This is a genomic window from Armatimonadota bacterium, assembly GCA_017993055.1.
Taxonomy (GTDB): Bacteria; Armatimonadota; UBA5829; order DTJY01; family DTJY01; genus JAGONM01.
Genome location: JAGONM010000016.1, coordinates 1 through 57,671 on the forward strand (window position 1 = coordinate 1; position 57,671 = coordinate 57,671).

Below are 57,671 nucleotides of genomic sequence, written 5' to 3' on the forward strand. Positions count from 1 at the left end.
ACTACGCCACCTACCCGAGCGACTGGACGAGGTGGATGAACTTCATAAAGGACCGCCAGTTCAACCGGCAGGCGATCATCGGGCCCGGGATCTACCTGAACTCGCTTTCGAACGCGATCCTGGAGATCCAGCAGACCCGGAACGCTTCGCCGGCCGGCAAGTACGCCGCCGGGTTCTGCGGCTACTCATACCGGGTCCCGTACGCCAGCGGCACATGGGCAGGCTTCAGCCCGACGCTGGTCTCGCAGGTGACGCCGACGTGGGACGACGTACCCGACATGCCGTGGAAGAGCAGCCCGACCAAGGGGCACATCAGCGGTACGGTCACCTACGCGTCCAATGGGAAGTGGGTAGACGGGGCGACCGTCTCGATCACCGGACCGGAGAGCCGCACGATGCTGACCGACGGCACGGGGTTCTACGCTTTCATAGACCTGACCCCCGGGACTTATACGGTGACCGCGAGCAAGTCGGGATATCCGAGCAGCGTAAGATCCGTAGTCGTGGCGCTCGGATCGGTCACAGGCAACATGTACGTGACCGATCTCTCGCTGGGCGAGACCCCGGTGCCTGTAATATCGAACGTGCAGGCCACCGGGCTGACGAGTGCTGCCGCAACGATCACATGGACGACGAACCTGGCCTCGTCGAGCCGCGTTGAGTACGGAACGACCATCGCCTACGGGAGCATGACCCCGTTGGACGGCACGCCGGTGACCTCTCATTCCGTCGCCCTTTCCGGACTCGCCCCGAACACGCCGTACCACTACCGGGTGATTTCGGCGAACGTGAACGGCACGGCAACCTCCGGTGATTACACCTTCACAACACTCGGGCCGCCGACCATAACCAACGGACCCGTGGCAAGCACGACAGCGAGTTCCGCAACGATCACCTGGACTACAGACTGGCCTTCCAACGGAGTGGTCACCTACGGTCTGACATCCTCCTACGGCAGTCAGGCCTCAGACCTGAACACAAGTACGACCAGCCATTCCGTGACTATCACAGGGCTGACACCGACGACGCTCTACCACTACACGTGCAGTTCGACCAATGCCTACGGGACAGCGCAGACCGCGGACTTGACATTCAGCACGGCGGCCGTGTCCAGCGATATCATCGTTGACAACACCGATCCGGGTTGGACAAACACGTCCACCAACCCATCGAATACGTGGACCATCGCTTCGGTGGCCGGAGTTCCCAAGATCGGGACGAACTATCTCTATCGGAACGGTGACGGTTCGCTGTCGGAGATAGCTTCCACAAGGAAGTGCCGCTGGACCCCGAATATCCCAGCCGCCGGCACCTACGACGTATATGTGTTCTATCAGTTGGGCACCAACCGAAACGAGAGCGCGCCCTTCAAGGTATGCTACAGCGGTGGGGTCGTAACCAGCGTACAGAACCAGTATTCGACTCTCGCAAACCAAGGCGACTGGTTCCTTATCGGACAGGATCTGCCGTTCGCGGCCGGCACCGGCGGATACGTCGAGGTCACTACGATGTCCCTCGACACCAAGTTGGTGAGTGCAGACGCCGCCAAGTGGGTTCTGAAGTCAGCCGCGGACACAACTCCACCGATAATGACCTCGGTCGAGGACGAGAAGTACACGACTTCCACGACCAGCCTGAATGCTTCCTGGTCGGCGACCGAGCCCGACGGAACGATTGTCCGCTACGACTATGCGGTGGGATCGTTCCCGGGGCTTGCCGACCTCAAGGGCTGGACAAGCGCCGGCAACGCAACGTCCGCCACGATCGGCGGTCTGAACCTGGCCGTCGGGGGAACGTATTTTGTATCAGTACGAGCCGTCAACGACCAGCAACTCGTTTCGGACCCGGTCAACTCGGATGGAGTGACCGTAGCATATTCGGTCTCAAGCATCGCCGAAGCCAAGGGAATGCCCGATGGGACGCCGGTGGCGATACCCGTCACGAGTGTAAGCGAGAAGTTCGCAACGGCATTCTACATGCAGGGAGCCGACAGGGCGTCCGGCATCCGCGTCGAATCGAGCAACGCTCCCGGCAAGAACTACACAGTGCAGGTGTTCGGCCGACTTGCCCTGGTCAACAGATGCGAGAGAGCCCTTACAGACTGCAAGATAGTCGCCGGCAATATCGCCACGGCCGTCGAGCCGCTCTTCGTGCGGACTACGGCTGCGGGCGGACAGGCCTTCGGGTCCCACACTCCTGGGATGACCAGCGGGATCGGAGTGCACAACGTCGGTCTTCTGGTGTCCCTCGCCGGTAGAGTGACAGCATTGACGGCGGACGGGTTCTACCTGGATGACGGCGCAGGGCTCAAGGACGACTCGGGGAACAATGGTATCAAAGTCTGGACAGGCGCGCCGAACTCGGCGACTCTGAATCAGTACTACTTAGTGACCGGTGTCGTCTCGTGCCGAACCGGCACGGGCGATGCGATCTACGCTCAGATTCTGAGTGGTGATGTCCTTAGCCGCTAGAATATGAGCCTGACGCGACACTCCTGCTGAATGACAGAGGCAGGCGGTCATCGTACCGCCTGCCTTTTCCACGCCGGGTCGCAGTTTCCCATACCCGGTAATAATACCTGAATATCGCCAGCGTCCTTGACCGGATGGTGTATATCGCCTAGAATCTTTGTAGGACGTTGGCGGGAGACGGTTCATGCTGACCGTTGTCGTTCCATCCTGATAATCTCTCAAGGGGCAGAGGAAATGACCAGAACGAGTTCAGTGTTACAGATCATCGTAGTGTCCGCCGTATTAGCGCTCTGCTTGTCCGGAGCATCTACGGCTACGGCCGATGAGTACAGAGCATGGTGGGTTGACGCGTGGGGACCCGGCTTCCTCGACCAATCTCAGGTGGACAAGCTGCTGGGAGTCGTAGGCAGCGCCACGCAGAAGGGAGATATTCGAGAGGCCAACTGCAACATGGTGGTGGTGCAGGTGCGTCGGCGCTCCGATGTCTGCTATCCATCCGGAATGGGCGAGCCGTACTTCTCCGGCCTGAGCCCTGCCAACTTCAACGCGCTGCAGGCTATGATCAACGCCGCGCATGATACCACCGGCGGCAAGCAGCGCATCGAGGTCCACTGCTGGATCGTTCCGTTCCGAACGGCTGGAGGAGCGGTCTATGAGGCTCACAACGATCCGCCGACCGGCAGCCTGATAAATCTGGACAACTACTGGCCTACTCGTAACTCCTCGGGATCAGAGGTAGATGCCGGAGCCTTCGACCCAGGGCATCCGCTGTGCCTCGACTACCTCACCGACGTCTGCATGGACCTTGTGACCAACTTCGACATCGACGGCCTGCACTATGACTACATTCGTTTCCAAGGGAACACCGAAGGATACAACCCGACGAGTGTAGCCCGGTACAACGCACGCTACAATCTGACCGGTCAACCCGCATATACAAACGAGCAGTGGCAGCAATGGCGCCGAGATCAGGTGACGGCGCTAGTGCGGCGTGTCTATGCCAAGGTACAATCGGTCAAGCCCCAGGTCAAGATATCCGGATCCTTCGTCACCTGGAACCCCTCCCCCACGGCCTCGACCCGAGCCGCGTTTATGGCGACGCGTCCGTACTACGATGTCTATTCGGACTGGGACAGTTGGATGCAGGAAGGCATCGTGGACATGGGCATCCCCATGACCTACTACGATCTCGCTCTCCTTCCTGGCGACTATCTGCGGTGGATCAACTTCGAGAAGGATCGCAAGTTCAACCGGCATATGATTGTCGGAGTGGGCGTATACCATAACGTGGATGTCAACGATGCCATAGAGGAACTGCTGATGACACGTACGGCATCACCTGCCGGAAACTACGCTGACGGTTGGTGCGGCTATTCCTACCGCGCGCCCTGGACGGGCGGCACCTGGGATGCTTGGGAGCCTCTGCTCCTATCGGAGGTCACACCTGCGTGGGCCAGCATACCGAGCATGCCGTGGAAGACGAGCCCGGCTAAGGGACATGTCAGCGGCACAGTCACCTCTGCGGCGGACGGCAAGTGGGTAGACGGCGCGACCGTGACGATCGCAGGCCCCGATAGCAGATCTATGATATGCGACGGCACCGGCTTCTATGCCTTCATCGACCTGATGCCGGGAAGCTATACGGTTACCGCGAGCAAGTCCGGATATCCCAACGCCCAGTCTCTGGTGACGGTCGCTGTCGGTGAGGTGACGGGCAATATGTACGTCCGGAATCTGACTCTCGGCGACCAGCCCGTACCGCAGATTTCGAACGTGCAGGCTACAGGCGTCACCAACAATGCCGCCACAATCACCTGGACCACCAACCTCGTGTCCTCGAGCCAGGTCGAATACGGCACGACATCAGCATACGGTAGCTCGAGTTCCCTGGACATCACTCAGGTGACATCCCACTCCGTGGCGCTCACCGGGCTGAATCAGAGCACCCTCTATCACTACAGAGTGATCTCGGCCAATGCAAACGGATCCAGCACGTCAGCGGACTACACGTTTACCACCCTCGGTCCCCCGAGTATCATTGCCACGCCGATGGTCGCGACCACCGCAACGACCGCGACGATCGCGTGGACGACCAACGTGGCGAGCAGCGGACTGGTCAACTACGGCCTCACGTCCTCATACGGCAGCCAGGCGGCGGATTCAAACTCAAGCACAACCTCGCATGCCGTGACGGTAACCGGCCTCACGCCCTTGACGACATATCACTACCAATGTGTCAGCGCCAATACTTACGGAAGCGCGCAGACGATCGACGCCACCTTCATCACGGCCTCCACGACGGAGGACGTCATCATAGACAACCTCGATCCGGGATGGACCAACACTTCTCCCGGCGGCAACGCCTGGTCGGTCGGGTCGGTCGCCGAGGTGCCCAAGATCGGCACAAACTACCTCTATCGAGCGGGCGACGGCTCGTTGACTGAGTCGAGCGTCACCCGCAAGTGTCGGTGGACGCCAAATCTTGCCGTCGCTGGGTACTATGACGTATATGCCTTCTATCAGAAGGGCACCAACCGAAACAACGCCGCTCCATACACCACCTACTACCACAACGGCAGCGTGACGAGCTTTCAGGACCAATACTCCGTCACACCGAACCAAGGTGGTTGGTTTCTCATCGGCCAGCACCTGCCCTTCCAAGCGGGCACCAGCGGATACGTCGAACTCACTACTTTGTCCTTGGATACGAGGTATGTCAGCGCCGATGCTGTGAAGTGGGTGTTCAAGGGATCCGCCGACTCCACCGCGCCCGTAATGACGTCCGTGAGCGACGATCTGTACACCACATCCACCACAGTCCTGGAGGCATCGTGGGCGGCCGCCGAGCCCGAAAGCGGCATCGCGCGGTATGACTATGCCGTAGGCACGTCGCCCGGATCGGTCAACGTAAAGAGCTGGACTAGCTCAGGTACTGCGACCTCCGCGACTATCACGGGACTTGTACTCACCGTCGGGTCAACCTACTATATCTCGGTGCGTGCCGTGAACGACTTCGGCCTTGTCTCCAATCCGATGTCTTCCTCGGGCGTCACCGTCGCGTACGCGGTTTCGAGCATAGCGGAAGCCAAGGGTCTCCCGAATAACACTCCGGTATCGATTCCGACCGCGAGCGTGAGTTCCAAGTTTGCCGCGGCGTTCTACATGCAGGACTGTAGTCGAGCTTCCGGCATCCGGGTAGAGTCCGCGGTAGGCCCTGCGCCAAACTACACGGTCCAAGTGTCCGGCCGCATCCGACTGGTGAACGCTTGCGAGAGAGCGCTGGTCTTCTGCAAGATCGTGCCCGGGGTCATCGGAGATACCGTCGAGCCGCTGATGATGAACCACAGGTGGGTCGGCGGCAGTCCGTTCGGCAGCTATGCTCCCGGGATGGCCGGAGCCGCAGGGTTGAACAACGTCGGCCTACTGGTTTCCGTTGCCGGCAAGGTGACGGCGGTGCTGCCGGACGGCTTCTACCTCGACGATGGGAGCAGACTCCGGGACGATACTGCGAACAGCGGCGTCAAGATCTGGACAGGCGCAGGGGACTCCGCGGTCCTTGGCCGGTACAGCGTTGTCACCGGAGTAGTCTCGTGCAGAGTCGGAAGCGACTACGGCATCTACCCCCAGATCATGGCTAGAGACCTGCAATCTCACTAGGCGCTATCCGAATCACAGGGCTTCTTCGCCGGTCCTACGGCAGGCATCGGACTGCGATGCCTGCCTTTTGAATGTGTGTGCGCCGGATACCGTCTTCCCAGATAGTTCCAGGTTGACGCAGCACGGCATGAACCCTTAGAATAGCTCTGTTCCGGCAGCCTGTCGCAACAGCACTGCACTGCGGCCGGGCCGTTCTACCGAACCTATTCGCGGCCTCGTTCCGCCGATCAGAGGAGTTCACTATGGCTAAGACACGAAAGAGCACGTCCAGCGCGTTTGGCGATCTCGGGAAAGAGACTCTCGCTGATTTCCTGCGCCAGATGTATGAGATACGATTCTTCGAAGAGAAAGTCGCCGAGCTGTTGAAACTCGGCGTGATAAAGGGGGCCTCACACCTGTATGCGGGTGAGGAAGCGGTCGCGGTCGGCGCGATCTCGACGCTGGAGTTGGACGACGTGATCGCCAGCACACACCGAGGCCACGGTCATTGCGGCGCGATCGGAGTGAGGCACGCGAAGGACGAGGCCGAGCGCCAGGACCACTGGAACAAGATGATGGCCGAACTCATGGGCCGCGCGACCGGATACTGTAAGGGGCGCGGAGGCTCGATGCACATCGCGGACGTCGAAAAAGGCAACCTCGGCTCGACCGGGATCGTCGGCGGAAACATACCAATCGGGACAGGGGCTGCTCTGGCCGAGAAGCTCAAGGGCACGAACAACGTCGTCCTCTGCTTCTTCGGCGACGGCGCGAGCAACACGGGAAGCTTCCATGAGGCGCTCAACATGGGCGCAACAATGCTCGGCGGCCTCCCCATCGTCTACATATGCGAGAACAACCTCTATGGCATGTCAGTCCCGTTCAACGAGAAGTCGGTGGACGAGGCCGGGACGGCCTCCAGAATACAAGACGTGGCCGACCGCGCCTGCGCCTATGGGATTCCGGGCGAGATAGTGGACGGCATGGACGTCATCGCGGTCCGCGAGGCGGTGGGCAAGGCGGTCGAACGGGCCCGCAAGGGCGGTGGACCGACGCTCATCGAGGCAAAGACATACCGCTGGTTCGGGCACTCGATCAGCGACCAGCGCATCTATCGAACGAAGGACGAAGAGGCCGAGTGGAAGTGCAAGTGCCCCGTGGACTGTTTCCGCGCGAGGCTCCAAGCGGCCGGCGTTCTGACAGAGGCTGATCTCGACACCATCAAAGACAAGGCGTTCGATGCAATCGAGAAGGCAACCAAGTTTGCTTCGGACAGCCCCTACCCCGATCCCAGCGAGCTGTACGACGACGTTTACGTGCCGAAGAACGTTGAGGTCTGGGAAGCTCAGAAGGCGCAGGAGAGGCCGATTGCTGAGAAGATCAACGCCATGGAGACTGATATCCGGCGATTCCTGCGCGAGCAGTCGGACCAGGTTGCGAAGACCGCGCTCCCGAAGCTGAACAAGGATACCACGACCAAGTTCGAGGCCCAGTTCGGCATGCCGGTGATCACCTTCGGCCAGGCGATAGTTGACGCCCAGAGAGATGAGATGAAGCGCGACAAGACTGTGTTCATAATGGGCGAAGATGTCGGACTTTACGGCGGCGCATACGCGGCGACCCGAGGGCTCTACGCCGAGTTCGGTCCCGAGCGAGTGATTGACACCGCGATCTCCGAAGCGGCGGTAGCGGGGGCGGCGGCGGCGGCGGCGATGCGCGGCATGAGGCCGATCTCAGAGATCATGTACATTGACTTTCTAACCATCGCATCCGACCAGATCGTTCACAACATGGCATACAATCGATACATGTTCGGCGGCAAGACGAAGGTCCCGACGGTTCTGAGAACGGAAGGCGGCGTCGGACGAAGTATAGCGGCCCACCACTCAGAGAGTCTTGAAGCATGGCTCGTCCACATCCCCGGTCTGTTCGTCGTGATGCCCTCGACACCATACGACGCGAAGGGGCTCCTGAAGGCCGCGATCCGGGACGACAATCCTGTGATCTTCATCGAACACAAGGTCCTCTACAGCGGTGTGATGGGTCCGGTCCCGACCGACGACTACATCATTCCGCTTGGCGTGGCCGACATCAAGCGCAAGGGCACGGACGCGACGATCGTCGCCTACTCGAGGCAGCTTCACTTCGCAATGGATGCGGCGCTCGAACTGGAGAAGGAGGGCATCAGCGTCGAGGTCATCGACCCGCGTACGCTCAAACCGCTCGATGTCGAGACGATCGCGAACTCGGTGAAGAAGACAGGGCGCCTGATCACCGTCTCCGAGGGGTTCGTCCGGTGCGGCATCGGCTCGGAAATCGTCCGCGACGTGAGCGAGTACCGATTCGCAGACGGCACGCTCTGCTTCGATTACCTCGATGCCCCGCCGGTAGTCCTGGCGGGCAAGGACGTCCCGATCCCGATGAGCGAGCCGCTCGAGGACGCTGTCGTCCCCAAGCGGGATGATATCGTCGCGGCGGTCAAGTCGGTCCTGTAGGCGACGACCACACAGAAAGGCAGCCGAAGTCGGGGATGGAGTTGTACTCCATCCCCTCTATCTTGAACCAGGCATCCAGGAGGGAAGAGTGCAGGAGAAGTACGTTCTCATCGGCGCCGGAAGCGCTATGTTCACGCGAGGGATGGTTGCGGACCTGATCCAGCGCGGCCAGGAGTGCGATCTGGCGCTGGTCGACATCGACCCCGAGGCGCTTGAGGTCGCAGAGGGCCTGACCCGCAAGATGATCGAGGCGCGGAAGTCACCGATCACCCTGAGCGCATTCCTCGACCGTCGGGATGTCCTCCCCGGCGCGACGGCGGTGATCTGCACCATCGGCGTCGGCGGACGACGCGCGTGGGAGCAGGATGTCTTCATCCCGCGCAAGTACGGCATCTATCAGCCCGTCGGTGACAGTGTCATGCCCGGTGGGACGTCCCGGGCGCTTAGGATGATCCCCTCGATGGTCTCCATCGCCGAGGACGTGCTCGATCTCGCCCCGAACGCGCTCCTCTTCAACTACGGCAACCCGATGGGCCCGGTCTGCAGGGGCGTCCGCAAGGCGACCGGCGCGAACATGGTCGGCCTCTGCCACGGCGTCTTCCACGTCGCGCATCACCTCTCCCAAGTGCTGGGAGCCGATCCCACGCGGATCAACTACGCCGCCGTCGGGATGAACCACCTCACGTGGTTCACCGATGTCAGGATCGACGGTCAGGACGCAATGCCCAAGCTGCTTCAGATCGCCGATGAGCGGGTCGGGCAACTCGGCGAGCACGGACCGGACGCGATCGACGTGTTCACCTGGCAGATGATGAAGCTCTTCGGCGCGTTTCCTGCGGTGCTCGACCGGCACATCACCGAGTTTTTCCCGCAGTTCTTCCGCACCGGCGACTACTATGGCAAGAAGCTGGGGGGCGATGCATTCAGCTTCGAGGGCACGATCGCCGCTGGTGACCGGATCTTCGACGAGATGAAGGAGGTCGCCGCGTCGAAAGAACCGCTCGGGGAGGAGTTCTTCGAGCGGATCGGCGGCGAGCACGAGCAGGTCATGGAGATCATCGAGAGCATCCGGACCGACGCCGGGCGCACCTACTCGGCCAACCTGCCGAACACCGGACAGGTCCCGAACTTCCCGAAGGATGCCATTGTAGAGGGTCCATGTGTGGCCGATGGCTCGGGTATGCACCCCATCGCCCAGCCTCCGCTGCCCTCCGGCATCGTCGGCACGCTGGCGACGCGGCTCGCGTGGGTCGAGACGACGGTCGAGGCAGCGCTCGAAGGCAGCCGGGACAAGTTCATCCAGGCGCTCGTCCTTGATGGAGCGGTCGAGTCGATGGAGACCGCCGAGAAACTCGCGGACGAACTCCTCGCGACCCAAGCGGAGTACCTGCCCCAGTTCAGAGAGACTAGATGATAGCGAGAGTCCTGTCCGAAAGCCAAATCATCCGCGCACACGAGTCATCGCTCTCGATACTCGAGCGGACCGGCGTGCACATTCCGCATCAGGAAGTGCTGAGCCGATTCGCCGACGCAGGCGCGCAGGTGGACTGGGCAAAGCAGATCGTGCGCATCCCCGCCGATCTCGTCATGCATTCCCTGGACCAAGCCGGAAAGCAGTTCACCCTCTACGGCCGTGATCTCTCACGCAGAGCGGAGTTCGGGGTCGGCAAGCGGAACTACAACTCGATCGCGGGGGAAGCCTACTGGGTCGATGAGCTTCACGGACGGCGCCGGTTCGTCACCATGGACGATGTCGCCACCGCCGCCCGCTTCGCCGACGCGCTCGACCAGATTACCATGCCAGGCGCGATGGCCGATCCGCACGAGACGCCGGTCAGCTACCGGTGCGTCGAGGTCATGGCGACGATGATCCGCAATACGACCAAGCCGATCCATTTCTGGTTTCACGACCGGGCATCGGCGAAGTACCTCATCGAGATGATGATCGCGCTCCGTGGCAGCGAATATGAGGCTGCCAAGTTCCCGGTCTGCTACCCGTTCCTTGAGCCGATCAGCCCGCTGCGGTTCCCCTACAACGGGATCGATCTGCTCTTCGAGACCGCGCGCCTTAACCTCCCGGTGCCGATCGGACCGATGGCGCAGATGGGCCTCTCCGCGCCGGCTACTATAGCCGGAACGATCGCCCAGGAGAGCGCCGAGATTCTCGCGGGAGTCTGCATAACCCAGCTGATCCGCCCGGGCATGCCGGTCTGCTACAGCGGAATCTGCCATGCGTTCGACATGCGCACGACCCAGATGATATTCAGCGGCCCCGAGCAGGCAATCTTCGGGGTGGCGATGACTCAGATGGGCAAGCACTACGGCCTGCCGGTCTACATCAACGTCGGGCTGACCGACTCGAAGTGCGCCGATGCCCAAGCCGGCATGGAGGCTGGCATCACCCTGGCGCTCGGAGCGGCGACAGGAGCGGATGTCTTCGGCCACATGGGGATCAGCGGCGTCGATCAGGCGTCGTCGCTCGACATGCTGATGCTCCAGCACGAGGTGATCGCCTTCGTGGAGAGCACGATGCGTCCGATCGATCTGAGCGATGAGGCACTCGGCCTCGACGTGATCGATGAAGCAGGTCCGGGCGGGACATTCATCGACCGCGAGCACACCGCCGAGCACTTCCGCCGGGAGTTGTACTTCCCACGCCTGCTCGACCGCGACTACTACCAGGCGTGGCTCGATGCCGGCGCAACCTCGATGCAGGAGCGCTGCCGTGCCCGCAAGGAGGAGATCCTCCGCACGCACGTCCCGGAGCCGGTCTCGCCATATCTGGATCGAGCGATGAACGAGATCGTTGCCGCAGCGAAGCAGGAGTTGGATCGATGAGCTACGCCCCACTCACTCGACATGAAACCGCCTCGGTAATCGAGGGGTGCTCGGTCGCGCCGCGCGTGCCGATGATGGTGCACTTCTGGACCGACCCCGCGAGGTTCGGCGTGCAGGAGCGGCGAGCGAGAGACATCCTGGCGACCTACCCGATGGACGTCCAGACGATCGGAATCCGCATGCCCGGGATGTACGACGCCCCCGAGGACGATCCCGAGTACCGCTGGATGAACTACAGCGACCCCGACATCGACTGCGGCGGCGCGATCGACTCGAAGATGGCAATCCCCGACTGGTCGCTGCTCGATGCGATTCTGGAGAACTGGCCGAGTCCCGAATACCCCGGGCTGATCCCGGCGGGGATCGTGTCGGACGGGCGGTATATGCTCGGCAACTTCTGGTTCTGCTACTTCGAGCGCCACTGGTCAATGCGCGGCATGACGAACGCGCTGATGGACTACTACACCGATCCGGAGAGCGTCCACCGGCTCTTCCGCGCGCTGACTGACTTCTACCTGCGCATGATGGAGCGCGCGAGGCACGAGGCCGGCATCGACGGCATCTTCACAAGCGACGACCTCGGCACTCAGACCGGACCGTTCTTCTCGCCGGAGATCTTCCGCGAGTTCTTCCTGCCCTACTACGCCGAACTGTTTGCCAAGGCGCACGAGTTGGACATGCATTTCTGGCTGCACTGCTGCGGAAACGTCGAGAAGTTCATCCCGGACTGGATCGACGCGGGGCTCGATGTTCTGCACCCGATCCAGAAGCACACAATGGATGACCAGGTGATCGCCGAGCGGTTCGGCCAGAACATCTGCGTCTGGGCCGGGCTCGACGTGCAGCAGGTGATCCCCTGGGGCACACCAGAGGAAGTCCGTGTGGAGATCCGGTATCTCATCGACACCTACTGGCGCCCGAAGGAAGGCCGACTGATGATCACCGCAGGCAACGGCATAACCGCCGACTGCCCGATCGAGAGCCTCGAGGCCTTCTGCGACGAGACGTATCACTATGGCCTGAAGAGATGCGCAGCAGATGGTTGATTACCGATGGCCAGCCTGACTGAGCGAGTGAAGAGTCTGGCGCGGGAGGTCGGCTTCCACGCGGTCGGGATCACGAGCCCAGACCCTTTCTTGGAATCGGAGCAGGTGCTCCGCGAACGATACGAGCTCGGCCTGCTCGAAGGATCGGACTACGATCTCGACCTCATCCGTCTTCGTACGCATCCCCTGCAGAGCCTGCCCAACGCGAAATCGATCCTCGCAGTGGCACTATCGTATCTGTCCGACGAGTCAGACGAGTCCGACAGGTCCGGCGCACCAAAAGGGCGGATGGCCCGATTCTCCCGCGGTCTCGACTACCACAAGGTCCTGCAGGAGCGGCTGGGGGTCCTGGCAGCCAGGATTCAGGCGGAGGTCGGCGGACACCCAGAGGTACGCGCGTACGCCGACACCGGGCCGATCGCCGACCGATCAGCGGCGATCAGAGCGGGAATCGGGTCGCGCGGGAAGAACACATGTGTCTCTGTCGGCAACTACGGCTCATGGGTCGTTCTAGGAGAACTTGTCACCGATCTCGAGCTCGAGCCGGACGAGCCCGCACCCGTCGACATATGCGGCGATTGCGAAGAGTGTGTGAGGGCATGTCCGACCCGTGCTATCAGCGCACCGTACACCGTTGATACGCGGATCTGCCTATCGCAGGTCACGCAGTCGAAGGGCTCCATCCCTCATTGGCTGCGAGAGAAGATGGGGACACGAATCTACGGGTGCGATAACTGCCAGAGCGAATGTCCGCTTAACCGGCATGCAGAGCCCGGCAACCTCGAGGCATTCCGTCCCACCGCGGGTCTCGGAACCCATCCCGATCTGCTCTCACTGCTCAACATCGGACTGGCGGACTTTGCATGCCTCGTGCACCCAACGACCGCGGGGTGGATACGCCGGACCCGATTCCGCCGCAACGTCGCGGTAGCCTTGGGTAACATCGGCGATCCGATCGCGGTATCCGAACTTAAGAACGCACTGGCCGACCCTGCGCCGATCGTCCGAGGACACGCGGCATGGGCTCTCGGACGGATAGGTACCGAGCGGGCAAGACGCCTGCTCGAATCAGCACTCTGCGCTGAGACTGACGCCTCCACACTGCTGGAGTTCAGGCGGGCGCTCGACATCCCAGGTGTAGCGGGAACCTGAGGACTCGGTGTGTCCGTCTAACAGCTGAACAACCAGCGTCCAAGCGTTGACAATCGCGCACCCATGAGGTAATATGCTCTTGGAATTGCGCTATCAAGTTGCACGGGTTCGACTCTTGCCACGGTAGTTCACATCCAGGACCGACAGGAGGAATAAGAGGAATGGCATGCAGCATTCGAACGAACTGGGCATGGCTTACGGCGGCTATCGTACTGATAGGCGTCTGCAGTCTGGTGCTTGGGCTTCAGCAGATATCTGCCCAGCAGCAACCCGTTGAGACGCCCCCTCCCACTGTTGCCGGCGGCACAACTGCTCCCGGGGCGACTCCGGCAGCCGGGGGCAGTCCTGCTGCACCTGCTCAAGGGGCTCCTGCCGTGGCGGAACCTCAAATATCCTTCTCCAGCGCTATATCAGGATCCGTGGCGACGAGGGTCCGAAGAGCTTGGGACGGCAGGACCTTTGCCATGATCAAGTTCAGGTACAAAACTGTTGACGGCAACACCATCACCGTAGTGATGCCGTCGGTCTACAAGAACGAGCCGAGGTCCAGGTCGGCCTGGGAGACTCTCTTCATGGTATACGCCATGGACCGGGAAGTCGCCTTTGAGGCGGCTGAGCGGGCGCGGCCTCCCGATGTATCCAGGTTCATGGCTCAGTTCATGTCCGAGTTTCGCGGTCAGACACCCGACCGTGTCGCGCCGGATGTCGCCGCTGAAGCCATGGAGAGGGCCAGAGCATACCTGCCAGGAATGGGACTCGGCAACGTCAATATGCCGATCATGCTCCCCGGCATGCCGTAGCAGCACCTTGGGCGCACACGCGGTTTCTAAGAGCCTCGGCCACTGTCGCCGGGGCTCTTGTCTTTCCCAACACTAAAGAACCGCACCCTCCGGCCCATAATACAACTAGCACTATTCTCTCCGCCGAGAGCAGGGGCGAGCAAGTGGAATCCCAACCTTCTCGGACCGACAAGCCCAGAGCATGCAAACGCAGCGACGCAGGAGAAACGGCGCACCTGCCGTCGCCGCCTGCAGCGACCGCCAAGCGCATCCTATTGCTCATCTCAATGCTCGCAGTTGTGTCGGCTGGGGCCATGCTTCTTCATGCCTCCAGGGGGATATACCCCGGTCGCGCCGCGCACGCGTTCTTGGAGGGCTACGGCGTGCTGCTGGGAATATGCATTCTGTACTGCCTCTGGGTGCAGTTCGGAGTCACCGGTGAGCGGCGGCTCCTGCTTGCCGCACTTGCATTCGGCGGCATCTCTCTGGGGGGGTTCGTGCACGCCGTCATATCAGCGCTGACCCACGATCCCGATTCCAACGTTCACGTGCTCGCCATGCGCTTTGCCCACAGTTGGAGTATTGCCGGGTACGCACTGCTGATGGCCGCGGCGTTCACGACGCGAATCTCGTCCGAACAGGACTACACTCGCGCAGGGAAGCGCACGATCGCGGGCGCGCTTGTACTCTCCCTGTGCCTCCTTGCCGTGCCGCTCACCGTTGACCCGCATTGGTTCCACCTGCGGATGGTGTTGCCCACTGCGGTCCAGAACTCATTTGCTTCGTTTCTGCAGATCGCATCCTCCGGTCGCGGGATCGGCCTAGTGACTACCGCGGCCGCCTTGTCTGCCCTGGCCGCTCACGCTCGCAACTACACCCGCAGAGAGGATGAATTGAGCGCGCGACTGATGCCATTTCTTGGTGTTGCAGTGTTGGCAGGCGCTGCGCAAGGAGTTTCGAGCTCCGCATACGACTCCGCGTGGTGGTCAGCTCATGCGCTGTTGGCCGTAGGGCTCATGTTCCTGCTGACGGAACTGGGTATCCAGTTCGGTGCCTCATACTCGGATTCGCAGGCACGCATACGCCATATGGAAGCTGTTCACTACATGTCTTCGCGCCTGACCAACACCCTGGACCTCCGAGTCGTACTGCTGGCCCTCGTGTCAGACACGGCAAGCATGCTCTCGGCGAAGTTCGCTTCTGTAATGCTCTCGGACGACAGCGGTGAGACGCTGACTACAGAAGTGACCTACGGCCTTCCTGAATCGCCGCTGAGGCCCAGGAGTCCCCAGCACGTTGAGGGTGAGGGGCGTCCGGCGTTCTTCGCCGGCCACACCGCCAGGGCGTTCAGAGAGAAGCGCATATGTGTGGTTGATGACGTCCATACCGACGTCGAATTCCTGCCGTGGAGGATGCTTGCGCGACATGACGGTTACGCCGTATCCGTACCGCTCGTATATCACGATCTCGCACTCGGCGTACTGAACCTCTTCTTCGAGAAACACGTTCCACTCAACGACGAGAAGGTCAAACTCTTCCAGACCTTGGCATCGTCCGCATCCGTATCCATAGTTAACGCACAGTTGTACGACAGGACGCTCAACGATGAATCCGGCGATGTCCCCTTCAGCCTTCGGCTGGTCTCCTAGAGCCCGCGGCAGCTTGTGAACTCCTCTCGGGGAAACCGGCGAAGTCCATCCGTGCTACCCGAGCAGCCCTGCGGCCTTCTCCATTGTGTAGACAACCGCCAGGACCAAAGGTATGCCCACAGTTGCCCATCCGACGCCCACGCCGAGCCAGCTTACGGCTGACGGCCTCCTAGACTCGACACACACTCGGTGGAGCGCGTATGATATAATGTCGCATGCTGACGTACGACAGCGTGATCCTCGCCGCCATCGCTTCGGAGTTGAGCACCCGACTCGCAAACGGCCGAACCGACCACATACATCAACCCGAACCGCTGGATCTGGTGCTGGGAATCAGGGCGGGAGGGAGCAATCAGAGCCTCCTGATTTCCGCGGACGCCCGTTTCCCGAGAGTGCATCTTACGGCTACTAAGCGCCAGAACCCAAAGACGCCGCCAGACTTCGTTATGATTCTTCGAAAGCACCTCGAGGGTTCGCGGCTTACCAACGTTGAACAAGTAGATTTCGACCGCATCCTGCACCTCAAGTTCAGAGCCTTCAACGATGAGAAACTGACGCTGATCATAGAGATAATGGGCAGGCACAGCAACATTATCTTGGTTAACGGTGATGGCCGCATTCTCGGCGCCATCAAGCACATCGGGAAGTCGAGAAACCGTTACCGGGAAATCCTGCCCGGGCGAATCTACATACCACCGCCGCCGCAAAACAAGATCAACCCGCTCGAAACCACTGGGCAGGCCCTTGCGGACCTGTTCGCGGCCGCCTTCCCGAGCGATTCAGAACTCTCACCTCAAGCTGTATCCAAGTGGCTCGCCGCGACCTTCACAGGGGTGAGCCCGTTCGTCGCGCGTGAAATCCTCGCCCGGGCCGCTGATGTCGGCCTGCCGGACGCCTTCCAAGGACTGTGCTCCTCGGTGACAGATGCCGCCTTCGATCCTGTGATCATCACCGACGATCATGGGCAGACGGTTGGTTTCTACCCGCTACCCAGCGCGCAGTATCCGGCGGCCAATCAGCACGAGCGTCCTTCGGTCAACCTTGTGGCGGACGTCTTCTACATGTCTGAGTTGCCGAGAGATGAGTTCGAGCACACCAAGGAGGCGATCTTCGCCGCGCTCAGACATCATACCGAATCGAAGGAGCGCACCATCCGCACCTTAGAGCAGAGCATTGCCGAGGCCGGAAATGCCGAGCGCTTGAAGCAAGCCGCAGAGCTTCTCCTCTCCCAGCCAGACTCCGTCGAGGATGGGGCATCGGAAGCAACGCTCACTGACTACTACGATCCCTCGGCCGCCTTCGTCACGTTTCCTCTGGACCCGACTCTGAGCCGAATCGAGAATGCCGAGGCATATTTCCGGAGGTATCGCAAGGCGGTTTCAGGCGCGGACGCCCTACGCGACCGGCTTAAGGAAGCGCGCGATGAGATGGCGCTGCTCTCGTCATTTGGCGAACGTGCGGATAGCTGCACATCAGGCGAGGCGATTCGAGATCTCGCCCAGGAGTTGGAGACAAGGGGCATCTCCGTAAGACCTCAGCAGGTTAAGCAGGCCGCCAAGCAGAAGCCTCTCTTCGAAGGCCATCGCATAAGGGTGCTCCAGTACGGCGAGTGGGAGATTCTCGTGGGTGGGAACAGCATGGCAAATGACTACCTGCTCACCCGGGCGGCCAAGCCAAACGACATCTGGGTGCACGCCAAGGCCATTACAAGCGCCCACGTGATCATCCGTACGAAAAACAGACCCGACGCCGTACCCCAGTCAGTGCTCCACGCAGCGGCCGAGCAGGCAGCACGTCACAGCGCGGCCAAGCATTCGTCGTTAGTCCCGGTGGACTACACCTTGCGCAAGTATGTCCGCAAACCAAGAGGTGCTCCGGCCGGCAAGGCGATCTACCAGAACGAGAAAACCATCTACATCACTCCCTGATGTCCACCTCAATGATCACCTCGCGAATGCCCGGCTTCGTGCGCAGGACGCGGTTGATCACCTCGAGTTCGTGTCTCAGGTCAGTGGGATGCCCGCGCAGGCACTTGATGTAACCGCGCAGATAGACGACACCGTGCGTCGCGTGAACATCGAGCCCCGACGTATCAATGGATCGCCGGCCGATCTCCCTCTGTGCCAGTCTCGTGGTCTCGGCATCTCCAGTCGGCATATCTTGCCACTCCTTTGCTCCCGCAAAAACACCAGACAGACGGCAGCGCTGCCTGACGCGCATGCACGCTCTCCCTGTCCTATTCGCCGCAGTGAGCGGGACTCCTGCTTGAGCCAAGTTGACGCGTGATGCCCCACACGGTATACTTCCCCTGTGAACTGGATGGCGCAGCGCAGGTTGGGGGTTCCCGTGTGTCCCAAGAGAAACTGGAACGTCTGAGACAGATCATCCGCGAGATGGGCAGCGTGCTCGTCGCCTACTCGGGCGGCGTAGACTCCACGTTTCTGATGAAGATCGCGTACGACACCCTCGGGAAACGGGCGCTCGCAGTTCTCGCTGCTTCCGAAATCTATCCGGCTTCCGAGATGGAGGAGGCCGAAGAACTCGCCCGGGACTTGAGTTTCCCGCTGGTCGTCATCCGTACCGATGAACTCAATGATGAGGAGTTTGCCCGCAACTCCAGAGACCGATGCTATTACTGCAAATCGGAGCTGATCCGCAAGCTACAGGAAATCGCACTGCAGCGCGGACTTACGGTCGTCGCACACGGTGCGAACGCAGACGACGTCAATGACTACCGCCCGGGCGCCAGGGCCGCAGCTGAACTTGGTGCCCGTGCCCCGCTCCAAGAGGCCGGATTCACCAAGGCCGAGATTCGCCAAATGTCCAAGCGGCTGGGATTGCCGACCTGGGACAAGCCGTCCTATGCGTGCCTTGCGTCGAGATTTCCATACGGCGCAGCTATCACCGGCGAAGCTCTCAAGAGGGTTGACGAGGCGGAGAGTTTCCTGCGGGGACTCGGCTTCCGCCAGCTCAGAGTCAGGCACTACGATGATACGGCAAGAATCGAGGTCGAGCCGGCGAACCTGACCCGGATCACTTCGGAAGAGATCCGAGGACGGATAGTACCGCGATTCAAGCAACTCGGGTATCTCTACGTAACACTCGACCTGGAGGGCTACCGCATGGGAAGCATGAACGCAGTGCTCGAAGAAGTTGAGAAAGATGCGACCAACAGGGCCTGAAACATGAAGCACAACGACCAGTTGGAACAGATACTCTCGGACGTGCAGTCGGGGCAGTTGACCATCCACGAGGCTATGATGCGCCTTCGCGGACTCCCCTACGAGGACCTGGAGTATGCAAAGATTGACCACCATCGGCCTCTGCGGACGGGATTTCCGGAGGTCGTCTTCTGCCAGGGGAAGACGGTCGAGCAGGTAGTCGAGATTCTCGCCCGCCTCTCGGCGCACCATCCTTCGGTACTGGCCACTCGCGCCACTCCCGAGATGGCCGACGCCGTAGCGCGGGCGATCCCGCAGGCGCGATACCATGGATCCGCGCGATGCATTACCGTCTGCCGGGATGAGTCAGCTCATGCCGAGGACAGAGACGGCAAGTACGTACTTGTCGTCTCAGCCGGGACTGCCGACATACCAGTGGCCGAGGAAGCCGCAGTAACTGCCGAGATCATGGGAAGCCGCGTCGAGCGCGTTTACGACGTCGGGGTTGCCGGACTGCACCGCCTTCTCGACCAGAAGTCGAGGTTGGAAGACGCGAACGTAATCATCGTCTGCGCGGGAATGGAGGGTGCGCTGCCGAGCGTCGTGGGCGGACTGGTCGATTGCCCCGTCATCGCAGTCCCGACGAGCATCGGGTACGGGGCGAGTTTTCAGGGACTGGCGGCCCTCCTCTCGATGTTGAACACCTGTGCGGAGGGCGTGGCTGTCGTGAACATAGATAACGGCTTCGGCGCGGGGTACTTTGCTCACTTGATCAACAGGTGATCTGATGCCGACACGAGTGCCTTCATCGTCGGGTGCTGGCGCGATATTACTGGTCGTAGTCATGATAGCAGGCGGAGCAGCAATGCTCGGTCGCGGCTTGCCGCGCAGGAACAAGCTCGAGATCGCCTGCGGAGCGGTCATCGCGGCAAGCGGACTGACGACAGTAGCCATGTACGCATCGCGCGCGTTCGGGTGGTGGAAGGGCTGGAGATGAGAATCGCATACTTCGACTGTTTCGCCGGGGTCAGCGGCGACATGACGCTGGCGGCGCTCCTGGACGCGGGCATCGAGGAGCAGGCATTCCGCGAGGAGATCGCCAAACTCGGCGACCTCGGATTCGATCTGCGGATATCAAAGGTCATGAAGCGCGGCATCGAGGCGACCGACGTTGATGTCGTCATCGCGGAGAACCACCATCACCGAAAACTCAACGCCATCCGACGCATCATCGAGGGAAGCCTTCTATCCGACGGGGTCAAGGCACAGGCGGTGGAGATGTTCACTCGACTGGCCGAGGCCGAGGGCAAGGTCCACGGACACTCGCCGGAAGAGGTCCACTTCCACGAGGTCGGCGCAGTCGATGCGATAGTCGACATCGTCGGCGCGTGCATCGGCATTGAACTGCTCGGCGTGTCGAAGGTCTACTCCTCGGCGCTTCCAATGGGCAGCGGCTTCGTGGATGCCGCTCACGGCCGGATTCCCCTGCCCGCTCCAGCCACCGTTGAGATACTGAAAGGCGTCCCGATATACGCGGCCGGCATCGAGGGAGAGACTGTCACCCCCACCGGTGCGGCGATCCTGCGCACTCTGGCGGTGGACTTCCTGGCGATGCCATCAATGAGGATCGAGACCATCGGTTACGGAGCCGGCAAACGCGAATCCGATCCACCGAATGTCCTCCGCATACTGGTCGGAGACTCCGAGGAGGCTGAACATCCCGCGCCGCGGGTCTCAATCGTTGAGACAAATATCGACGACATGAACCCCGAGCTGTACGAGCCCACCTCGGAACGGCTATTCCAGGCCGGCGCGCTCGATGTATACCTGACTCCAATCCAGATGAAAAAGGGCCGCCCTGCGGTACTCCTCACCGCAGTATGTCCGATCGGTCGAACGGACGAGGTTGCCAACGCCGTACTCAGCGAGACGACATCCTTCGGCGTTCGCATATCCGCCGCGACCCGTAAGTGCCTCGACAGGCGATGGGAGACGGTCACAACGCCCTACGGCGAAATACGGGTGAAGGTCGGCCGCATCGGCGACCTCGAAACGGCCTCCCCGGAGTATGAGGACTGCAGGACGGCCGCCGCAAGCCACGGTGTCCCGACACGCCTCGTCTATGACCTGTCGCTTGCTGCATACCACTCCCGGGCATGAACGCGCCTGCGCCTGCAGTCAGACTATCGCTCGACGCGATGGCGACCCGCTTCGAGGTGGCCCTACACGGAGACACACCATCCAGACTGCGGGCCGCCGGCGAGGAAGCCCTCGCCGAGATCAAACGACTCGACGCTCAGCTGAGTTTCTACAATCCCGCGAGCGAGGTCAGCCGCATCAACATCCTTGCCGCCGGCGGGCCGGTTCGCGTAGACCCGAGGGTGTTTCGGCTCGTCAGATACTGCGCCGAGTTGAGACGCCGCACGGAGGGGCTTTTCGACGTCGCCATAGTGCCGCTGCTCCGGCTGTGGGGCTTCACCGGCACCGAGGGGCGCGTTCCCGACCCGGAAGCCATTAGCAGAGCGCTCGAGGTGTCCGGAATGGACCAGGTCACGTTCGACACGAAGAACCTCACCTTGCGGTTCGCTCGCCCGGGCTCCGCTATAGATCTCGGCGCGATCGCCAAGGGATACGCCGTCGGGTGCGCGAAGGATATTCTCAAGGACTGCGGCGTCACGAGCGCACTGATCCACGGTGGCACGAGTTCGGTCTACGGCATCGGCGCGCCGCCCGGCCAAGATACCTGGCGCGTAGCGATCCGAGACCCTCGCCATGAGAACCAGGCGCTGGAGGTCGTGGGACTGCACGACTGTGCACTCGGGGTTTCCGCCGTGCACGGCAAGTCATTTGTCGTGGGCGGCTCCGAGTACGGCCACGTCATTGATCCGAACACGGGTTGCGCCGTCGCCGGAGTGAGGCTTGCTGCGGTAACCGGCCCGTCGGCGACCGATTGCGACGCACTCTCCACTGCGCTGCTCATCACTGGCGAGCAGTGGATTCCCACGTTTCGTGAGAGATTCCCGGGTTACCGAGCAATCTTCACACCGATTACTTGACCGTATTGGAGACGAGCCGTGTTCAAGACCATCATCTCAATTGCGATATGCATCCCTTCTGTCTGCACTCCGGCGACAAGAGACCCGTTCGCCCGGTCCGTGCAGGTGGATTCCAGCTTCGTCTACTACCAGAACCGCAGCAAGCAGAGCATCGCCTCGGAAATAGGATTGAACGGCTACCGATGCATACGCCTCATTGTGACCGACGACACCTCTCCCGACGCCGAACTGGTCAACGCCTGTCACGATGCAGGAACTGCCGTCTGGTACACCTCCTTCGGCAATGGCAAGTACGGCACTGCGGGACTTCCCGCCGGCTGGGAGCACTGGAAGATGGTGCTGCGAGCGAGCCAGCCCGACAGCGTCGCCGGCGGATACGTCTACCTCTGTCTCAACAATCCCGACTACCGCGCCTGGAAGATCCGTAGGGTTACCGAGACCCTGCAGTCGGCGCCCTTCGACGGATTTGAGATGGCTGAGCCGTTCTGGCCCGCCTACAGAGGACCCGAGAGCGTGGCGTATGGATGCCTCTGCGGCTCTTGTCGGTCCGCGTTTCTAGCGGCGAATCCCGAAGAAAGCGATATCCCTGATTTTCAGGATCAATCAAGTCCTCGGTACTACAAGACCGACCGGGACCTGTACCGTAAGTGGGTGGATTTCCGCGCCGAGAGCGTCCTCGCGTTCCACAAAGAGATAATAGATGCGGTCCGTAAGGCGCGCCCGGAGGTCAGGATTGCCGTCTGGGGGATTGCCGACGATGTGCCGAACCCAATCGAGTCCCTTCGCGAGTGGGAAGGCATTGACGGGAAGGCACTGGCCAGCGGGATCAAACCGGATGTCTACGTGATCCAGACCGACTGGCCCGAATGGACGAAGCCCGAACTTCCAGCCGACTATCCGCTGAAGTACAGGCCGTTCGTCACCGCGGTGAAGTCCGCCTCCCCGAGGACGCGCATCATCCTGCAGACCGATATCGGCTCGCGAGAGGACTGCCGACGAGGATCGGCGTGGATCGCCGAGTGTGAGAAGGCGGCGGTAGAGGCCGGGATGACTGGCATCACCGCTTACGAATATCACCTATCAGCAGACATCTATGACCGCCCGCCGCGACTGCTGGCAACTGACGTCTCCGCCGGTCTCATCAGCCTTAAGTTCGACAAGCGCCTCGATTCTGCCGGAGCCGCCGACCCTGCCAACTACAGCCCCAATGCGGGACGTGTCGTAGCCGCGAAGGCTGACGGAAGCATCGTCCAACTGACCATTGAGGGCCGACCGACGAAGATCATCGTCCGTGACCTGTCGGATGACCCGTCGCGCCGTCTTTTCAAGGGCTACCCTGCCCTGGCTATGTCCGAGACATCCACGGTGTTCCTCGAGTGGAAGTAATCACGTAGACTATCATTGGCGGCGGAGGAAGTTCGTACCAGCGTAGTGAACAAGCGTACAGTGAGATCGCGCTGAAGGGAGCCATTTACATTCGCATGTACACCGTGTTCAGTTCTTGTCTCCTCTGTTGCCTCACGGCAGCGACCCTACACGCTACTGATCTGTCACCAACAAGGCAGTGGAGAGTCATCCCAGCGGCGCTCTGCACGTCAAGCAACGAAGCTGATCCGGCACCCGCCAGCAGAGGCATTGACGCCTCTTGGAGCCCCGAACCGTCGCGCAGCGAATGGTTCGCCCTCAAGCTTCCCCACGGTGGCCGATTCCTACTCACGTTCGCCGTCTCCAAGACGGACACGCCGGTCTATGCCGTTCTCGAGCGCTCGACGGATTCCGCAGGTAAGGCTTGGGAGCAGGTCGCCGTCCAACTCCCAAGGGGCAAACTCGACAAGTTCATTCTGGACAGTCGCAAGGCCGGGTGGTGGCGGATCAGATTCACATTCAGGCAGAAGACGGAGCCGTCAGAGGTCAAGGTGAGTGACATCGGACTCTACGACCTCGATGTCGCGCGGCCCGACTACTGGCTCACCGTGGGCGCGAGCATCCAAGCCCAGAGCATCAGGAACAGCGTGTTCAAGCGGATGGTGAAGGAGCGATTCACCGGCTTCGACCCCGTGATGTTCAGTCTCGCCGTCGGCGGCTGGAACTCGACGCACCTCCGAGAGGCGCTCCCCGGCTTCCTAAAGGATCACCCCGACGCGCAATACGTCTGCATTCACATCGGAGGGAACAACGTCACGCCGAACCGACCCTACCCCGGCGGCGCGGACCAACTGAGGGATGATCTCGTCACCATATTGACGATGATCAAGGATTCCGGCAAGATTCCCATCCTCTCACGCCTGTCATACCGAGCCTACAAAGGCGCGAAGCCCGTCCCGCCCGAGGAGAACGGCTCCGGCCCTTACGTGACGGCGATCTACGACCCGCTCATCAAGGAGTACTGCCCCGACTTCTTCGACGAGGCGACCGGCAAGGGAATCGTGGACGCGTATAACTGGTTCAAGGAGCATCCCGAGGAGCTCTCCGCGGACGGCGTCCATGTGAACCCGACCGGCGCGGAGTCCTGGAACCGTCTGTGGGCCGAGCGCGCTGGTGAAGTCATCTACGCCAGGTGACCGGCCGACGGGATTCCTTGAGCTCGCTCGAACATGCCGGGCGGTCCTGCCGCATCCGTGCTTCCGAGCAGCGGTGATGCTAGCGGACCGGGGCGCCCGGGGGGACTTCCTTGTCGGGGGCGAGAAGGACCGCCGTGCCATCGAGGTCGGCGGCGAGGAGCATCCCCTGGGACTCTACACCTCTGACCGCTCTCGGGGCGAGGTTCGCCACCAGCACGATCTCCCGCCCGATCAGTTCCTCGGAGGTGTACCACTGAGCGATCCCGGCGACGACCTGGCGCTCCTCGGCGCCGAGGTCGACTCTCAGCTTGAGGAGCTTGTCCGCGCCCTCGACCTTCTCTGCGGCAATGATCTTCGCGACCTTCAGCTCGATCTTCTTGAACTCGTCGAATGTGAGGTAGGTCTTCTCTTGTACTTGCTCTTCCACTGTCTTCTCCTCCTTGGCGGTGGGAATATGGGACTCATGGGACGGATGAGACGCTAGCTGGAGCCTCGTGTCTATCCTCGGAAAGATCGGCTTTGGCTCGGCGGTCCTGGTGCCGGGCTTGAGCTTGCCGACGGTTCGGGCGTCTTCCCACGTCTGATCGGCTAGCGGCTCTTCGATGCCGAGTTGCTCCCAGATCGCCTGGGCGACGCAGGGCATGAACGGCTGGATCATGATCGCCACCGAGCGCACGGTGTCGAGCACGGTGTAGAGGACAGTGTCGAGCCGGGCCGCGCATGACTCGTCCTTAGCCAGCTTCCATGGGGCCTCGACCTCCATGTACTTGTTCCCGCGACCGATCACCGCCCAGATCGCGCCGAGGGCCTCGCTGAACTCCAGCCTGTCCATGTGCTCGACGACGGCATCCGCCTCGGACTCGAGGAGGTCCGTCAGCACGTTGACCGGTGAGGGCACGATTCCGCCGCGGTGCTTGTGCAGGAGGGGAAGCGTGCGGTTCAGCAGATTACCGAGATCGTTAGCGAGGTCGGCGTTGAAGCGGCCGATCAACGCATTCACCGAGAAATCTGCGTCGAGGCCGAAGGTCGCCTCGCGCATCATGAAGTATCGGAGGGCGTCCATCGCGATGTCGAACTCCGCGCCGGATCGGAAGGCGACATCCTCCGCCACTTCGTCGGGGGAGATCGAGTTGCCCTTCGATTTGGAGATCTTTTGGCCATCAATCGTCCAGAACCCGTGCGCGAAAACCCTTTTCGGCAACTGAAGCCCGAGGCCCATCAGCATCGCAGGCCACATCGTCGCGTGGAAGCGGACGAATATCTCCTTCGCCATGAGCTGCAGGTCGGGCGGCCACATCTCAGTGAGCAGCGCATCGTCCTGGAGGTAGCCGGCGACTGTGAGGTAGTTGAGGAGCGCGTCGAACCAGACGTAGATCACCTTGTCGGGATCGCCGGGGACGGGGATTCCCCACCCGTATGCCTTGCGGCTTATGCAGGCGTCCTTCAGTCCGGACTTGATGAAGCTGAGCACCTCGTTGCGCCGGAAGTCAGGGCCAAGCGCGTCGGGGTTCGCCTCGAAGTACTCCAGGAGGCGATCACCATACGCGGAGAGTCGGAAGAAGTAGTTCTCCTCCTCGACCCAGCGGACCTCCTTGCGGCATTCGGCGTTCGGGCAGAGGCCGTCGGTCACCTCGGACTCCCGGAAGAAGGTCTCGTCGGAGACGCAGTACCAGCCGTGGTAGGAGTCCTTGTATATGTCGCCGCGTTCCATCAGCGTGCGGAAGACGTGCTCGGTCACCATCCGATGGCGCTCCTCCGTCGTGCGGATGAATGCGTCGTAAGTGACGTGCATGCGCTTCCACACCTCGATCCACCGGGGCACGATACCGTCAACGAAGCCCTGTGGGGATATACCCTGCGACTGCGCCATCTCCGCAACTTTGATGGCATTCTCGTCCGTGCCAGTCGCGAAGAGGACCTTGCGGCCCTGCAGTCGCTTGAATCGGGCGACGACATCCGCCGCAATCGTCGTGGAAGCATTGCCTACGTGCGGCATGTCGGTCACGTAGTATATGGGCGTTGTGATGTAGAAGGCCTTCTCGGGCACGCTCTTTCCCCCTAGTGATGACATCCAGAGCAACTCGACTTGCTGCATCCTCCGCAGGAGCACGACGAGGATGACGAGAACGACCCGTCCGACCCGCGGCTGACCGAAGAGAAAAGCGAGATCAGCTTCCTGACATCGTTCTTCCCGCACTTGGAGCAGTTGATATCAGTCGCGCTGACGCCGCACAGCTTCTCGAACCTCGTCCCGCACTCTCGGCATTCGAACTCGTATATCGGCATTGCGGTTACGACTCCTCGCCCTCTTCCAACCGCAGGAGATCCCGCGCAGTAACTCTTCCGGAGCAGTCGTCGCAGCCGCATTCGCCATCGCATACCGCGTCGGGAAGATCCGTCTCGTGATCCTCATCGGCATGGTCTCTCCGAGCGTTAGCCGGAAAATCGAGATGAACCGCCGCGAAGTGAACAACGACGCCATTCTCCAGCTCAACCCCAACGCTTTCCCTGATGACGTTGACGTCCACAACCTTGCCCGGTCCCCGCGGCGTAGCAACCACAGCGTTCACCTTCGGAAGGCGGCTTTTCGCTTCGCGGTAGGTCGGGTACTCGTACTTCAGGCAGCACATCAGCTTGCCGCAGACGCCCGAAAACTTAATGGGATTCAGGAAGAGGCACTGCTCCTTCGCCATACGCATCGAGACCGGCTCGAATCCGGCGAGGAACGAGGCACAACAGAGCGGACGCCCGCATGGGCCGAGACCTCCGAACAGCTTCGCCTCGTCTCTGACACCGACCTGGTGCAACTGAACCTTCGTCTTGAAGGTCTGAGCAAGATCTTTGACCAGATCCCGAAAGTCCACCCTAGACTCGGCAGAGAAGAAGAAGACTATCTGCGAACCGTCGAAGCAGTATTCGGCATCGATCAGCTTCATCGGCAGTTTGTGCTCCAGAACTTTCTGCTGGCAGATTTCAAAGGCATCCTTCTCCTTGCGCCGGTTCAAGTCCTCACGCTCGAAGTCCTCGATGCTTGCCTTGCGGACGATCTTCTTAAGCTGAGCTACGAGTTCCTCCTGCGGCACCTCCTTCGGCTCAGACATGACTTCGCCGAACTCGATGCCGCGCGAGGTCGCGGCGATGACGAAATCTCCCTCACGCAGCTCGATGCCGTTGGGATCGAAATAGTATACTTTTCCGACTTTCTTGAAGCTGATACCGACTACAACGGGCATTAATGATCCTCAAGGAGTGAGCAAAACGATCAAGGTTCAATTCTCAGGAGACGGCGGAGAGCCAGCAAGATGCGCCGCCGGAACGATGGTGGACCAACCGCTATCCGTTCCGGATCTCCGACGGCGTGTTCCGACATCGCATCGATCCTACCCGCTGATCGCTCGAAGGCCGCGTCGGGCACCTCGGGTCCAAGGAGGGCGGCCCTTGCCATAGCGGCCGCCGCCATCTCGGACGCGGGCAGCCCCTTCCTGGTGTATTTCTCGATCAGGTCGCGCGGGGCTGGCTCGCTTCGCTTATTCAATTCTTCTATGAACTCGGACAGAATCTCCTCGGACATCCGTCTTCTCCTCCGAGCGGCCGATCACATCGGTTCGCCCGATCTTGCCAAGACGATCGACCACCTCCTTGCGGAGCGCGATCATCGCCCTATGGAGCAGCGATTTCACGGCGCCCTCGCTTCTCTGCATGGCCCCCGCTATCTCATTGATCGTCATGTCGGCAAGGAATCGGTACACCACGGCGTCGCGCTGATCCTCCACAAGAGCCGATATCGCCTGGCGGACGAGTTCCTGCACCTCCATGCGCTCAAGGATCTCTTCAGGGCGCGGCTCAACCGACTCGAGACTCTCCAGTATGCTTCGGGCACCCTCAATCGTCGGAGTGTCGAGCGAAACAGCAGAGTGCGCGATGCGATCCCTGCAGAGATCAACGCAGAGGTTAACCGCAATGCGATGCAGCCACGGATAGAGACTGTCGCACTGCCTGAAACCGAAGTGTCCGATACGATGGTATGCGCGGCAGAAAGTCTCCGAAGCGATATCCTCGGCATCGGCGTGGTTGCTCGCCTGCATGTATGCCAGCCGGTAGATAGCCTGATAGTAGCGGCGATGAAGTGTCTCAAACGCCGCCCGATCGCCGGAAACCGTGCGCGCTACAAGAGCCCGATCGCTCTCGGATTCGTAGGGCATCGTACTCCGTTCCTGTCTGCGCGTAACGAGTCATTCTATCACACAGCGCTCGCGGCATTCAAGGCGCATCGCTTCATTCACCGCGCTCGATACACCGTAACAGCATCGCTACGGAACGCCGCGACGAATCCGAGCAGGGCCAACCTGTCGTCCAGCGACGGAATCCGGTGGCAATCCATAATAAAAGCAATACGATGTTGCTTAATAAACTCGTCGTCTACGTCCAAGTCGCGCGAGCCCTCGAAGAACGCCAGCGTTTCGCGAAGTTTCTCCCCGAATCGGGCGGTCTCGCCCCAATGCCCGCAGTATACGGGTAGGCCCGTCCAGGCCGGAATGAGCGATGCCGTCCAGGGCTCGGCAAGGACGACCTCTCCCGGATTCGAGTGCCCTCTCAGCCAATCCAGAGCCGCCAGTTCGTCCGCCGCTATGAAAGGCGGGTGAGCCGTCGTGTGCGCCTCGTCAATAGCGATTCGATGCATGTCTCTGCCCAGGAACGACAGATTTGACAGAGCGAGAACCGCCACCCACCCGGCAGTCAACACGCCGAACCACCGCTTCTTCGGCCAACGCACGACCGTCGCCAAGCCGATGCCGCCCAAGATGCTCAGGGGAATGTGGATGCCCATGATAAGCTTCCGCTGAAAAGCTACTGGCAGGTAAGCGGAGATTATGGCTGCAAGCGCCCAAGAGACCAACAACCGAAAGTCTCCACCTTCCGTTCGCAGTCGCCGGATTCCGGCGACGGTCAACGGCACCAGCAGGCCGAGTCCCACCAGATAGAACCATGATGCCGGACTGAGGGTCGGCACATCCGCTCGCAGCCGAAAGACCGGCTCCCGCGCATACAGATACGCCTGATAGGCAACGGATGGCGATGCGATCAGTCCCGCAATCAACCCTCCGACGATGGGCCGCGCACTTCTCGGCGGTTTCGTGAGACTCGACAGTGCGAAGGCGGCCCATGCGATTGCCACTGCAACCAGATCGTAGCTGTGAACGTTGCCCAGGATCAACAGCAGGACTCCCGAGCCTATCGCGAACCTGAGTCTCCCGCTGACAGCGTGCAGATAGAGAAGCCATAGACCTCCCAGAATCAGAATGAGCGAGAAGGCAAACAGCGGGCTGAGATAGATGCTCAGAAACGTGATCGCCTCAGGCTGCCAGAGATCAACCGGCCTGTTGACGCCTTCACCAGCGGGGACAAGCCACCCAAGCCCGGACGAGAGCCCTGCTACCAAGAGCACAAGGCGTCTAGTGGTGAGGTCGGCGGTCCAGGAACCCGAGAAGGCGTAGATCAGCAGCAGCAGCCCCAATCCAAGGACTGCTCTCGCGACGTGAAAGACCGCGACCAGAGACAAGTGCGTCAACCCCGCGAACCGTCCAAGGGCGTAGAATAGCAGGTTGAAGTTCCTCGCTGCCTGAGGCTCGGTCGTGAACAGGTTTCGCAAAAAGAAACTACCGTCAGCGGATTGGCGCATCCATGACAGATAGACCAAGGCATCGTCAGCGTTATGCGTGAGACCCAGGAAGGAGTAGCCCGAAGGCGCAATTGCATAGCCGAACATGTAGGGTACGCTTGCGAGGCACACAATCCCCGCAGACACGAGCAGCACCCATGTCCACTCACCACCGACCTTCACAGTCTGCCCCCTCGCGAACGCAGTCCGCTCACGAGAGCGGTACTAGCCACAATGAGCAATCCCGAAAAGGCCAGGAGTAGACCGTTCCTCAACGAGCGGGGCTCGAAAGAGAACACGACCGTATACCGACCCTTCGGCACTACTACACCTCGGAAGCAGTAGTTGACACGGTGCACCGTGACCAGCTTTCCCTCTATACGAGCGACCCATCCCGGATAATGCTGATCGGTCAGCACGAGCAAGCCGGGCGCATCCGGGTTGTCAACGTCAATGACCACTCGGTTACAAGTGTGGTTACGAATCCGAGCGGAGCCGGATGCCGCCTGCGCCAGAGGCCGCATACTGTCGTACACCAGCGCTTCCGAACGAAGGTCCACTTCCCCTCGCACGATAAGACCCAGCGATTCCGGGTCGGTAGTCCGACGCACCCGACGCACGACAAACACCCTCGGAAGCGCTGTTTCGTTTTCGTATGCGTAACAGCCGCGAGCAAGTTCCAGAGCGCCAGAGGATCTCTCCGAGGAGAGCAGCCACCGCACCCCCAGCAGGTCACGCGTGGAGGGCGATATTCCCGAGGCAAACACCATGTTGCCGTTCTCCGGCGGGCTCGAGTCACGTCCTGCGGCGCCATCCAGTAGACGCTTGTACCGCACTGGATAGAGTGAATCGTATCCTTGAACATCGAGCAACCCGTACGCCGTGGCTGCGTTTGGAGGAAAGACGGTCGAGGGAAAGCTCCGTAGCTTCCACTCTAAGTTGATCGGCATGATGCGCCCTTCCCCGGCAAGAGATCTCAACCTGACGACGGCGTCAGTTTCAGGGTAGATTTCGCTCCTGGTACTGTAGAGGTTGTACCCGATGCCGAAGAACAGAAGATCAGCGGCGAGCAGTCCGACCGCAACCCCCCCTACCAGCTGAGCTCTTACTCGCCCCGCAGCCGCCAGGAAGGCCACCGCCAAGCCGATCATCAACAACGCAGCCGCCGTCACTACAGGCGAAAATGCCGATACCAGCAGATCAACCGCAGACACCAATGCGATGCTCCGCACCCAGGCCGCATTTGCGAGGAAGAGGGTCACACACGCAAGCAGTAGTGCCGCGCCTGAAGCAAGGCAGACGTGTCCCACGCGTACAAGCCGTCGAGCTTCAGGATCTAGGAGACGGTCAAGACCCGTCGCTCCGAGAACGGCGACGGCGAAGGTGTACAGGTACAGGGCTCTGGCAGGCGAGCCAGAATGTGCGAACCCCGGAATCCCGAAGTAGAGAAGGCGGTTGACTCCCGTTCCCGTCGCCATCAGCAGCGCCGTTGCCGCACACGCCGCAAAGAACGCGGAGTTGCGCCTTCGCTCTCCAGTAAGGGACAGTGGGATCAGAATCAGCGGAAGCATGCCCACGTAGCCACAAAACTCGGCGTATTCGCCGCTGCCCCAGTAGCTACCGCGGGCCGGACTCCCGTAGAAGTCGGGCACCAGGAGTCCAATCATGTGTCGGAACGGCATCGAGAGCGCTCTATATGCCTGGTAACCCTCCTCCGTGGGAACGCCACCTCCGCGGTGGGACAAAGAGGCTAACTCCATGGTTGGCAGAAGTTGAGGCGCTGCAAGCAGGAAGCCGACGACTAACATCGAGACGGCCAATCGAGCCGACCAGATGATCGGAGTGGTCTTGCGTCTGCAGATCGCAAGGAACATCGAGTACGAGGCAACGGCCATCACTCCGTAGAACCAGATCTGAGGATGCCCTCCGAGCAAGGACAATGCCATCGCCCCACCGGCGAGTGACGCATGGAGAGGCGAGCGCCGCTCCCAGGCAATAGAAACGAGATAGAGTGTCAGCGGCAGCCATACTCCGCTTGCCAGCAGAGCCGGAAGTTCCAGCCACACCACACTCCAACCGCTCAGCATGAAGGCAGTCCCGCCGAAGATACAGGCAATAGACCCCAGTCCGACGCTGCGCAGGAAGAGGTATGTGAATGACCCGGCGGCGAGCAGATGGAGGAACGCCAGAAGCCCGAACGTCAGGTCCACTGGCAGGACGGCGAAGAGCCAGTTCGGGGGATAGAGAACCGCGGACTGCGGACTGGCAAGGAACGGCATGCCGCACATCTGGTAGGGATTCCAGAGCGGAAGTTCTCCACCCTCGAGAGACCTGGCCAGCAGTTGTCTAGAGGGATAGAAATAGGCGATTCCGTCCCATCTCAGTGCATCCCAGTGCACCGAGCCAGCCGCAACCTCCGCGCCCCAGGGCGACATGCGGCCCAGCATTGGTGCCGGCAGAAGGCTGTCTCCCATCGCTAGAGGCCAGAGCAGAATCACGGCCAGTACCGCAAAGAAGACGAATGGCATCACCCGTCGGAGCATCGTGACCTACCGGTTCTGGCTGTAGCCCAGCCCAATCAGGCTGACGCCGATGCAGATCATGAGCAGGCCGGCGATCGTCACCGGGCTGACCTTCTCCTTGAGCAGCACGGACGATAGAAGCACGACGACGACATAACTCAGGCTTATCATCGGATAGGCGATGCTGAGGCGCACATGGCTCAGGATGTTAAGCCAGATGATCGCACTGATACCGTATAGCGCGAATCCCATGAAGACATAGGGCGTCAATATGGCCCTCAGTGATCCGATCAGCAGACCCGGGATGCCTGGGCCCGCACTGAGCCCCCCAAGGGTGTTCACACCGTGCTTCAATGAGAGCTGACCCATCGAGCCTAGCATGACGTTCACCAGGATCATCAGTATGGGGATGTAGGACGGCTTCGGCACCGTATCTCTCCCAAGAAGAGAAGCCCCGCTCACCGCACGCGAGGCATCGCACGCGCTGATGTGCGCCTCCGACCGGCCTCCACGCGCCCGGTGTCCGGGGCTCTAGTCTGTGATTATGACTCGCGCGCCAATCAGTTGATGCTGAGCAAGGCCTTCGCGGCGTCCACCGCGCTTGCCGCATCGGGAGCATACCCATCAGCCCCGATCTCGTCCGCATAGTTCTGCGTGACGGGAGCCCCGCCGATCATTATTCTGCAGTTGCCGCGCGCGCCTGCATCCTTCAGAGCGTTGATCGTCTCCCCCATAGCAGGCATCGTCGTAGTCAGAAGCGCTGACAGGCACACCAGTCCGGCACCGCTCTTGACCGCCTCAACAAACTGCTCCGGCTTGACGTCCACACCGAGGTCCATGATGTCGAACCCTGCGCCCTCCATCATCATGGCGACGAGATTCTTGCCGATGTCGTGCAGGTCGCCCCGAACCGTGCCGATGGCAACAGTCGCAACCGGCTGCACTCCAGTTTCGACCAGCTTGGGCCGCAGGACTTCCATACCGTTCTTCATCGCTCTCGCCGCGATCAACACTTCCGGAACGTAGAACTCATTGTTCTTGAAGCGCTGCCCAACGACGTTCATGCCCGCCACAAGGCCCTTGGTCAGAACGTCCTGCGGACTCTCACCCTCGGCCAGCGCCCTCTCTGTCAATTCCTTGACGATCGGCGCCTTTCCACTGATCAGCGCGTTGGTCAGTTCCTCATAGTCGAACATCTAGATACCCCCTGTTTATCTTTCATGCAAACCGGAAACTCACGCGTCAGCCGAACAGCCGAACATGAGTTCCTCGGAAAATCTGTCCTGAAAACCCGGATGAATAGTGAGTTCGATGTACTCCACCGATTCGGCGATCTCATCCGCCTCCGCGAAAATCTCGGTCGAGAGCAGGGCCAGTTTCGCGCCCTCGCCGGCCGCGTTGCCTATCGAGTGCACCAGACCAAGCGGCACATCGGGAATCAGGCCGAGCGCCACTGCGCTCTCCTTGCGCATGTAGTTTCCAAAAGCGCCGGCGAGAACTACGCTCCCCAAGTCCTCCGGTCCGACACCTCCGCACTCCATCAATGTGCGGATTCCCGTGGCGATCGCACCCTTTGCCAACTGGACTTCCCGAACATCGCGCTGCGTAACTACTATAGGCTTGCCGTTCGCCGATTCCTCGGCCCTCACCAGCAGGAAGTCACTACCCCGCTCGCCTTGAACTACCCTATCCCTCAGATGGTGTCCTTTCGGCAACTCGGTCGAATCTACTATTCGCCCATTCGATTCGACAATTCCTGCCTGGCACATGCAAACGACGGCATCGAGAAGACCCGACCCGCATATTCCGATGGGACTCACACACCCGACCGTGCTGAAGCTAATCTCGCCGGACTCCATGCAGACAGTGTCAACTGCTCCCGGGGCAGCTCTCATGCCGTGCCGGATATGGGCACCCTCTAAGGCGGGACCCGCCGCCGTCGAGCATGCGAGCATACGGCCGCCCAATCCTAGCACAATCTCCCCGTTTGTGCCAATATCCACAGCAAGCATCGGCACATCTGATTCCCTCAGGCGGGATGAGAGGATCATCCCCACGGTGTCCGCACCGACGAATCCCGCGATGCTTGGCAGTACCCGAACCGTGCCTGACCTGCTGATACGAATACCTGAGTCCCCCGCCACAAGACAGAGACTGCTACTAACGGCAGGTACATAGGGCGAAGCCGCGAGATGCCTCGGGTCAATACCAAGGAAGAGATGGCTCATACAGGTGTTGCCCACGATCGCGACATCGTAGACCGACGACCTCTTGACCCCGGAAGCGCGAAGCAGCACGTCAAGCAGGCGGTTGATCTCACCGACGACATCCCGTCGCATTCGCGCGAGGCCTTTCGGTTCCTGCATCGTGTAGTTGATGCGGCTGATGACGTCATCTCCTATCCGCGTCTGAGGGTTCATGCCGGAAGCGACCGAGAGCTGACGTCCACTCGACAGGTCCATCAGGTATCCCGCGATTGTCGTAGTGCCGATATCGAATGCCGCTCCGAAGCAATAGTCCGTGGTGTCTCCCTCCTCGATACCGATCAGGTCTCCCAGCGAAAACACCCCTGTGACCGAGAACCCTGATCGGCGAACTCGCCTGCCCAGACTGCGGAGTTGTGGAAGAGGCATTTTCACCCGCTCAGGGCCGGATCCGAGTTCGTCGACAATTCGTGTCAAATCCGATCTCAGATCCGACGTGCTCGGTGCGGGCACTATCGCGTGTCTCTTCGTTATCCGCGGCGCGATGCGAATCTCCCGCTTGGCGCCGGAGGCGAGTACATGAGCATCGAGCAAGCCACGGGTTTCGTCTACGCGAACAACTGCGTCCTCAGGCAGTAGAGCATCACAGCCGAGGCGGTATCCCGCCGCAATCTCTGCTTCAGTCAGCTTGGCATCCTCGTTGGGAGTAGCCGGCGGTGCGCCTTCCTCGAACAGCACCTTGCACTTTCCGCATCGCCCCTTGCCACCGCACGGAAACGCCAGGCCGATGTCATGTTCCTCAATCGCCTGGCGTAGTGCAGAGCCTCTGCCGACCGATACGGATTTCCCGCCCGGTTGAAATACGATGCTAATGTTTTCAGATGAACTCAAGATATGCCCACTCCACTATCAGAAACTCCCCAGTTCAGAAATAGACCATGTTCTTGAGCGCAGTCTCGTTGCTAGGGTCCCGACTCAACACCGCCTCAAACTCGGCCTTTGCCTCGTCCATCATCCCGAGCATGCAATAGGTGAGACCAAGATCGTTGCGTGCGTCCACACTCTCAGGATCGAGTTCGACGGCCCTTCGCAGTTCCTCCACAGACTCATCGAACAGGCCTTGGAAGCAGTAGACAAGCCCCAACTGCCTGTGAGCCTCGACGTGAGAGCAGTCGTGCGACAACACCGTCTGAAGCTCCGCGGTTGCTTCGTCGTACTTGCCCTCGACTTTGTATGCAATACCCTGACGGAGGCGATCCTCGATCTCGCTCATAGCCCAACTCTTGACGCCTGTGCGTTATGCAATATGAAGTATAGAAGTATGGCAGTTACCTCGGTCCACACCAGGCAGACGAGCCACAGGCTAGAGCGGATACTTCCCTCCCGGGATTCAAACGCGAGTATACCACTGTTGCACGGCGATATCAATCTCCATCAGGCCCGAAACGCGACCCCACAGACACCGCGTAGCCCCGAGCGAAATCAGCGGCGCGCATCACCTTCCGGTTCTCGGGCTGAAGCTCTCTTACGAGCACCGCCCCGGCGCCGGCTGACACGGTAATACCATCGCTCTCCACGCTCAGAACGTCACCGGGGCGACCATCGCCGTCTCGCGCCGAGCAGGACCAGAGTTTGGCGGGAGTACCGGCACAGACAGTCACTGCTCCCGGTCGAGGTATGCAACCGCGCACGAGATTGACGATCTCAGGTGCCGGTCGCCGCCAGTCCACCACGCAGTCCTGCCTCTTGATTGAAGGCGCGTAGCTTGACTGTGCATCATCCTGCGGTGTCGGGGTGATAGTGCCATCCTCCAGACCATCGAGGGTCCGCAACAGCAGAGGGGCACCGATCACAGAGAGGCGGTCCTCGAGACTGCCCGTATCTTCGTTCGGCTCGATCTCCATCTCCTCCTGCAGGAGTATAGGCCCTGTGTCCAGCCCAGAATCCATGAGCATGGTGGTGACGCCGGTTCTCGCCTCACCGTTGAACAACGCGTACTGGATTGGTGCAGCACCGCGGTACTTCGGCAGGAGCGAGGCATGGACGTTGACGCTGCCGTACCTCGGCATGTCGAGCAATGACTTGGGTATGATCTGCCCGAATGCTACCACCACAAATATGTCCGGGGCGATCGCTCGGACCAGATCCAGCACCTCATCAACGCGAACACTCTCCGGCTGGTAGACCGGCACGCCGTACCTCACCGCGAACTGCTTGATCGCCGACTCCTGTAGCGAGCGCCCCCGGCCTTTCGGACGATCCGGTTGGGTAACCACCCCAAGCAATTCGTGCTTGGAATCGAGAAGCGACAAGAACGTGCATACGCCGAAGCTCGCTGTGCCCATGAACAGCACGCGCATGCGCTATTCCTCCGCCTCGTCGTCAGTAATATACTCAAGAGTGCGAGGATCGGCTCGGTCTATAAACAGCTTGCCCTCAAGATGGTCAATCTCATGCTGGAGGATGCGCGCCAGAAGGCCCTCCGCCTTGATCTTCACCGCCCTACCGTCGGCGTCAATGCCCTTCACAACGATCCTCTCGGCCCGGCACACCTCGCCCTGGAGGCCTGGAACGCTCAGACATCCTTCGAATCCCCTCTGCTCGCCCTCCGCCGTTACAATCTTCGGGTTGATCAGCACCCCCAAGCCGCTGCCGTCATCATATACAAGGATCTTTTGTAGGACGCCGACCTGATTCGCCGCCAGCCCCAGGCCACGCTGATCACGCATCGTGCTTACCATATCTTCGATGAGGGACTTGAGCGCAGCATCGACCTTCGCGATGGACTTGGCCTGCTGCTTCAACCTGGGGTCAGGGTAAGTCACAACTTCACGGCTTGCCATACGATCACCTCGAGCGCCAATTCGCTTCTTACGGCCCGATTATAGCATCGCAACGGGGTCAACGTCGATAGATAGACCGGGCCCGCTCACTTCGCGACCATGAATCATATCTCGAAGACAGGCTCTAGGATCTGCTCCCTGGTCGCCGCGAACGATCAGATGCCAACGATAGAGGCCCCGCAGCCGGGACAGCGGCGCAGGTGCCGGACCGACGACCTCGAGTCCCGTGAGAGCCTTGCTGCGCAGGATGTCCGCCACGCGCTGAAGTCGCTCCCTTGCAGTATCGTCAATCGGATCGCTGGAAACAATGTTGACCAACCTCGAAAACGGAGGATATCCGAGTTCCCGGCGATACGCAATCTCCTGACCGTAGAAGCCGAGGTAGTCCTGACGCACAGCCGACCTTATCGCGTAATGCTCGGGCGAGAACGACTGCACCACGACCTCTCCAGGTCTGTCCCCCCTGCCGGCTCGTCCGCTGACCTGAGTCAAGAGCTGAAACGTCCGTTCAGCAGAGCGAAAATCCGGCACATGCAGCATGGTGTCCGCGCTTACGACACCGACGAGAGTGACATTGGGGAAATCAAGTCCCTTGGCGATCATCTGTGTACCGACGAGCACGTTCGCCCTGCCCTCGCGGAACGCGCCAAGCATCTGCTGATAGGCATTCTTTCGCCCGGTCGTGTCACTGTCCATGCGGATAACCCGGGCATCAGCAAAAGCATTGCGGACCTCTTCCTCGACCTTCTCGGTACCGAGTCCAAACTGCCGGATATGAACGCCTCCGCAATGTGGACAGGCGATGGGGGCCGAAATAGACTCCCCGCAGTGATGACACCTCAGCCTCTTGGCCGCAGCATGATAGGTCAGAGAGACGTCGCAATGCGGGCAACTCGGCGTGTGCCCGCAGGACCTGCAGAGAACGAACGACGCGTATCCTCGCCTGTTTACGAACAGGATCACCTGCTCGCCCCGGCTGAGCCTCTCCGTAATCCGCTCCACCAGCAGGTCGCTAAACACAGCGCGTCGCCCAGCGTCAAACTCCTCTCGCTGATCCACGAGGGCGACCTCCGGCATCGGCCTGTCGTCAATCCGCGTCTTCAGGACGGCAAGCTGGACATCCCCCAATGAAGCACGGTAGAAGCTCTCAACCGCAGGCGTAGCACTTCCCAGTATCACGGACGCATCCGACTCACGAGCCCGTTCCTCGGCGGCGGCCCGAGCGCTATACCGGGGCGAATGATCCTGCTTATACGAAGGTTCGTGCTCTTCGTCAACCACAACGAGGCCGAGATCGGCGACCGGAGCGAAGACGGCCGACCGGGCGCCCAGTACGATTCTCGCCTCACCGCTCTCGATTCGCCGCCACTCGTCGTGTCGCTCCCCGGCCGACAGCCTGCTGTGCAGAACAGCTACCTGATCGCCGAAGCGCGACTTGTAGTGCTCGAGAAGATGCGTGGTCAGGGAGATTTCCGGTACGAGGTTGATACAGCCTCGCCCCTGCTCGACTGCGGTCGCGATGCTCTGAAGGTAGACCTCAGTCTTGCCGCTGCCCGTAACCCCGTATAGGAGAGTGGTTTGGGGCAACTCCGCCACAAGGCCCTGCCGGATCATGTTGATAGCGTCGGCCTGTTCTCTGGTCGGAGTCTTCGGTTCGGATGGGGCAACACCTTCGACCTTGAAGGGGTCGCGCCTCACAACGAGTCTCGACTTGTTCACCAACCCCTTCCGCAGAAGCGCTCTGGCAGAGCCCGATGAGCTGGAGGTCTTGCGCAGTACGTCCGACTGGAGGACCGCGTCCCCCGACTCCCGAAGCTCTCTAAGGATCGCGGCCTGTTTGGGCGCGCGGGACTCGAGGGTTTCGAGCGGTATTTCCTCCAGGTCATGCGTGATAGTCAACGCCTGCGCGGTCAGCGGTCGCGACCTCGGGAGTTCCAACACCCTCAGAACCTCGACGGCACCTCGCTCCCTTAACTGCCGGAGGACAGCCCCGAAGCCTCGCAGTCGGGCCTTCGCTTTTAAGACGTCCTGGTCGGACTCGCCTCCGAGCGAAATCAATGCCTCCACAAGCCTTTTCTGATTCGGCGACGCGCTGGAGACTTTCTCCTGGCTGATAAGCCTGACAAGCGTGGAGACCGACGCGTTCATAATCTCCGGCACGATCGCCCGGATGGAGTGTTCGAGGGAGGCGACATACTCATCGGAGATCCACCGAGCGAGGTTGACGAGCGGTCGGCTGAGCCGGATGGAATCGGGGATGACGGCGAGGATGTCCCTCAGACCCGAGAGCTCGGGTACTTGGTCACTTAGAGCTATGACGTAGCCTGTCAACTCACGGCCGGCGAAGGAGACGGCGACGCATACCCCTTCACCGACCGATTTCGCGAGTTCATCCGGGACGCGATACGTGAAGGGCTGCCTGAGCCGGGGCGCATCCGCGTCCACGACTACGTCAGCATACAACTACAGCCCCGCCTCTTTCCGAAGCGTATCGGCCATATCCGTCGCTTCCCACGGGACCGCGAGGTCCGTCCGGCCGAAATGACCGTAGGCCGCAGTCTGCCGGTAGATCGGGCGGCGAAGATCAAGCTTGCGGATGATCTCGCCGGGAGTCAGATCGAAATACCTGTTCACAAGCTCACATATCCGTTCATCCGGCACCTTGCCGGTCCCGAAAGTAGCGACGTTGACCGACAGGGGTTCCTTCTCGCCGATGGCATAGGCGATCTGGAGTTCACACCGGTCGGCGAGACCAGATGCAACGACGTTCTTCGCGATGTAGCGCATCATGTACGCTGCCGAACGATCAACCTTTGTCGGATCCTTACCGCTGAATGCCCCACCTCCGTGCCTGGCCGTCCCACCGTAGGTATCGACGATAATCTTCCGACCCGTGAGACCGGTATCACCCCTCGGGCCGCCGATCGCGAATACTCCCGTGGGGTTGACAAGGTATTTCGTGTTCTTGTCCAGCATCTCGGCAGGCATAGTCGGCTTGATCACCCGCTCGACGATATCCTCGTAGATGGTACTCTGCGGCACCGTCGGCTGATGCTGGGCCGCGATCAGGACTTTGTCAACCCGAACCGGCTTGAAGCCGTCGTATTCCACAGTTACCTGACTCTTACCGTCGGGGCGAAGGTAGTTCAGTTCACCATCCTTGCGCGCGTTTGCCAGGTGTCTTGCCAACTTGTGAGCCAACATTATGGGAGCCGGCATCAGTTCCTCGGTCTCGTTGCACGCGAAACCGAACATCATCCCCTGGTCGCCCGCACCGCCGGTGTCCACCCCAGCGGCGATATCAGGCGACTGCGACTGGATGGCGGTCATCACCCCGATGGTGTCGTAGTCGAAACCGGATCTCGCGCTGGTGTAGCCGACCTCCTCGACGGTCTTGCGGACGATCGCCGGTATCTCAATGTAGGTGTCGGTCGTGATCTCTCCCGCCACTAAAGCAAAACCCGTGCTGACCATCGTCTCGCAGGCTACGCGACCCCGGGGGTCTTTGTCCAGAATCGCATCCAGCACCGCATCCGAGATCTGGTCGGCCAGTTTGTCAGGATGTCCCTCCGTCACGGACTCGGACGTAAACATGTATCTATTCTTGCTCAACTGATTCCTCCAACTGCCCGCAATTCAGCAGGCCCTTTCATGCCGCGCCGGATGTCACCAGCGCTTTTTTGAGATGATCCAGGATTCTCTCCGCAACTTCCGACTTTGGAAGCTTGGGCAGATGTTCCTCACTCCCCGGCTCGATGATCGTCACCTGATTCTCATCGGCGCCGAAACCTATGTCACTGCGAGAGACGTCGTTCGCGACTATCATATCAGCGTTCTTGGCCCTCAGTTTCTCCCGCGCATTGTCAAGCAGATCATCGGTCTCGGCGGCAAAGGCGATCAGGATGCGGTCGCCCTTCTGCTTCCCTACCTCGGCGACGATATCAGCCGTAGCCACAAGCTGCACGGAAATCTGCCTCGACGTCTTCTTCAATTTCCCAGAAGCAGGCGACACCGGCGTGTAGTCCGCAACTGCCGCCGCCCCGACAACGCATCGGACCCTGGGAAGGCTCACCATGACTGAGTTCAACATCTCCGCCGCGGTGCGCACCGAGATGAACTCCACGTCGGCTGGCGGCGTCAGTGACGTCGGCCCTGAGACCAGGATCACGTCTGCACCTCGACGGGACGCCGCCTGCGCAATCGCATACCCCATCTTGCCCGACGAGCGGTTGGCGATGAAACGCACGGCGTCAATCGGTTCCTCGGTCGGTCCGGCCGTCACGAGGATAGAGATTCCCTCCAAGTCGCGCCGCCCGACGAGAACACGCGCAACCTCCGCCAGTATATCCCGACAATCCGACATTCTCCCGGCGCCAACCTCACCACACGCGAGGCGGCCGCTGATCGGACCTACGAATCGGTATCCCACAGACTCCAGTTTCTTTACGTTCTCTCGGACGACCGCGTTCCCCCACATTCGCGCGTTCATCGCAGGCGCCAGGATGACAGGACAGGTGGCAGCCATCACGGTAGTCGAGAGCATGTCGTCGGCAATCCCGGAGGCCATCTTGCCGATGATGTTCGCAGTCGCAGGCGCGATCAGCATGACGTCGGCTCGCTCTGAGAGCGACACATGCTGGATTTCGTACTTCTCCGGCTCCTCAAAGAGCCCGGTAACGACACGATTGTGCGTGAGTGCACTGAACGTGGCCGGTGCGACGAACCGTCTTGCGTGTCTGGTCATGATGACGTGGACATCGGCGCCACTCTTGACAAGCGTGCTGCAGACCTCCGCCGCCTTGTACGCCGCGATTCCTCCCGTGATCCCCATCACAACCGTCTTGCCGTTCAGCTCAGCCCTCATACGACCGAATCCTCACCCGCTCCGCCATAACGATTGCGTGAACCGTCGCAACCGCATCTTTGATGCGGTCGTTAATGACCAAGTACTCGTATCTCGGAATCTGCTCGATCTCCCTGCCGGCGTCCTCAAGTCGCCTGGCGATCGCCGAATCACTGTCCGACTCCCGACCCCGGAGCCGACGCTCCAGCTCGTCCAGCGACGGCGGCCCGACAAAGATCATCACTGCATCGGGAAGTCGCTCCTTGACGGCCAACCCGCCTTGCACGTCTATCTTGAGCAGGACGTCCCCGCCTGATTCGCGAATCTCCCGTACCTGACCCAGCGACGACCCGTAGAGATTCCCGTGAACTTCGGCATGCTCGAGAAACTCGTTCCGAGCTATCATCGCACGGAACTCATCCTCGGACACGAAAAAGTAGTCAACGCCGTGCTGTTCGCCGGGCCTCGGTTTCCTTGTGGTGAAGGTCACCGACCTATGTACACCCGGGCATACGGCGCACAGGCCGTGTAGAACAGTGTCCTTGCCGACACCCGACGGGCCGGAGAAGACTATGAGCAATCCGGACCGCCGGTTGAGAATTTCGAGGTTGTTCGGTGTGCCCAAGTCGCGGCTCCATGACCCGGAAGAGAAGGCTGATGGACGCGAGATTGTAGCATCGGAAGCCCATGTCTGTCAACGAATCCGCCTGAAGGGAAGAGAGGGTGCGGGAGACTCCCCGAACCCTCTCTCCCGATAAGGGGGAAACAGATGCCCAGCCTGCTCTGCAGGGACTGGTAACACCATTATCGGCTCACATCGGCAATGTCCGCAGGAACTGGCGCATCATTGCCTACCCGACCCTTCGCTTGGTCCTGAGCAGTTCCTTCATCACGTCAGAGAGCGACCCGGAGTAGCCCTTGGTCCCGAACGCATCATGAAGGCGGCGGTAGAGAGCGTAGAGCCTGTCGTAGACCGCCTTGGCCTCGGGTTTCGGGGTGTATACGAAGTCCTTCAGGCCGCCCATCGCACGTTGAGCCTCCTCGACCTTCCGGTAGCGTCCGCCAACAACTGCGCCGAACATCGCCGAGCCGAGCGCGCAGGTCTGGCCCGATCGCGAGACCTTCATCGGCCGGCCGGTCACGTCGGCGTAGATCTGCATCAGGAACGGGTTCTTCTCCGCCAGCCCGCCGCACGTGATGACGTCGTTGACCTCAACGTCGTACTCCTCGAGGCGCTCCATGATCACACGCGCGCCGAACGCCGTAGCCTCGATCAGCGCGCGGAAGATCTCTTCCGGCCGCGTCCCGAGTGTCAGTCCGAGGATCATGCCGGTCAGGTTCACGTCTACCAGGATCGTGCGGTTGCCGTTCAGCCAGTCGAGCGCGAGGAGCCCGGACTGTCCGGGCTTGGTGTTCGCGGCAAGATCGGTTAGGATCGGAAGAGCGTTCGCCTTGGCATGATTGGACATATCGGACACATGGGACTCATGGCAAAACAGATTCTCGATCGGCCAGCGCATCTGGTCGCGGTACCAGGCGAAGATGTCGCCGACCGCCGACTGCCCGGCCTCGAAGCCGATCATGCCGGGGACGATGCTGCCGTCGACCTGGCCGCAGATGCCCTTGATCGTGCCATCGACCTCCGCCGGCGGGGCAACCATCATGTCGCAGGAGGAGGTACCCATGATCTTGACGAGCGTGCCGGGCTTGACCCCCGCGCCGACCGCGCCGATGTGCGCGTCGAACGCTCCGGCGGCGACGGGAATCCCCTCCGGCAGGCCGAGCTTCGCCGCCCACTCCGCGCAGAGTCCGCCAACCTTCGTGTCGGCGGTGCAGGTGTCCGTGTAGAGCTTGTCAATCAGACCGCAGAGCTTCGGGCTGACATCAGACCAGAACGACTGCTTCGGGAGTCCGCCCCACTCCACGTTCCAGAGCGTCTTGTGACCTGCCGAGCACCGACCCCGGCAGATGCGCTTCGGATCGGTATCGCCGACGAGCAACGCGGGCATCCAGTCGCAGTGCTCGACGAAGCTGGCGGCCGCGTTGTACACCGCCGGATCGACGTTCGCGAGGTGGAGCACCTTGGCGAAGAACCACTCCGACGAGTAGATCCCGCCGCAGTACTTGGTGTAGTCGGGGTCGTGCTCGTGCGCCTTCTCGGTGATGAGCTCGGCTTCCGCGTGGCTGGTGTGATCCTTCCAGAGCCAGGCCATCGCGTTCGGGTTGTCCTTGAACTCGTCGTGGAATGCGAGGGGCACGCCGGTCGCGTCGACAGGCATCGGGGTGCTGCCGGTGGTGTCGACACCGATGCCGATGATCCGGTCGGCGCTGAACCCCGGTTTGCCCGCCGCGTCCTCCATCGCACCCCGGACCGACGTCTCCAGGCCCTCGACGTAGTCGGCGGGGTGCTGGCGGGCGAGGTTGGAGTCGCGCTCGTCGAGGATGATGCCGTCGCACCCCCTGACGTAGTTGTGGACGTGCGTGCCGATCTCCTCCCCGGTTTCGACATCCGCGATCAGCGCGCGGACGGAATTGGTGCCGTAGTCTATTCCAAGTGCAAACTTGCGATCTGACATGGTAACCTCCATCGGGCTTTGAATCTCTGAGGTACTAAAGGACTGAGACGCAGTCTGCATGTTCAGCGCTTCACCCTTCGAGCGGCTCACCGATTCAATCACTGCCCGTACTTCTCGACATATCTCCTGTGCGCTCGCTCGACTTCATCGGCGGGGATCTCAATCGGACGGCCCATGGAGCGTGCGATGTAGACCGTCTTTGCCACGTCCTCGAGCATCACCGCCGCCTTGAAGGCATCGGCGACAGTGCGCCCGACGGTGAAGACGCCGTGGCTCTTGATGAGGATGGCAGGGCACGCGCCGATCTTCTCGACGATCTCCCGGCCGATCTCCTCCTCGCCGATCCGCGCATAGGCCGAGATCGGGATCGGGCCGCCGAACTCGTCGGCGATGGCGGTCAGGCAGCACGGAATCCCCTCCCCGAGCGCGGCGAAGGCGGTCGCATAGTTGGAGTGGGTGTGGATCACGCTCCCGACGTTCGGCATGTGGCGATAGACATACAGATGGGTCGCGGTATCGACGGACGGCTTGAAGTGCCCCCCGACGGCATTGCCGTCGAGGTCGACAACCGACATGACCTCGGGCGTCAGATCCTCGAAACTCACGCCGCTCGGCTTGATCACCACGCAACCGGACTCCGGATCATGGCCACTCACGTTGCCGCTCGTCATCCTGACGAGACCGTGCGTTGGCAAGAGCTTGTTGTAGTCGCAGACCATCTCCTTCAGTCTATGCAGCATCGGTTACTCTCCCCTCGAATAGCGGCCGATGACCTCCCAGAACTTCGGGTCCTCATCGCCGAGACGCCACGCGGCCACTCCGCCGACGTCGAGCTTCCGGCAGACGTCAAGTTTCGCCTGAACGCTGCGGACGTCCTCGAACCAGACCTCGTGCTTGACACCGTTCTCGGCGTAGGTGAAGAAGGGGGTCGCCCACTCCTCGCTCCACTCGATCTTCGGCGGCTTGATGCGGTCGATCAGGGCCAACGCCTTCTTGTGCGTCAGGCTCGTTGCGGGCGGCTTCTCCGGCCAGTCGTAGCCGTAGAACGGGATGCCGGCAATGACCTTTTCTTTGGGCATGCACTCGCACGCGTACTTCACGCATGCCTCGAACCAGTCGATCGCGGCGCACGGTCCCGGAACCCCGCCCTTCCAATGCTGGTTGTAGGTCATCAGGATGACGAAATCGGAGTACTTGCCGATCTCCTTGTAGTCGAACGCGCGGGTCCACATCGCCTTGGGGATGTCGACCTCCTTCGGGCCGACGACGGTGAAGACCTTGAAGCCCTTCGGGTTGAGTGCCTCGTACATCCGGCGGATGAATGCCGAGTAGTGATCGCGGTCGGTCGGCGAGGTATTCTCGATGTCAATGACGACGCCCTTGTATCTCGGCTCGCCTTCGAGCAGCCTGAGCGTGCCCTCGACCATTCTCTTCTGGGCCGACGGGCTGAAGAGCGACCACTTGGCAATCTGCTTGTCGAAGTTGTAGTTGCGGATCAGCGGCGAGATCATCGTCGTCTTGTCGTCCGCCAAGATGTCGAGGTACTTGGTCTCAGGTGTGACCTCGACCTTACCGAGGCCATCCATGACCTCGATTATTGTCGGCGAGAGGTCGGTGATGACGCTCTTGTAGGCCATCAGCGCCTCGTCAGCCGACCGATCGAGCGCCGGGACCTGATAGTAGGCGAAGACGCGCTTCAGCTCGGCAGCCGAGCATGACACCGCCATGAGCGCGATGAGTAGGATGAGCAAGACCGTTCTGAATCGAATCATGGTAACCTCCATGCTCAGTCGAACGTGTCGGACCGGTCAGACCTGCCGAATGCTGACCGTGAGCAACCCGGACTGGCACAGACCTTCCACGTCCAGATATGAGCTGCCCTCTATCTTCGAAACCCTATGCTCCACCGGCTGCTCCTGCCAGCTGGCAGAGACAACACGCGCTCCCTGCGGGAGCATCAGGTGGACGGCCAAGCTGCCGTCCCCGGTGCATTCGATCGTGATGCGCTCGGAGTCCGCCGTATACCGGTAACTGAACGCCTTCTTAGACGCCGGGTATCCCGCAGCGATGGTCGCCGACGAGACGTCGGCCGAAGCCCACCGAGGAGAGAGCAAGACGTCACTCATCGCAACGCCGCGATCCTTCACACCTGCCAAGCCTTCGATCATCGCCGAGACAACCGCCCCCCCACACCATCCCGACGGTCCGCCGCCGAATGGTCGTCCGTCCGGCCACCACATAAACCGGACCTCGCCCCACTCCCGGATGAGCGCATGGTATCGCCGGAGGATGTCAACCGCATATGCCTCGCGGCCGTGACGGAACGCAGCCTTCGAGAGCTCACCGGCTACCGCGCCGAAGAGCCCACCATTGACGTACTCGCCGGGCACGTACCAACTGAACCTCGGCTCGTAAGGTGGGTCGATGGTGAACCACTCGGCGATGTGGGTGTCCTTCCGGAGCTTCCATCGCTTGGGGTAAGCATCGATGATCGACACGGCCATCGCATGCGTCGGCATGCCGCGGTTGATGTCGTAGGGGTTGCTCAGGCTCAGACGTGAGCGCTCGTTGTGCAGCGCGAACATCTCGCGGTCGAGGTGCAACTGGTGGACATAGAACCCATCGCCCCAGAGCAGGCGGTTCGCCCGCTCGCGGATGTGCTCGCCGAACTCGGCCCAGTCAGTCACCTCTGGCGACGAGTCTGCCTGCGCCATCCCAGCCATCATCATGCAAGCCGAGTAGAGGCCGCTGTTGTCGCCGTGGAAGAGGCAGAACGGGATGGTGTCGTCCATCCGGCGGATCTCGCAGTTGGTCCTGAAGTGATCATCCGGATCGTACCAGTTGATGAAGTCCCAAGTATCGGGCGTGAACGGCCGTTTGACCAGTCCATACTCTTCCGACCAGCGCCATTTGTGCGAGGTCAGGTGGCTAAGGCCCTTCTTGAGGATCGGGAGCTGCCGAGACATCCACTCAGTATCGCCGGTTGCCTGCCATGCCTGGTAGACTCCCTCGACCGCCAGGTATTCGAGATCCGCCTCGACCGGCACGCGGATGAAGACTCGGTTTTGCGACGGGTCTTCCTGCTCAAAGTCGGGATGCACGAACTTCTGATGCTGGTCGCCGATCGGGACGAAGAAGTCGGGGAACTGGCCGTCCGGAAACTGGTGTCGTAAGAAGAACTCGAGGCCGCTCGTCATGTCCTCGACGAGATACTTGTATGCCTTCATTTCGTGCACGTGATCCCGCAGCCACGGAGGGCCCATCGCCACGTCCCTGCCGTCCATCCTGGAGCAGCCGAAGTCGTTCAGCGCTGAGTCGACTACCCAACGCCAGAGGTCGTTCAGGTTCTCGTCGGAGCAGTAGAAGGACGTTCGCGACACGGTCTTCACCCAAATGTAGCATTCGCCAGCGGGGTCGCGGTTTTCCTCCGAGTTGACCGGAGCACTTCCGGCATGCTAAGTTCTAGACATACTGATCTCAGGTGAGCAGCAATGGGCAGGATATACCTCATACGGCACGGACAAACGACCTGGAACAGCGCAGCTTCATACGCAGGCTCGACCGACGTGCCCCTCAATGACCAGGGCATCGCTCAAGCCGTCACGGTCGCGGATCGCCTCGAATCACTTCCGATCAAGGCGGTCTTTTCGAGCGGACTATCTCGCGCGGTAGACACCGCCAGGATAATCGCAGAGCGCTTCGGCCTGATCGTAACTCAAATCCCGGAGCTGAACGAACTGGACTACGGTGATTGGGAGGGCATGCCTGAGATCGAGGTGCCCGTACGCTACCCCCGCCTCTTTACGGCGTGGAGGGCGAACCCGGCCGAGATCAGTACTCCGGGCGGCGAGACGTTCGGCCAACTCTGCGAGAGGGCCCTCCCTGCGCTTCTGCGAATCGCGGAGGAGAACAGGGGTCGCGATATCGTGGTCGTGGCACACAAGAGCACAAATCGCGCGCTCATCTGCTGCCTCACGGGCAGGAACGTCAACGAGTACAGGCAGGTCGGACAGGATAATACCGCCATCAACATTCTGGAGAGCGGTGAGGACGGTCGGGTTAGAGTCGAGCAGGTGAACCTGACTGATCACCTGTCGTCGTGAGGCGGGACTCGATCCTGGCTCCGATGGCCTCAATCTGCGACTCGAGTTCAGGGTCGCGGGTACCCATCTGTTCCATGACCGGTCCCATCTCGCGAACCGATTCTCGAAACCGCCGAACTCGGTCGAGGGCAATGCGATAGTGTATCCGTGTCTCCTCGCTGTCTCCGCGGCGGTCCGCATCCTCAGCTAGAGCCTCGCGAGCAATCACGTAGCGCGGCTCAACAAGTTCCGGAACCGCTCTTAAGCGCTCATAGACTGAATCCTCGATATCGGCCATTCGCCTATAGACTCTCAGAGCGTCATCGTGGCGCCCCATCCTCTCATAGGCCTGTGCGAGGGGAAGAAGCACGTGCAGGGCATGCGAATCTCGATCCAGTGCGGCATGGAGAGCCCAGACCGCTCGGCGATCGTCGTGGAGCCCGTCGGCATAGAACTTGCCCAGTTGATACCATGACTTCGCCGAGGCAGATTCGAGTTCCGTAGCCCTCTTGAACTGCCTCTCAGCATCGCGAAGCAGGGCCTCATCGCCGGACTCAGCGCCGACGTGCAATAGAAGGCCTCCCAGCTTCCGACGGAGATCGGCATTCAGCGGATCGAATCGGGCCGCCATCCGGAAGGCTCTGACAGCATCGTCCCGCTCGCCCGAACTGAGGAGCTTCCACCCGTCCGCGTAGTATGCCTGGGCGATTAGCACCGACAGCAGCCATACGACAATCAGACCGAGCGCCCCGATCTTCGACCACCGCCTCCAGACCGGCATCGAGAACCGCACCCCATCTCGATCCGATAGGGCGACAGACGCTCCGAGCACGAGCCAGAAAGCCGTCCCGATTGCAGCGACGTACCAGTCGGAATCGACCATATTCCGAGCCATCGATGCCGCCGTGCCGCCTAGGAGTCCGCTTATCACCAGCGACCGATTCGGCATCCAGTCGGACGGTGCATCGTCCTGACGCCCGCGCACGCCGATCGCAGCCGGAACGACGACCGTGCCGATGAGGACAAGCAGCACGAGCGGCATCGCCACGCCGCCCTCGGCCGCGAGTTGGAGGTAGCTATTGTGTGCGAGTCGGGTCCAGCCGACCTCGGCGTACTTGGGATAGGCATCCTCGAACGTGCCCAGCCCGGTGCCGGTGAACGGATGCGCCCGAACCATGCGTACCGTTCCCCTCCACGTGTGGACGCGGAATCCGCCGGAGTGCGACTCGGCCTTCACCGAGGCCATGCGGTTAGTCAGCGTGCCTCCTACCAATATGACCGTGAGGACGCACGGGATCAGTATGACTCCCAGCCGCGCCAACTGCGGCCGACGGATCGCCTTGGAGACGAGCGCCAGGGCCAGAGAGACCAGCAGTCCGACCGCAGCGGCCGCCGCACCGAACCGCGACCCACTCAGCAACAGGTTCGCCAGGGACAGGACAACGGCCAGCCCTGCGACCAGCGAGATACCGAGCGAGGTCTCGGACAAGTACCATGCCAAGGCAACCGGCAGCACCAAGACCACGAAACCCGCAAGGAAGTCAGGGTTGAAGAAGGTCGAAAAGACGCGCCAGTCCGGCATCGTGGTCAGCAGGCGCTCCTTGATGCCGATCGTGCCGACGATGATCGCCGAAATAAGCAGAGCGCCTATCACCGCGTACACAGCAGATCGGCTCGCCCTCAGGCTGCCGATCATCAGCATGACGATCACGCAGCAGATCAGAGCGACCAGATCAAGCAGCGAAACATGCATGTTTACCGTCTTGGCCAGCGAAACTAAGCCGAGCATGATGAGCGCCGCCGCGAGCCCCGCGAGACCCTTCGACGGCAGTTCGATTGATCCCTGACGCCCGGATCGAACCACCCATACGATCGCCGACAGGAGCACGAGCAACTGCATGCTGATCTCCGGCACGTGGGTATGGCTCAGTCCGGCGGCCACAAGCGGAGATAGAAACACAGCCACTGCGATCAGGCCAAGTTGGACGACACGCAGGCGGTCTCGTTCGGTCTGCGCTAGACTCGGAGCGAGCTTCCGGCTCATGTCAGCTACCTCTCCTCTTGAGCAGTCTGAACACCCTGTTGTGCGCGATGAGCAGCACGGTTCGAAAGACCAGGCCGAGCGGCACAATCGCCCGCGTCACCAACAATGACCTTTCCGCATAGTGTTTGTCAAAGAACGCGTACATGCTCCGGTGGAAAGCAACGATCATCGGCACGGGGTTCTGGTCACTGCTCCGGGCCCTGAGATGCATGACGGCGGCATCGGGGTAGTACATCACGCGCCAGTTCCTCTCCTTCGCTCGGTACGCGATGTCCACGTCCTCGCAGTACATGAAGAACCTCTCGTCGAGCCGGCCGATGTCCTCGAGCAGTTCGCGCCGCATGACGAGGGCCGCACCCGAAACCCAATCGACCTCTCTGGCCGTATCGTGATTCCAGTCGGCCATCAGATACTCTCTGGTATACGGGTTGTTCGGAAAGAGCCGCGCAAGTATCGCGTTTCGAAACACACCCGCTGCGAGAGTCGGGAACCGGCGGCATGACTCGAATACCGAGCCGTCAGGATTCAGTATGCGAAGCCCGAATATCCCGACATCCGGGTTGGCATCCCCGAATTGCACGATCTGCGAGAACGCGCCGGGATAAACAATGCAGTCAGGGTTCAGCAACAGCACGTACCGCCCCCTGGACGCCTCAATCCCCTGGTTGCTCGCCTTCGCGAACCCCAGGTTCTTCTCATTTCGGATGATCCTGACCAGCGGAAACTCACCCTGCACCACCGCGACGCTTCCATCGCAGGAAGCATTGTCCACAACGATGATCTCAGGCACGATCGCATCCGAGGCCAGCACCGACGTCAGGCAGTCGGACAGTTCATCCCTGGTGTTCCAGTTGACGATAACCACGGAGACGTCACGACGAGGCTGCGAGGTAGAGAGCTCAACCCCCAGTTCATCATCACGAACCGCGATCAGTTCGCTGTTCTTACGGCCCACGCTCTCCGCCTTTCGACATCAGTGACGCCCGGCATGAGGCCAGCACTGAATTGATGGAGATAGCAGCGACTACGAACCAATATGCAGGAGCCACTATCCGCCCCCGGTAGTGTCTGCTGTAGAAAAGCTTCATCGAGCGGTGCGACTCACGAACCATAGCGGGCTTCCGCTGCCGAGTGCTCGCACCACCGACATGAACCATTTCCGCCGCCGGAGTGAAGTAGGACTTCCAGCCCTTCTCGCGAGCGCGGTAGAGCCAATCAACTTCATTAAAGAATACTGGAAATTCATTTGCAAACATGCCTATATCTTCTATCGCACCACGCCTGATCAACAGACACGACCCCATCGGTTGGTCTACCTCGATCTCGCGATCGTAGTCAAACCAGCTCATCCGGTAGCCCGCAAGCCACCTGCTTCGAGGAAAGAGCTTACTCAACTTAGTATACTCGCAAAACACCCCCCACGGTTCCGGAAACGAACGCAGGGAACGCTGAACGCACCCGTCTCTCCCAACAAGACGGCATCCCACAGCGGCCGCGTCCGGATGGCTCTTCGCACATGCCAGGAGTGCGTCAACTGAGCCAGGACTAACCTCGACATCAGGGTTGAGCAGAAGCATGTACTCCCCGTCTGCCTCCTCAAAACCCTGGTTGTTTCCCTGCGCATACCCCCTGTTCTCCGGGTTGGCGATCAGGCGTACCTCGGGAAACTCCTCACGCACCAAATCGGCGCTGCGATCCGGCGAGGCGTTGTCGATCACGATGATCTCGTGATCCACCGCAGGCGGATTCGCCCTAACGGAGAGAAGGCATCGGCGAAGGTATTCGCGGGTGTTCCAATTCACTATGATGAACGAGAGAATCATTCCCGGACACCTCGACATCTCGCAACGCGGGGAATCAATTCGCGCAGATCACTGACAATGACATCCGGAGGGCAACAGTCGAAGAGTCCATCCGGGCGCCCCGCCCTCAGAAAGCCGACGGTGCGAACGGAAGCGGCCCTGCCGGACTGCACGTCCATCCAGTGGTCGCCAATCATGACCGCCTCACCGACGCCCGCACCCAGCATTCGCAGGGCCTGCAGAAGGTGGTCGGCGTGGGGTTTGACGTTCTCGACGTCATCGCGGGTCAGCAGCACATCGCAGACAATGCCGGCGCGGTCGAGAGATACCTGCGCCGCCTTCCGGCAGTTGCGAGTGACGATGCCAATACCGATCGCGGCATCGCGGAGTGCGCCGAGGAGTTCCCGCGCCCCTGGGATCGCGCGCGCCGAGGCGCTGTGAGTAAGCTCTATCCGCTCCAGGATATCTAGCGCCTCCCTACGTATCCGTATCGCATCGTCCGGGACGCCCCGGTCGGCAAACGACCTGACCACGGCGTTCACGATGGAGAGGATATCGAGTGACTGAAGACCGAATGGTGAGACGCCCTCACGCTCTGCGAATGCAAGCATCTCCCGCTTCATAAGGGCAAAGTCTATCTCGGTCTCGACTAGGGTGCCGTCGAGGTCGAACAGGATAGCGCGCACACCAGCAAGCAAATCTGCCATTTGGGTCATTATAGGAGACCCAACCAACCGGGTCAACGGCAGTACGCCGGGGTAACGAGTGCCATGTCCTGCAGTAACCCTTGACGCATTACTGCCAGAACATGTAAGTGGGCAGTTCAAGGATCACGCCGATGATGTTCATCAGGCTGCCGATGACGAACTGGCCGAGTATCAGTCCGTAGAAGAAAGGCAGGCCGTTCCGGAAACCTCTCAGTCCTCCGTACCGCAGTATCAGAATCTTTAGGAACCAGGCGATGAAGAGCGGCATCCACACGAGGTTCATCTCCCAGGATGACGCCACGGCAAATCCGAGCGGATGGAAGGGCCACCATGGAAGCCTGGTGCGCATGTACTGAAGAGAGAAAGCCGATCCAAGACCCACCAAGACTGCGGCCGAAGCCAACGCGTTGGGGCCCTTCGGATCCACGAGCCATCCGGCGAGCCTGTTGTACGCCTCCCAACCGAAGCGATGTTGAGCCTTCGCCACCGCACCGTACTGGTAGTTGAGATGGAGCATTGCCCAGAATGCCGCACCCGTCGCAATGACTCCCGCAAAAATCATCCCCCAGAACCACGCCCTCTGGCTCGACCGAGTGCGTTCGGCCAGCTTGAAGCCTTCCAACTGCATCGGCATCGGGTGACACCGATAGGCGCGGTTGAACCAGTACAACAACGAGAAACCAATGAGATTCGACCCGCTGAAGGCCCGCTGTCCAATAATGTCAGGTAGTACCCAGTCCGGCCCCGTAAAATGAAGGTCGTGAACAGGCGATCCGAGCTCGGCCCTCATGCGGGTGATGGCCACCGCGAGAAGAAAGTAGATTGCCATGAAGACCAGCCCGAGAGTCCAGCTAAGTCCGACCAGCGTACAGAACCAAGAGAGAAAAACCGTGCCGACCGCTATGCCCAGAAGAGCCCATCGATATCGGATCGGTTCATCGCTGTCGTCCAGGTCCGAGGTTTGCCCCATCGCACATCTCCAGACCTGCGCCAGATACTTGCGACTGAGCCAGAGGCTGAAGAGAAAGAACGCGACATAAGCTCCGAAGGCCTGGTTACTGACATAGGGAATCCGAGGGTCAATATCGTATGCCATGGTAACCGCGGCGACTGTCTCCAGCTTCCAGAAGATGTAGAAGAACCAGCAGGAGAATAGCAGATCCACGGGAAGAAGCATTCCGAAACCGACGATGAACGGGTACCATGAGATGGGAGTCCATCCGATCGCGTTCCAGGGCTTCGTGGTCACCAGCGGCCCCAGGTCAAAGAAGCTCACGCCGGAGCCGGGCACGAGTATTCGCGGAATGCTGGGATAGTAAAGGTTGAGCCCGTTCACGATGTCCATCATCCCGGCGGCTGCGAATGCCAACCAGAACAGCCTGCTGCGAAGAATCTTGGGGAGCCTTCCCTGAGCCGTCCCTTCGGTGATTTCCATCGGGACCTGCGCCACAGGGTATGCGAGCTTCTCATGCTCCGTCCATTGCTTGCGAAGGACAGCATTGATGCACTGCCCGACGAACAGGATTCCCAGAATGAATATCCCCCACATCAGCACCGGCTTGGCCCACGCCGCCAGCACCTTCGGATCATAGAGGGAACTATTCCCATAGAAGTACCCCCGGATAACCTCCGGGTCAGAGACCATCAACCACTTCGGTAGGCTCTCTACGAACTTGTCACTTGCATAGTTGGGAAACTGGAACGGCCAGGCAAGCATCGGAACGAGCACCTGCACCATATCGTGTCCGACGACCGCCGAGGAGATCATCATCATGATGTAGATGACCATCAACTCACCCTGCGTCAGCGCCCACCCCGGCCGCCTGCGTGCAACAGCCATGTTCAGGAGACTGACTACGAGGATTATGAAGATCGCGTTGAACAGGATAGATATCGTCGTCGGATGGGCGGAGTAGCGGATGCACTCCATCTGTACGATCCAGTAGGCGTTGGCCGGCACGAGCAGCGTACCGACAAGCAACGATCGCCACGTAACTGCCCTAGCGCGATCCGTTGCGGCAGGCACTCTCTCTCCGTTACCGGGGACTTTGTCCTGAGTCTGCATGGCGAGAGCGTGATCTCCTGGAAGCGAAGGTCGGACACCAGTGAGTTGGCCGGAGCGGGCGGCTTATCCTCCCTGTGCGGTAGACGCGGCTATCTGGTATAATCCTCACTGTGTGCATGCGGGAGAAGACGATGGCTGAGAAGGGCCGAAAGGTCATAGCCCACAACCGAAGAGCGCGACACGAGTACTTTATCGAGGAGACCTGCGATGCAGGGGTCGCGCTTGCCGGCACGGAAGTCAAGAGCATCCGCGCGGGCAAGGTAAGCCTCCAAGACGCCTTTGCGCGTGTTGAGAATGGCGAGGTATGGCTTCACGGCATGTACGTTGCTCCCTACGAGTTCGGCAGCCGGTTCAACCTCGAGGCGAAACGCCCGCGGAAGATGCTGCTCCACAAGCATGAGATAGAGCGCCTCCGCGCGGCGACCGAGCAGAAGGGCCTCACGCTCATACCGCTTCAAATCTACTTCCAGCGCGGATATGCCAAGATCGAGATAGGCATCGCCCGCGGTAAGAAGCTGTATGACAAACGCCAGGCCATCGCCGAGCGTGACGTCGAGCGTGAGGCACGCCGCGACCTGTCCGAGAGATAGGCTCCGGCCCGATGAACTGGGCGCGCCCGATGGCTTCGCTGAGCACTCGGCGGAAGAGGCGCCTTCTTGCGGACGCACTGTCTGCCGATAATGACGCATAGCAACCTTCTCTGGGTGAGGTATGCCCCGTGAACACTCGCGTGCTGATCTTCAAGGAACGAGACTTTCCGTTCGCCGACACAACCCCGATCGAGAACCAGTGGATTCTCGAAGCGCTGCCGCCGGTTCAGGAGGTTCGCTCGGTCGGTGTGTCTGATATGCGAGAACGGCTTCGGGCCGATTCAGTGAACCTGTTCATAAACCCTTACGGTTCGGCATTCCCGAAGGAAGCCTGGCCGGCGATCTATGGCTACCTCGCGGCCGGCGGAAACATGATCAACATCGGAGGCGCGCCGTTCAGCGTGCCGGTCTGCCGGGACGCCGATGGGTGGCATCAGGAGATTCCGCAGACGCAGTACCACCGCAAGTTAGGTGTCAACCGGGTCTACGAGGTCGAAACGAGAGCGATCTCACGATACGATACGACCGACACGGCGCCCCTGCTCTCAGGCCTGACCGAGGGCTTCTCGTGCGAAAGAGCCTTCGAACTGCAGATGAGCCACACCAGTACCGCCGATCCACTGGACGGACTTAGATCATGGGCAGGTCGGGAAGTAGTTCTCCGACCCCTACTCTACGCATGTGACTCCGATGGACGGAGGATCTCCGCACCGATACTCGCCCTTGACCATATTCGCGACGAGTTCATGGGCGGCCGCTGGGTTTTCATGAACTATCACTCCGAGTGTCCGCCGCGGAAGGAGGCATTCCGACGACTTGCCGCCTACGCCACTCTCGGCGCCTGCGATATCCAGATAAAGCCGTCATTCGCCTGCTACCAACCGGACGAG

Annotated in this window: 47 protein-coding genes and 1 pseudogene (1 of these 48 running past the window's edge); 21 read left to right on the forward strand and 27 right to left on the reverse strand. The window is 60.8% G+C overall.

Features of this window, described 5'->3' with window-relative positions:
- From KBC96_07760 to KBC96_07810, 11 genes and pseudogenes are all read left to right on the forward strand, one after another.
- A partial coding sequence (locus KBC96_07760; GenBank protein ID MBP6964285.1) for a fibronectin type III domain-containing protein occupies nt 1–2,471 on the forward strand: 2,471 nt, incomplete at its 5' end.
- Between the two features lie 234 nt (nt 2,472–2,705).
- Nucleotides 2,706–6,128 (forward strand): family 10 glycosylhydrolase, encoded by a 3,423-nt coding sequence (locus tag KBC96_07765; protein MBP6964286.1) that lies wholly within the window; start codon nt 2,706–2,708, stop codon nt 6,126–6,128.
- A gap of 242 nt (nt 6,129–6,370) precedes the next feature.
- Nucleotides 6,371–7,426 (forward strand): annotated as a pseudogene (locus KBC96_07770) (thiamine pyrophosphate-dependent dehydrogenase E1 component subunit alpha).
- A gap of 180 nt (nt 7,427–7,606) precedes the next feature.
- A complete protein-coding gene (locus tag KBC96_07775) occupies nt 7,607–8,602 on the forward strand; it encodes an alpha-ketoacid dehydrogenase subunit beta (GenBank protein ID MBP6964287.1) in 996 nt (331 codons plus the stop codon).
- 88 nt (nt 8,603–8,690) lie between these two features.
- The gene (locus KBC96_07780) at nt 8,691–10,016 is read left to right on the forward strand and encodes a hypothetical protein (protein ID MBP6964288.1); all 1,326 of its coding nucleotides are present in this window, start codon (nt 8,691–8,693) and stop codon (nt 10,014–10,016) included.
- Nucleotides 10,013–11,440, forward strand: a complete 1,428-nt coding sequence (locus tag KBC96_07785; protein ID MBP6964289.1) for a trimethylamine methyltransferase family protein — start codon at nt 10,013–10,015, stop codon at nt 11,438–11,440. Before KBC96_07780 ends, KBC96_07785 begins: the two co-directional genes overlap by 4 nt.
- The gene (locus tag KBC96_07790; GenBank protein MBP6964290.1) at nt 11,437–12,486 is read left to right on the forward strand and encodes a hypothetical protein; all 1,050 of its coding nucleotides are present in this window, start codon (nt 11,437–11,439) and stop codon (nt 12,484–12,486) included. Before KBC96_07785 ends, KBC96_07790 begins: the two co-directional genes overlap by 4 nt.
- Before the next feature lie 6 nt (nt 12,487–12,492).
- The gene (gene queG, locus KBC96_07795) at nt 12,493–13,638 is read left to right on the forward strand and encodes a tRNA epoxyqueuosine(34) reductase QueG (protein MBP6964291.1); all 1,146 of its coding nucleotides are present in this window, start codon (nt 12,493–12,495) and stop codon (nt 13,636–13,638) included.
- Nucleotides 13,639–14,102: 464 nt separating this feature from the next.
- A complete protein-coding gene (locus KBC96_07800) occupies nt 14,103–14,438 on the forward strand; it encodes a hypothetical protein (GenBank protein MBP6964292.1) in 336 nt (111 codons plus the stop codon).
- A 362-nt stretch (nt 14,439–14,800) separates the two neighbouring features.
- The gene (locus KBC96_07805) at nt 14,801–16,066 is read left to right on the forward strand and encodes a GAF domain-containing protein (protein ID MBP6964293.1); all 1,266 of its coding nucleotides are present in this window, start codon (nt 14,801–14,803) and stop codon (nt 16,064–16,066) included.
- 215 nt (nt 16,067–16,281) lie between these two features.
- Entirely contained in the window at nt 16,282–17,994 is a 1,713-nt protein-coding gene (locus KBC96_07810) for an NFACT family protein (protein MBP6964294.1), read from the forward strand.
- Here KBC96_07810 and KBC96_07815 read toward each other — a convergent pair.
- A complete protein-coding gene (locus tag KBC96_07815; protein ID MBP6964295.1) occupies nt 17,984–18,223 on the reverse strand; it encodes a hypothetical protein in 240 nt (79 codons plus the stop codon). The two genes, KBC96_07810 and KBC96_07815, sit on opposite strands and share 11 nt — an antisense overlap.
- A gap of 128 nt (nt 18,224–18,351) precedes the next feature.
- Here KBC96_07815 and larE point away from each other — a divergent pair, with 128 nt between their 5' ends.
- From larE to KBC96_07850, 7 genes are all read left to right on the forward strand, one after another.
- Nucleotides 18,352–19,248: an ATP-dependent sacrificial sulfur transferase LarE gene (larE, locus tag KBC96_07820; protein ID MBP6964296.1), complete on the forward strand. Its 897-nt coding sequence runs from the start codon at nt 18,352–18,354 to the stop codon at nt 19,246–19,248.
- 3 nt (nt 19,249–19,251) lie between these two features.
- Nucleotides 19,252–20,010 carry a nickel pincer cofactor biosynthesis protein LarB gene (larB, locus tag KBC96_07825; protein MBP6964297.1) on the forward strand — a complete coding sequence of 253 codons (759 nt, stop codon included), beginning with the start codon at nt 19,252–19,254 and terminating at the stop codon, nt 20,008–20,010.
- Between the two features lie 4 nt (nt 20,011–20,014).
- Nucleotides 20,015–20,224, forward strand: a complete 210-nt coding sequence (locus KBC96_07830) for a hypothetical protein (GenBank protein ID MBP6964298.1) — start codon at nt 20,015–20,017, stop codon at nt 20,222–20,224.
- Nucleotides 20,221–21,387: a nickel pincer cofactor biosynthesis protein LarC gene (gene larC, locus KBC96_07835; GenBank protein MBP6964299.1), complete on the forward strand. Its 1,167-nt coding sequence runs from the start codon at nt 20,221–20,223 to the stop codon at nt 21,385–21,387. The genes KBC96_07830 and larC overlap by 4 nt, the downstream gene beginning before the upstream one ends.
- Complete coding sequence (locus KBC96_07840) at nt 21,384–22,283, forward strand: FAD:protein FMN transferase (GenBank protein ID MBP6964300.1); 900 nt, start codon at nt 21,384–21,386, stop codon at nt 22,281–22,283. Before larC ends, KBC96_07840 begins: the two co-directional genes overlap by 4 nt.
- Before the next feature lie 18 nt (nt 22,284–22,301).
- Nucleotides 22,302–23,669, forward strand: a complete 1,368-nt coding sequence (locus KBC96_07845) for a hypothetical protein (protein ID MBP6964301.1) — start codon at nt 22,302–22,304, stop codon at nt 23,667–23,669.
- 104 nt (nt 23,670–23,773) lie between these two features.
- Nucleotides 23,774–24,844: an SGNH/GDSL hydrolase family protein gene (locus KBC96_07850; protein ID MBP6964302.1), complete on the forward strand. Its 1,071-nt coding sequence runs from the start codon at nt 23,774–23,776 to the stop codon at nt 24,842–24,844.
- A 79-nt stretch (nt 24,845–24,923) separates the two neighbouring features.
- Here the strand turns inward: KBC96_07850 and metG are convergent, their stop codons facing one another.
- The 21 genes from metG to KBC96_07955 all read right to left on the reverse strand — a co-directional run bounded on the left by metG (nt 24,924) and on the right by KBC96_07955 (nt 48,871).
- Complete coding sequence (gene metG, locus KBC96_07855; protein MBP6964303.1) at nt 24,924–26,915, reverse strand: methionine--tRNA ligase; 1,992 nt, start codon at nt 26,913–26,915, stop codon at nt 24,924–24,926.
- Nucleotides 26,903–27,130 (reverse strand): zinc ribbon domain-containing protein, encoded by a 228-nt coding sequence (locus KBC96_07860; GenBank protein ID MBP6964304.1) that lies wholly within the window; start codon nt 27,128–27,130, stop codon nt 26,903–26,905. The genes metG and KBC96_07860 overlap by 13 nt, the downstream gene beginning before the upstream one ends.
- Nucleotides 27,131–27,135: 5 nt before the next feature.
- A complete protein-coding gene (locus tag KBC96_07865) occupies nt 27,136–28,077 on the reverse strand; it encodes a stage 0 sporulation family protein (GenBank protein ID MBP6964305.1) in 942 nt (313 codons plus the stop codon).
- Between the two features lie 29 nt (nt 28,078–28,106).
- Nucleotides 28,107–28,415 (reverse strand): hypothetical protein, encoded by a 309-nt coding sequence (locus tag KBC96_07870; protein MBP6964306.1) that lies wholly within the window; start codon nt 28,413–28,415, stop codon nt 28,107–28,109.
- Nucleotides 28,372–29,046 (reverse strand): sigma-70 family RNA polymerase sigma factor, encoded by a 675-nt coding sequence (locus tag KBC96_07875; GenBank protein MBP6964307.1) that lies wholly within the window; start codon nt 29,044–29,046, stop codon nt 28,372–28,374. The genes KBC96_07870 and KBC96_07875 overlap by 44 nt, the downstream gene beginning before the upstream one ends.
- 77 nt (nt 29,047–29,123) lie before the next feature.
- Nucleotides 29,124–30,686, reverse strand: coding sequence for a hypothetical protein (locus KBC96_07880; protein ID MBP6964308.1), 1,563 nt, complete (start codon nt 30,684–30,686; stop codon nt 29,124–29,126).
- Nucleotides 30,683–33,034 carry a YfhO family protein gene (locus KBC96_07885; GenBank protein MBP6964309.1) on the reverse strand — a complete coding sequence of 784 codons (2,352 nt, stop codon included), beginning with the start codon at nt 33,032–33,034 and terminating at the stop codon, nt 30,683–30,685. Before KBC96_07885 ends, KBC96_07880 begins: the two co-directional genes overlap by 4 nt.
- 18 nt (nt 33,035–33,052) lie before the next feature.
- Nucleotides 33,053–33,454 carry an EamA family transporter gene (locus KBC96_07890; GenBank protein MBP6964310.1) on the reverse strand — a complete coding sequence of 134 codons (402 nt, stop codon included), beginning with the start codon at nt 33,452–33,454 and terminating at the stop codon, nt 33,053–33,055.
- Between the two features lie 131 nt (nt 33,455–33,585).
- Complete coding sequence (locus KBC96_07895; protein ID MBP6964311.1) at nt 33,586–34,221, reverse strand: corrinoid protein; 636 nt, start codon at nt 34,219–34,221, stop codon at nt 33,586–33,588.
- 39 nt (nt 34,222–34,260) lie between these two features.
- Nucleotides 34,261–36,120, reverse strand: coding sequence for a DUF4445 domain-containing protein (locus KBC96_07900; GenBank protein ID MBP6964312.1), 1,860 nt, complete (start codon nt 36,118–36,120; stop codon nt 34,261–34,263).
- A 34-nt stretch (nt 36,121–36,154) separates the two neighbouring features.
- On the reverse strand, nt 36,155–36,502 hold the full coding sequence (locus KBC96_07905) for a tetratricopeptide repeat protein (protein ID MBP6964313.1): 348 nt from the start codon (nt 36,500–36,502) through the stop codon (nt 36,155–36,157).
- 151 nt (nt 36,503–36,653) lie between these two features.
- The gene (gene fmt, locus KBC96_07910) at nt 36,654–37,589 is read right to left on the reverse strand and encodes a methionyl-tRNA formyltransferase (GenBank protein MBP6964314.1); all 936 of its coding nucleotides are present in this window, start codon (nt 37,587–37,589) and stop codon (nt 36,654–36,656) included.
- A gap of 3 nt (nt 37,590–37,592) precedes the next feature.
- Nucleotides 37,593–38,072 carry a peptide deformylase gene (gene def / locus KBC96_07915; GenBank protein ID MBP6964315.1) on the reverse strand — a complete coding sequence of 160 codons (480 nt, stop codon included), beginning with the start codon at nt 38,070–38,072 and terminating at the stop codon, nt 37,593–37,595.
- 39 nt (nt 38,073–38,111) lie between these two features.
- Complete coding sequence (gene priA / locus KBC96_07920) at nt 38,112–40,535, reverse strand: primosomal protein N' (GenBank protein MBP6964316.1); 2,424 nt, start codon at nt 40,533–40,535, stop codon at nt 38,112–38,114.
- The gene (gene metK / locus KBC96_07925; protein ID MBP6964317.1) at nt 40,536–41,684 is read right to left on the reverse strand and encodes a methionine adenosyltransferase; all 1,149 of its coding nucleotides are present in this window, start codon (nt 41,682–41,684) and stop codon (nt 40,536–40,538) included.
- A gap of 37 nt (nt 41,685–41,721) precedes the next feature.
- Nucleotides 41,722–42,924, reverse strand: a complete 1,203-nt coding sequence (coaBC, locus tag KBC96_07930; GenBank protein ID MBP6964318.1) for a bifunctional phosphopantothenoylcysteine decarboxylase/phosphopantothenate--cysteine ligase CoaBC — start codon at nt 42,922–42,924, stop codon at nt 41,722–41,724.
- A 1-nt stretch (nt 42,925) separates the two neighbouring features.
- Nucleotides 42,926–43,495: a guanylate kinase gene (gmk, locus tag KBC96_07935; GenBank protein ID MBP6964319.1), complete on the reverse strand. Its 570-nt coding sequence runs from the start codon at nt 43,493–43,495 to the stop codon at nt 42,926–42,928.
- Nucleotides 43,496–43,766: 271 nt separating this feature from the next.
- Entirely contained in the window at nt 43,767–45,491 is a 1,725-nt protein-coding gene (locus tag KBC96_07940) for a ribulokinase (GenBank protein ID MBP6964320.1), read from the reverse strand.
- Between the two features lie 98 nt (nt 45,492–45,589).
- On the reverse strand, nt 45,590–46,231 hold the full coding sequence (locus KBC96_07945) for a class II aldolase/adducin family protein (GenBank protein MBP6964321.1): 642 nt from the start codon (nt 46,229–46,231) through the stop codon (nt 45,590–45,592).
- 3 nt (nt 46,232–46,234) lie between these two features.
- Nucleotides 46,235–47,263, reverse strand: coding sequence for a hypothetical protein (locus KBC96_07950; GenBank protein ID MBP6964322.1), 1,029 nt, complete (start codon nt 47,261–47,263; stop codon nt 46,235–46,237).
- A gap of 36 nt (nt 47,264–47,299) precedes the next feature.
- The gene (locus KBC96_07955; protein ID MBP6964323.1) at nt 47,300–48,871 is read right to left on the reverse strand and encodes a hypothetical protein; all 1,572 of its coding nucleotides are present in this window, start codon (nt 48,869–48,871) and stop codon (nt 47,300–47,302) included.
- Between the two features lie 111 nt (nt 48,872–48,982).
- On the opposite strand from KBC96_07955, the gene KBC96_07960 reads away from it, so the two are divergent.
- Nucleotides 48,983–49,594 carry a histidine phosphatase family protein gene (locus tag KBC96_07960; GenBank protein ID MBP6964324.1) on the forward strand — a complete coding sequence of 204 codons (612 nt, stop codon included), beginning with the start codon at nt 48,983–48,985 and terminating at the stop codon, nt 49,592–49,594.
- Here KBC96_07960 and KBC96_07965 read toward each other — a convergent pair.
- The 5 genes from KBC96_07965 to KBC96_07985 all read right to left on the reverse strand — a co-directional run bounded on the left by KBC96_07965 (nt 49,551) and on the right by KBC96_07985 (nt 56,107).
- Nucleotides 49,551–51,617 carry an O-antigen ligase family protein gene (locus tag KBC96_07965; GenBank protein ID MBP6964325.1) on the reverse strand — a complete coding sequence of 689 codons (2,067 nt, stop codon included), beginning with the start codon at nt 51,615–51,617 and terminating at the stop codon, nt 49,551–49,553. The two genes, KBC96_07960 and KBC96_07965, sit on opposite strands and share 44 nt — an antisense overlap.
- Before the next feature lies 1 nt (nt 51,618).
- Nucleotides 51,619–52,572, reverse strand: coding sequence for a glycosyltransferase family 2 protein (locus KBC96_07970; GenBank protein ID MBP6964326.1), 954 nt, complete (start codon nt 52,570–52,572; stop codon nt 51,619–51,621).
- A complete protein-coding gene (locus KBC96_07975; protein ID MBP6964327.1) occupies nt 52,562–53,440 on the reverse strand; it encodes a glycosyltransferase family 2 protein in 879 nt (292 codons plus the stop codon). Before KBC96_07975 ends, KBC96_07970 begins: the two co-directional genes overlap by 11 nt.
- The gene (locus tag KBC96_07980) at nt 53,437–54,126 is read right to left on the reverse strand and encodes an HAD family hydrolase (protein ID MBP6964328.1); all 690 of its coding nucleotides are present in this window, start codon (nt 54,124–54,126) and stop codon (nt 53,437–53,439) included. Before KBC96_07980 ends, KBC96_07975 begins: the two co-directional genes overlap by 4 nt.
- Before the next feature lie 88 nt (nt 54,127–54,214).
- Complete coding sequence (locus KBC96_07985) at nt 54,215–56,107, reverse strand: hypothetical protein (protein MBP6964329.1); 1,893 nt, start codon at nt 56,105–56,107, stop codon at nt 54,215–54,217.
- A 215-nt stretch (nt 56,108–56,322) separates the two neighbouring features.
- Between KBC96_07985 and smpB the strand changes: the two genes are divergently transcribed.
- Together smpB and KBC96_07995 are read left to right on the forward strand one after the other, a co-directional pair.
- Nucleotides 56,323–56,781, forward strand: a complete 459-nt coding sequence (gene smpB / locus KBC96_07990; GenBank protein MBP6964330.1) for an SsrA-binding protein SmpB — start codon at nt 56,323–56,325, stop codon at nt 56,779–56,781.
- 128 nt (nt 56,782–56,909) lie between these two features.
- On the forward strand, nt 56,910–57,671 hold the 5' portion of the coding sequence (locus tag KBC96_07995; GenBank protein ID MBP6964331.1) for a hypothetical protein. 2,268 nt of this gene lie beyond the right edge of the window; the window shows 762 of its 3,030 coding nt (coding positions 1–762); its start codon is at nt 56,910–56,912; its stop codon lies beyond the right edge, outside the window.

Bases quoted from the DNA above. Each gene is read 5' to 3' on its own strand.
- KBC96_07765 (MBP6964286.1), top strand. From the start codon at position 2,706: ATGACCAGAACGAGTTCAGTGTTACAGATCATCGTAGTGTCCGCCGTA.
- KBC96_07775 (MBP6964287.1), top strand. From the start codon at position 7,607: ATGCCGGTGATCACCTTCGGCCAGGCGATAGTTGACGCCCAGAGAGAT.
- KBC96_07785 (MBP6964289.1), top strand. From the start codon at position 10,013: ATGATAGCGAGAGTCCTGTCCGAAAGCCAAATCATCCGCGCACACGAG.
- KBC96_07790 (MBP6964290.1), top strand. From the start codon at position 11,437: ATGAGCTACGCCCCACTCACTCGACATGAAACCGCCTCGGTAATCGAG.
- queG (MBP6964291.1), top strand. From the start codon at position 12,493: ATGGCCAGCCTGACTGAGCGAGTGAAGAGTCTGGCGCGGGAGGTCGGC.
- KBC96_07800 (MBP6964292.1), top strand. From the start codon at position 14,103: ATGATCAAGTTCAGGTACAAAACTGTTGACGGCAACACCATCACCGTA.
- KBC96_07810 (MBP6964294.1), top strand. From the start codon at position 16,282: ATGCTGACGTACGACAGCGTGATCCTCGCCGCCATCGCTTCGGAGTTG.
- KBC96_07815 (MBP6964295.1), bottom strand. From the start codon at position 18,223: ATGCCGACTGGAGATGCCGAGACCACGAGACTGGCACAGAGGGAGATC.
- larE (MBP6964296.1), top strand. From the start codon at position 18,352: ATGCCCCACACGGTATACTTCCCCTGTGAACTGGATGGCGCAGCGCAG.
- larB (MBP6964297.1), top strand. From the start codon at position 19,252: ATGAAGCACAACGACCAGTTGGAACAGATACTCTCGGACGTGCAGTCG.
- KBC96_07830 (MBP6964298.1), top strand. From the start codon at position 20,015: ATGCCGACACGAGTGCCTTCATCGTCGGGTGCTGGCGCGATATTACTG.
- larC (MBP6964299.1), top strand. From the start codon at position 20,221: ATGAGAATCGCATACTTCGACTGTTTCGCCGGGGTCAGCGGCGACATG.
- KBC96_07840 (MBP6964300.1), top strand. From the start codon at position 21,384: ATGAACGCGCCTGCGCCTGCAGTCAGACTATCGCTCGACGCGATGGCG.
- metG (MBP6964303.1), bottom strand. From the start codon at position 26,915: ATGTCATCACTAGGGGGAAAGAGCGTGCCCGAGAAGGCCTTCTACATC.
- KBC96_07860 (MBP6964304.1), bottom strand. From the start codon at position 27,130: ATGCCGATATACGAGTTCGAATGCCGAGAGTGCGGGACGAGGTTCGAG.
- KBC96_07865 (MBP6964305.1), bottom strand. From the start codon at position 28,077: ATGCCCGTTGTAGTCGGTATCAGCTTCAAGAAAGTCGGAAAAGTATAC.
- KBC96_07870 (MBP6964306.1), bottom strand. From the start codon at position 28,415: ATGTCCGAGGAGATTCTGTCCGAGTTCATAGAAGAATTGAATAAGCGA.
- KBC96_07875 (MBP6964307.1), bottom strand. From the start codon at position 29,046: ATGCCCTACGAATCCGAGAGCGATCGGGCTCTTGTAGCGCGCACGGTT.
- KBC96_07895 (MBP6964311.1), bottom strand. From the start codon at position 34,221: ATGTTCGACTATGAGGAACTGACCAACGCGCTGATCAGTGGAAAGGCG.
- KBC96_07905 (MBP6964313.1), bottom strand. From the start codon at position 36,502: ATGAGCGAGATCGAGGATCGCCTCCGTCAGGGTATTGCATACAAAGTC.
- fmt (MBP6964314.1), bottom strand. From the start codon at position 37,589: ATGCGCGTGCTGTTCATGGGCACAGCGAGCTTCGGCGTATGCACGTTC.
- def (MBP6964315.1), bottom strand. From the start codon at position 38,072: ATGGCAAGCCGTGAAGTTGTGACTTACCCTGACCCCAGGTTGAAGCAG.
- KBC96_07940 (MBP6964320.1), bottom strand. From the start codon at position 45,491: ATGTCAGATCGCAAGTTTGCACTTGGAATAGACTACGGCACCAATTCC.
- KBC96_07945 (MBP6964321.1), bottom strand. From the start codon at position 46,231: ATGCTGCATAGACTGAAGGAGATGGTCTGCGACTACAACAAGCTCTTG.
- KBC96_07950 (MBP6964322.1), bottom strand. From the start codon at position 47,263: ATGATTCGATTCAGAACGGTCTTGCTCATCCTACTCATCGCGCTCATG.
- KBC96_07960 (MBP6964324.1), top strand. From the start codon at position 48,983: ATGGGCAGGATATACCTCATACGGCACGGACAAACGACCTGGAACAGC.
- KBC96_07965 (MBP6964325.1), bottom strand. From the start codon at position 51,617: ATGAGCCGGAAGCTCGCTCCGAGTCTAGCGCAGACCGAACGAGACCGC.
- KBC96_07975 (MBP6964327.1), bottom strand. From the start codon at position 53,440: ATGATTCTCTCGTTCATCATAGTGAATTGGAACACCCGCGAATACCTT.
- KBC96_07980 (MBP6964328.1), bottom strand. From the start codon at position 54,126: ATGGCAGATTTGCTTGCTGGTGTGCGCGCTATCCTGTTCGACCTCGAC.
- smpB (MBP6964330.1), top strand. From the start codon at position 56,323: ATGGCTGAGAAGGGCCGAAAGGTCATAGCCCACAACCGAAGAGCGCGA.